Annotated in this window: 42 protein-coding genes (1 of these 42 only partly in view); 12 read left to right on the top strand and 30 right to left on the bottom strand. The window is 71.3% G+C overall.

What is annotated here, in order from left to right:
• Positions 1-316, bottom strand: the 5' portion of a protein-coding gene (locus tag BZB76_RS05570; protein WP_121433159.1) for a nuclear transport factor 2 family protein. The gene continues 71 nt to the left of window position 1, outside the view; the window shows 316 of its 387 coding nt (coding positions 1-316); the start codon lies at positions 314-316; the stop codon falls past the left edge of the window.
• Positions 317-403: 87 nt separating this feature from the next.
• Here BZB76_RS05570 and BZB76_RS05565 point away from each other — a divergent pair, with 87 nt between their 5' ends.
• The 4 genes from BZB76_RS05565 (at position 404) to BZB76_RS05550 (ending at position 4,784) form a co-directional block, all read left to right on the top strand.
• Complete coding sequence (locus tag BZB76_RS05565) at positions 404-1,162, top strand: helix-turn-helix domain-containing protein (RefSeq protein ID WP_121433158.1); 759 nt, start codon at positions 404-406, stop codon at positions 1,160-1,162.
• A 59-nt stretch (positions 1,163-1,221) separates the two neighbouring features.
• On the top strand, positions 1,222-1,833 hold the full coding sequence (locus BZB76_RS05560; RefSeq protein WP_121433157.1) for a TetR/AcrR family transcriptional regulator: 612 nt from the start codon (positions 1,222-1,224) through the stop codon (positions 1,831-1,833).
• Positions 1,834-1,859: 26 nt separating this feature from the next.
• Positions 1,860-4,073: an MMPL family transporter gene (locus BZB76_RS05555; RefSeq protein WP_121433156.1), complete on the top strand. Its 2,214-nt coding sequence runs from the start codon at positions 1,860-1,862 to the stop codon at positions 4,071-4,073.
• Between the two features lie 69 nt (positions 4,074-4,142).
• Entirely contained in the window at positions 4,143-4,784 is a 642-nt protein-coding gene (locus BZB76_RS05550; RefSeq protein WP_121433155.1) for a TetR/AcrR family transcriptional regulator, read from the top strand.
• Here BZB76_RS05550 and BZB76_RS05545 read toward each other — a convergent pair.
• The 18 genes from BZB76_RS05545 to BZB76_RS05465 form a co-directional block, all read right to left on the bottom strand.
• Positions 4,743-5,915 (bottom strand): RedV protein, encoded by a 1,173-nt coding sequence (locus tag BZB76_RS05545; RefSeq protein WP_147449336.1) that lies wholly within the window; start codon positions 5,913-5,915, stop codon positions 4,743-4,745. The genes BZB76_RS05550 and BZB76_RS05545 overlap by 42 nt on opposite strands.
• A 39-nt stretch (positions 5,916-5,954) precedes the next feature.
• Positions 5,955-6,845: a DUF6206 family protein gene (locus BZB76_RS05540; RefSeq protein WP_121433153.1), complete on the bottom strand. Its 891-nt coding sequence runs from the start codon at positions 6,843-6,845 to the stop codon at positions 5,955-5,957.
• Between the two features lie 164 nt (positions 6,846-7,009).
• Positions 7,010-8,278: a beta-ketoacyl-[acyl-carrier-protein] synthase family protein gene (locus tag BZB76_RS05535; RefSeq protein WP_121433152.1), complete on the bottom strand. Its 1,269-nt coding sequence runs from the start codon at positions 8,276-8,278 to the stop codon at positions 7,010-7,012.
• Positions 8,275-9,306 (bottom strand): beta-ketoacyl-ACP synthase III, encoded by a 1,032-nt coding sequence (locus tag BZB76_RS05530; protein ID WP_121433151.1) that lies wholly within the window; start codon positions 9,304-9,306, stop codon positions 8,275-8,277. The genes BZB76_RS05535 and BZB76_RS05530 overlap by 4 nt, the downstream gene beginning before the upstream one ends.
• A 130-nt stretch (positions 9,307-9,436) precedes the next feature.
• A complete protein-coding gene (locus tag BZB76_RS05525) occupies positions 9,437-10,246 on the bottom strand; it encodes an AfsR/SARP family transcriptional regulator (RefSeq protein ID WP_211342840.1) in 810 nt (269 codons plus the stop codon).
• Between the two features lie 313 nt (positions 10,247-10,559).
• Positions 10,560-10,871 (bottom strand): RedY protein, encoded by a 312-nt coding sequence (locus tag BZB76_RS05520; protein WP_121433150.1) that lies wholly within the window; start codon positions 10,869-10,871, stop codon positions 10,560-10,562.
• Positions 10,872-10,884: 13 nt separating this feature from the next.
• A complete protein-coding gene (redW, locus tag BZB76_RS05515; protein WP_121433149.1) occupies positions 10,885-12,078 on the bottom strand; it encodes an L-prolyl-[peptidyl-carrier protein] dehydrogenase in 1,194 nt (397 codons plus the stop codon).
• The gene (locus tag BZB76_RS05510) at positions 12,075-14,789 is read right to left on the bottom strand and encodes a beta-ketoacyl [acyl carrier protein] synthase domain-containing protein (protein ID WP_211342839.1); all 2,715 of its coding nucleotides are present in this window, start codon (positions 14,787-14,789) and stop codon (positions 12,075-12,077) included. Before BZB76_RS05510 ends, redW begins: the two co-directional genes overlap by 4 nt.
• A 6-nt stretch (positions 14,790-14,795) precedes the next feature.
• Positions 14,796-15,950 carry an aromatic ring-hydroxylating oxygenase subunit alpha gene (locus BZB76_RS05505; protein ID WP_121433148.1) on the bottom strand — a complete coding sequence of 385 codons (1,155 nt, stop codon included), beginning with the start codon at positions 15,948-15,950 and terminating at the stop codon, positions 14,796-14,798.
• Positions 15,947-18,649, bottom strand: a complete 2,703-nt coding sequence (gene redH, locus BZB76_RS05500) for an undecylprodigiosin ligase RedH (protein WP_121433147.1) — start codon at positions 18,647-18,649, stop codon at positions 15,947-15,949. The genes BZB76_RS05505 and redH overlap by 4 nt, the downstream gene beginning before the upstream one ends.
• Complete coding sequence (locus BZB76_RS05495) at positions 18,649-19,701, bottom strand: SAM-dependent methyltransferase (RefSeq protein WP_121433146.1); 1,053 nt, start codon at positions 19,699-19,701, stop codon at positions 18,649-18,651. The genes redH and BZB76_RS05495 overlap by 1 nt, the downstream gene beginning before the upstream one ends.
• Positions 19,698-20,543: a thioesterase II family protein gene (locus BZB76_RS05490; RefSeq protein ID WP_121433145.1), complete on the bottom strand. Its 846-nt coding sequence runs from the start codon at positions 20,541-20,543 to the stop codon at positions 19,698-19,700. The genes BZB76_RS05495 and BZB76_RS05490 overlap by 4 nt, the downstream gene beginning before the upstream one ends.
• A 1-nt stretch (position 20,544) precedes the next feature.
• A complete protein-coding gene (locus BZB76_RS05485) occupies positions 20,545-28,236 on the bottom strand; it encodes a type I polyketide synthase (protein WP_121433144.1) in 7,692 nt (2,563 codons plus the stop codon).
• The gene (locus BZB76_RS05480; RefSeq protein ID WP_211342838.1) at positions 28,233-29,861 is read right to left on the bottom strand and encodes a D-alanine--poly(phosphoribitol) ligase; all 1,629 of its coding nucleotides are present in this window, start codon (positions 29,859-29,861) and stop codon (positions 28,233-28,235) included. The genes BZB76_RS05485 and BZB76_RS05480 overlap by 4 nt, the downstream gene beginning before the upstream one ends.
• Complete coding sequence (locus BZB76_RS34605) at positions 29,858-30,034, bottom strand: hypothetical protein (RefSeq protein ID WP_170180517.1); 177 nt, start codon at positions 30,032-30,034, stop codon at positions 29,858-29,860. Before BZB76_RS34605 ends, BZB76_RS05480 begins: the two co-directional genes overlap by 4 nt.
• Positions 30,031-31,995: an aminotransferase class I/II-fold pyridoxal phosphate-dependent enzyme gene (locus BZB76_RS05475; protein ID WP_121433143.1), complete on the bottom strand. Its 1,965-nt coding sequence runs from the start codon at positions 31,993-31,995 to the stop codon at positions 30,031-30,033. The genes BZB76_RS34605 and BZB76_RS05475 overlap by 4 nt, the downstream gene beginning before the upstream one ends.
• Positions 31,992-32,252, bottom strand: a complete 261-nt coding sequence (locus BZB76_RS05470; RefSeq protein WP_121433142.1) for a phosphopantetheine-binding protein — start codon at positions 32,250-32,252, stop codon at positions 31,992-31,994. Before BZB76_RS05470 ends, BZB76_RS05475 begins: the two co-directional genes overlap by 4 nt.
• Positions 32,249-32,479 (bottom strand): acyl carrier protein, encoded by a 231-nt coding sequence (locus tag BZB76_RS05465; RefSeq protein ID WP_211342837.1) that lies wholly within the window; start codon positions 32,477-32,479, stop codon positions 32,249-32,251. Before BZB76_RS05465 ends, BZB76_RS05470 begins: the two co-directional genes overlap by 4 nt.
• A gap of 767 nt (positions 32,480-33,246) precedes the next feature.
• Here BZB76_RS05465 and BZB76_RS35720 point away from each other — a divergent pair.
• On the top strand, positions 33,247-33,963 hold the full coding sequence (locus tag BZB76_RS35720; protein WP_121433140.1) for a response regulator transcription factor: 717 nt from the start codon (positions 33,247-33,249) through the stop codon (positions 33,961-33,963).
• A gap of 108 nt (positions 33,964-34,071) precedes the next feature.
• Positions 34,072-35,295, top strand: a complete 1,224-nt coding sequence (locus tag BZB76_RS36305; protein ID WP_121433139.1) for a PucR family transcriptional regulator — start codon at positions 34,072-34,074, stop codon at positions 35,293-35,295.
• Here BZB76_RS36305 and BZB76_RS36300 read toward each other — a convergent pair.
• Both BZB76_RS36300 and BZB76_RS05445 read right to left on the bottom strand, forming a co-directional pair.
• A complete protein-coding gene (locus BZB76_RS36300) occupies positions 35,184-36,626 on the bottom strand; it encodes a radical SAM/SPASM domain-containing protein (RefSeq protein ID WP_121433138.1) in 1,443 nt (480 codons plus the stop codon). The genes BZB76_RS36305 and BZB76_RS36300 overlap by 112 nt on opposite strands.
• A gap of 67 nt (positions 36,627-36,693) precedes the next feature.
• On the bottom strand, positions 36,694-36,921 hold the full coding sequence (locus BZB76_RS05445; protein ID WP_121433137.1) for a hypothetical protein: 228 nt from the start codon (positions 36,919-36,921) through the stop codon (positions 36,694-36,696).
• A gap of 279 nt (positions 36,922-37,200) precedes the next feature.
• On the opposite strand from BZB76_RS05445, the gene BZB76_RS05440 reads away from it, so the two are divergent.
• The 5 genes from BZB76_RS05440 to BZB76_RS05420 all read left to right on the top strand — a co-directional run bounded on the left by BZB76_RS05440 (position 37,201) and on the right by BZB76_RS05420 (position 41,796).
• Positions 37,201-39,183 (top strand): sensor histidine kinase, encoded by a 1,983-nt coding sequence (locus tag BZB76_RS05440; RefSeq protein WP_147449335.1) that lies wholly within the window; start codon positions 37,201-37,203, stop codon positions 39,181-39,183.
• Positions 39,184-39,219: 36 nt separating this feature from the next.
• Complete coding sequence (locus BZB76_RS05435; protein WP_337959736.1) at positions 39,220-39,834, top strand: response regulator; 615 nt, start codon at positions 39,220-39,222, stop codon at positions 39,832-39,834.
• 137 nt (positions 39,835-39,971) lie between these two features.
• Positions 39,972-40,409: a hypothetical protein gene (locus BZB76_RS05430; protein ID WP_121433135.1), complete on the top strand. Its 438-nt coding sequence runs from the start codon at positions 39,972-39,974 to the stop codon at positions 40,407-40,409.
• Positions 40,410-40,534: 125 nt separating this feature from the next.
• Positions 40,535-41,284, top strand: a complete 750-nt coding sequence (locus tag BZB76_RS05425; protein ID WP_121433134.1) for a glycoside hydrolase family 25 protein — start codon at positions 40,535-40,537, stop codon at positions 41,282-41,284.
• A gap of 95 nt (positions 41,285-41,379) precedes the next feature.
• Complete coding sequence (locus BZB76_RS05420; RefSeq protein ID WP_121433133.1) at positions 41,380-41,796, top strand: DUF4259 domain-containing protein; 417 nt, start codon at positions 41,380-41,382, stop codon at positions 41,794-41,796.
• 34 nt (positions 41,797-41,830) lie between these two features.
• On the opposite strand, the gene BZB76_RS05415 is transcribed toward BZB76_RS05420, so the two are convergent.
• Genes BZB76_RS05415 through BZB76_RS05375 form a run of 9 tightly spaced genes read right to left on the bottom strand, consistent with a single transcriptional unit; the run spans position 41,831 to position 55,789 of the window.
• The gene (locus BZB76_RS05415; RefSeq protein ID WP_147449334.1) at positions 41,831-42,745 is read right to left on the bottom strand and encodes a hypothetical protein; all 915 of its coding nucleotides are present in this window, start codon (positions 42,743-42,745) and stop codon (positions 41,831-41,833) included.
• Positions 42,742-43,851 (bottom strand): hypothetical protein, encoded by a 1,110-nt coding sequence (locus tag BZB76_RS05410; protein ID WP_121433131.1) that lies wholly within the window; start codon positions 43,849-43,851, stop codon positions 42,742-42,744. The genes BZB76_RS05415 and BZB76_RS05410 overlap by 4 nt, the downstream gene beginning before the upstream one ends.
• Complete coding sequence (locus BZB76_RS05405) at positions 43,848-46,328, bottom strand: hypothetical protein (protein WP_121433130.1); 2,481 nt, start codon at positions 46,326-46,328, stop codon at positions 43,848-43,850. The genes BZB76_RS05410 and BZB76_RS05405 overlap by 4 nt, the downstream gene beginning before the upstream one ends.
• Positions 46,325-47,632: an ATP-binding protein gene (locus BZB76_RS05400; protein ID WP_121433129.1), complete on the bottom strand. Its 1,308-nt coding sequence runs from the start codon at positions 47,630-47,632 to the stop codon at positions 46,325-46,327. The genes BZB76_RS05405 and BZB76_RS05400 overlap by 4 nt, the downstream gene beginning before the upstream one ends.
• Before the next feature lie 13 nt (positions 47,633-47,645).
• Positions 47,646-49,370 carry a hypothetical protein gene (locus BZB76_RS05395; protein ID WP_121433128.1) on the bottom strand — a complete coding sequence of 575 codons (1,725 nt, stop codon included), beginning with the start codon at positions 49,368-49,370 and terminating at the stop codon, positions 47,646-47,648.
• Positions 49,363-51,879: an AAA family ATPase gene (locus BZB76_RS05390; RefSeq protein ID WP_147449333.1), complete on the bottom strand. Its 2,517-nt coding sequence runs from the start codon at positions 51,877-51,879 to the stop codon at positions 49,363-49,365. The genes BZB76_RS05395 and BZB76_RS05390 overlap by 8 nt, the downstream gene beginning before the upstream one ends.
• Entirely contained in the window at positions 51,869-53,176 is a 1,308-nt protein-coding gene (locus BZB76_RS05385; RefSeq protein WP_121433126.1) for a coiled-coil domain-containing protein, read from the bottom strand. The genes BZB76_RS05390 and BZB76_RS05385 overlap by 11 nt, the downstream gene beginning before the upstream one ends.
• A gap of 2 nt (positions 53,177-53,178) precedes the next feature.
• Entirely contained in the window at positions 53,179-54,036 is an 858-nt protein-coding gene (locus tag BZB76_RS36295) for a 4Fe-4S single cluster domain-containing protein (RefSeq protein WP_121433125.1), read from the bottom strand.
• Positions 53,933-55,789, bottom strand: coding sequence for a DUF4407 domain-containing protein (locus BZB76_RS05375; protein ID WP_170180515.1), 1,857 nt, complete (start codon positions 55,787-55,789; stop codon positions 53,933-53,935). Before BZB76_RS05375 ends, BZB76_RS36295 begins: the two co-directional genes overlap by 104 nt.
• Before the next feature lie 908 nt (positions 55,790-56,697).
• Here BZB76_RS05375 and BZB76_RS05370 point away from each other — a divergent pair.
• Complete coding sequence (locus BZB76_RS05370) at positions 56,698-57,552, top strand: hypothetical protein (protein WP_121433123.1); 855 nt, start codon at positions 56,698-56,700, stop codon at positions 57,550-57,552.
• The last annotated feature ends 119 nt before the right edge of the window (positions 57,553-57,671 follow it).

The following is a 57,671-nucleotide window of genomic DNA, read 5'->3' as shown; positions in this document are numbered from 1 at the left end:
CGGCGATCAGGTCGTTGTCGAGGCGCAGGATGTCCACGACCGTGACCTGCGGGCCGTCGTCGGGGAGGGTGCGGCGGGTGTGCAGGACTACGTGGTCGCCGTCGGCGAGGATGTGGTTTATTTCGACTTTCATGTCGGCGATGTTTTCCCAGGACGCTCGGATGGCGGCGAGCCATTCAGTTTTCGTCCTTGTGAGGCCGTCCGGGCGGTGGTGGAGGAAGTCGTCGCTCAAGGCCGGGGCGAGCGCTTCGGCGTCGCCGGTCTCGAGGAGCTTCGACAATGCGCGTTGGATGAGTTCCTTCTTGTCAGTGCTCATGGACGCAGTGTTTCCCCTGGCCGTGGGACTTGTCGATGAAATCCCATTTCATGGCGGTCGGCTGCACGATGAGTAGGCTCGTTCGACGTGGACACGGTCGGGGAGTTGTTGCGGCACTGGCGGCATCGGCGGCGGATCAGTCAGCTTGATCTCGCCATCGCGGCGGATGTCTCGGCGCGTCATGTCAGCCTGGTCGAGACGGGGAAGTCCAATCCGAGCGCCGAGATGATCCTCAGGCTCGCCGGGCAGCTCGATGTGCCGCTGCGGGAGCGTAACCGGATGCTCCTCGCCGGTGGGTTCGCTCCCCGGTATCCCGAGCGTGCCCTTGACGATGGGGCCCTGGCGGCGGCCCGGGACGCGGTCGCGCGGGTGCTTCGGGCACATGAGCCGTATCCGGCGCTGGTCTTCGATCGGCGGTGGAACATCGTGATGACGAACCGGGCCTTTGAGCCGTTCTTCGCGGTCGCCGATCCGGAGCTGCTGCGTCCGCCTGTCAATCTCATCCGGCTCGGGCTGGATCCGCGCGGGCTCGCGCCGCTGGTCGTCAACCTGGGCGACGCGCGGGCGGTGTTTCGTGCTCGGGTCTCGCGTCAGCTTGCCACGGCTCCCGATCCTGAGTTGACGGCGCTGTACGAGGAGCTTCTGGCGCCGGGATCCGAAGATTCTTCTGACGTGGATTTCGATGTGCTGATTCCGATGATCATCCGCTTTGAGGGACGGGAGCTGCGGATGTTCTCGACCATCACCACCTTCGGGACCCCGTTGGACATCACTTTGGACGAGGTCGCGATCGAGTCCTACTACCCGGCGGACGCCGAGACCGCCTCCTATTTCACCGATCGCTAGGCGCCCGCGGCGGTTCGGCGGGTGTGGACATGGGTGGTCGTCTGCGTTAGCTTGGCCAAGTGGACAGTGCGGTTGGACAGAGCGGACGGCCAAGTAGCGCCGCGCAGGGTGCCGCCACACGGGCGGCGATCTTGGAGGCGGCGGCCGCGCTGATCGCTGATCTGGGGTGGGGGCAGGTCACCACGCGGGCCATCGCGGCGCGGGCCGGAGTGCCGCACGGGGCGGTCAACTACCACTTCCAGGGGAAGGACGATCTGCTACGGCAGGCGGCCATCGCCGGGACGCTCAGGGCCTTGTCGGGGCCGCTGTCGATCGCGCAGCAGGCGGGCAGTCTCCAGGAGGTCCTCGACGGTGTTCTCACCTGGTTCACCGCGGGCGCGATCAACGATCCCTCGGTGGCGCTGTTGTTGGAGACCGCGCGCCAGTCGACCCGTGACCCGCTTCTGCGCGAGCCCATCGCCGGCAAACTGCGGGACTTCCGGGCGACGCTGACCGAACTCGTCCAGCGGGGCCAGGAGCAGGGGGACGTCAACACGGATCCGTCCGCCGCAGGGACGGCGACGATGGTCGCGGCGCTCCTCGACGGGATGCTGCTGCACCTGCTCCTCGACCCCGAACTCGACCTGTCGGAAACGGCCGACGCCATTCGCACCCTCTTGAGAGGCCGATGATGCGACAACGACGCTGGGGCACCTTAATGGCCGAACACCGGCGAGCGGTGATCGGCGTCTGGGTCGTGCTGCTGATCGCGTGCGCGGTCAGCTTTCCGTTTCTCTTCAAGCAGCTGAAGTCGCCCAATTACGGCGTGGACGGGGCGCCGTCCACACAGGCCTCTGAACTGGTGGAGCGCTATTTCGTCGGTCAGGGCGACGAGCAGGACGTCATCGTCTTCGACAGTAGGCAGGGGCGGATCAGCGACCCGGCGCAGAAGGCGACCGTCCAGAAGGTCGTGGCGCAGGCCCGTAAGGAAACCGGCGTCGTCACCGTCATCGGGCCGTTCGACCCGCAGGCCAAGGGGCAGGTGTCCCCTGACGGGCGCGCCGCGATGGCGGTCGTGGGGCTCGCGGGCGACGCACGGCAGCGTCCCACCCGGGCCGCAGATTTGCAGGACGCCATCGACAAGGTGGACGGGAACGGGGTGTCCGCCTATCTGACCGGTTACTCCCCGATCACCAACGACCAGACGGTCGTGCAGAGCGCCGACTCCGAGCGCGCCGAATCGGTGGGCATGCCGATCGCGTTCGTGGTGATGGTGCTCGCGTTCGGGGCGGTCGCCGCCGCGGCTCTGCCGTTGCTGCTGGCGGCGGCGGGGCTGATCCTCACGTTCGGCGTCATGTACCTGCTGTCGTTCCAGTTCACCTTCGACATCTTCCTGCTCACGATCGTCACGATGATCGGGACGGGCATCGGCATCGACTACTCGATGTTCATCGTCAGCCGGTTCCGGGAGGAACTCGCCAAGCGCGGGGTCGTCCGGGGCGGTGAGCGGCGGCCCGACGCGGTCGCGGAGGCCGCAGGTGCCGCGATCGCGACCTCCGGGCGGACGATCCTGTTCTCCGGAGTCGTCGTCGCGATCTCGGTGTGCTCGCTGTTCATCATGGAGGCCCCGGTGTTCCGGGAGATCTCCACCGGTGTGCTGCTCTCCGTGATCTGCACCCTCGCCGCCGCGTTGACCCTGCTGCCCGCCGTCCTCGCGGCGCTCGGCCCGCGTGTCGACGCCTGGTCGCTGCCCGAGCGGTGGCGTCCCGCGGACGTCCGGCCGGACGCCGAGGCCGGGCGCAGTCCGTGGGCCCGCTGGGCTCATCTGGTGATGCGGCGGCCCATCCTGTTCGGCGCGGTCTCCATCGCGATCCTGGTGGCCGCCGCGCTTCCCGTGACGGGCCTGAAGTACGGCATCGACCTCGGCACCGCGTCTCTGGAGGGCCGTCCGACCGCTAAGGCGCAGGCGATCCTCGAACGCTCCTTCAGCCCCGGGGCCGTCTCGCCGGTGCAGATCGTCGTGACCGGGCCGGACGGGGGGCCGCTGGACGCCGCCGGACGGCAGGCCGCCGGGAAGGTGGCGACCCTGGTCGGCCAAGACCGCCGGGTCGCGAACGTCGAAGTGCTGCCCGGTTCTGGTCGGATGCTGGTCAACGCCATCCCTGCCGTGCCGATCGACTCCAGCGCGGCTGAGGATCTCGTCAGGGACATCAGGAGCGACATCGCCCCGCAGGCGGCGGGGCAGCAGGTGCTGGTGGGCGGCGCCACGGCCACGTTCGTCGACCTATCCGAGGAGACGACGGAGAAACTCCCCTACGTCATGGGGCTGGTGCTCGCCCTGTCCCTGCTGTTCCTGATCGTGGTGTTCCGCAGCATCGTGCTGCCGATCAAGGCGATCGTGATGAACCTGCTCGCCACGGGCGCGGCGGTGGGTCTCACGGTCGCGGTGTTCCAGCACGGGTTCGGGGAGAGCCTGCTGGGCTTCGAGAGCACCGGGTTCCTGCAGGTGTACCTGCCGATCACCGTGTTCGTCCTGCTGTTCGGCCTGTCGATGGACTACGAGGTCTTCCTGATCCGGCGGATGCGGGAGGCGTGGGACGACGGGCACGACAACGCGACCGCCGTCGCGGTCGGGATCGAGCACACGGCCCGTCCCATCGCCGCGGCAGCCGCGATCATGGTCGCGGTGTTCGGCGGGTTTCTCACCGCCGGGACCTTGGAGTTGAAGGAGTTCGGTCTCGCGCTGTCCGTCGCCATCGCGCTGGACGCGACCCTGGTCCGGCTGGTGCTGGTCCCCGCCATGATGAAGCTCTTCGGTGACTGGAACTGGTGGCTGCCCCGCAGGCTCGGCGGGCGGGCGCCCCAGGCCAGGGAGGCACGGGCGGGCGCCGCGACCGGCCCTTCGCTCGCCGGCGGGCACGACGGAACCTGAGCCATTTCCACGAGGTGCGGGCGCCCAGCCCCCGGGGCGCCCGCACCGCCCCTCCTCGGAAGGTGTTGGATGCATTCCTCGGCCCGAACGGTGATCTGTGATGAGGCGTTGCGGCTCTATGCCGCCAACGGCCCCGACAATGTCAGCCTCCGCCAGGTCGCGGCGGCGGCGGACGTCTCACCGAGCCTGGTCATCCACCATTTCGGCGGTAAGGCGGGGCTCCGCGAGGCGGTGAACGAACGCACCACCGCCGCGTTACAGCGGTTCGCGGAGAACGTCACGTCCCCGGGGCCGGGCGAGGCGGCCGGCCCCGGGGACGGCGATTTTCTGCCCCGGTTGCTGGTCGGTTTCCTTCCCGTGGACTCCCCGCTCACGGACTACCTGTGCAGACAGTTGATGAGCGACGACCAGGGGGGACACCGGACGTTCCGGTGCTGGCTCGAACTGAATCTCGCCCGGCTCGACGCCTCACTTTCCGAGAGGGACAGGACGCTCCGCGCGGCATGGCTCACCGTCAACCAGTTGGGCGTCCTGCTGCTGCGGCACCATCTCCGCAGGCTCCTGGGCCGTGATCCGCTCGACCCCGAGAGCGCGGCGCGCTGGGCCGAGATGAGCGCGGGCGCCTACCGTACGGGTCAAGGGCCCGACCGGACGGGGGCGCCCAAGGAGTCACAGGGTCCGGAACGCGGCCGTGGCGGGGCGGCGTGGTGACGCGGGGAACCGGGCGGACGGGCGGCCGAGTCGCGCCACGAAGAACACGCGTCCGGGAGTGGCGAACGTGCGTTGAAGGGCGCGGCGCACGTCCTCATGCTGGATCACGATGCTGATCGGGTGGAGCACCAGGCCGGCGCGGGTGGCGTCCAGCCAGTAGTCGGCGAGGGCCCCGGCCGCCGACAGCGTCTCGGGCGGATCGGGGTCCCTGACCGGCAGGCTCATCAGGACGACGACCGGTGTCTGCTGGACGACCGCCGCGAGTTGACCGGCGAGGAAGCGCGGATAGCCGATGCGGCTCAGCGCGGTCATCGCGGCCGGGGCGAGGGCGAGGCGTCTGAGCCACCGGTCGTGCGGTGGCAGCGGCCCGAACAGGTGGTCGAGGGCGAACCCGTCGCCGCGCGCCGACGCGTCGTCGACGCTCGACCGGATGAACGAGTGCGTTTCGCGCCATGCGTCGCCGTGGGCGAAGTCCCGGCCGCCGTGGCGGGCGACGAAGCGGACGAAACGGTGGCGGTCCGGCCAGGAGTGCAGGTGTCGGACGACGACCGGCAGTCGCCCCTCGTCCCGTTGCCGGGCGCGGCGGGCCAGGTCGGTGAGCAGCGTCCGATCCACCGGGGCGGAGTCGAACGGGGCCCGGTTGGTGTGGCGGCGCCGTGCGAGGGTGCGGAGGTCGCCGAGTGTCTCCGGCGGCTCCCCGCCCGGACGGAACTCGGCGACACACAGCGGCTCCCAGGTGTCCGGGAGCCACACGTCGAACAGGGCCGCTGCCTGCGGCGACGCCTCGGAGCGGACGAGCGTCCATCCCTGTGCCTCCAGGGCGCGGTGGAGCAGACGCCAGTACAGGCCGCAGCTCAGTTCCATCTCGAGGGCGTGGGCGGGCAGGGCGCCTAGGCGGCGTTCGCGGTCGATGGCGAGCACGAGGAACGCGCTCTCGGGTGCCGGTTCCGCCCGTGCCCCCCCGGCGAGGATCGTGGCCGCCGCTCGGCGCGCAGGTGCGCTTTCCAGCCATGCGACGCACCAGGGCTGGCAGTTGTGGGACGACGGGCTCAGCACGGCGACGTCCAACGCCTCGTGCAGGGCGTCACCGAACGCCGGGGCGGCGGTGCGCGGGGATGTGCGCGAGGTCATCGGTCCCTCCGTTCGCCCGGTGACGCGGCGGTTCACCGGTCAGCGGTCGATGTCGGGTGGGAGCAGGAACGGGTACGTCCGGCGCCGGATCCGGTTGTGCCAGAACCGGTCGGCCTTGCGCAGCCGCTGGATCAGCTCCCACATCCGCGCGTCCTCCCGGTAGTACGCGGCCACCTCAGCCTCGGTGATGGGGGTGTCCAGCCGTTCGGCGGCCTGGGCGAGGAAGCCGGGGACCAGGTCGTCGAGGCCCTCCTTGTGCAGGTTGCCGAGGAAGTCCAGCACCACCCCACGGGTCGAGTAGAACTTGTCGAAGATCGATTTGGACATGGTGATGCGGACGATGTCGCGCAGCGCCCACGGCAGCGAGGTGAAGAACAGCTTCACGTCCAGCAGTTCCCGGGCGCGGCCGTTCCGCATCAGGGGCGTGGTGACGTCGAGGTACACCAGGTCGCCGTCGACGTCGGTCCAGTTGGACGCCTGCGCGTCGAGTCCGAGGTCGGGCGCGACCGCACGGTCGACCGTGTCGAGGAACCTCTTGAAGTAGCCGCGCGCCCATTCCTCGCCCTCGGTGTGCAGCAGTTTCGAGCACAGGCGTTCGCCCGGCAGTTCCCGCTGCACGCAATAGGCCACGACACGGCCGGAGGGCCGGGTGTGGTGCCACAACCTCGTCTCGGCCACCGTCACGCCGCGTTCGCCGAGCCGGGCCAGGTAGGCGTCCAGCAGTGCGCGGTACCGGTCGAACCTCGCCCGGGTCGGGAAGACCGGCAGGCGCTTACAGGCGAACGACCCGGTGTCCGTGTCGAGCCGGAGAACGAGCGTGACCTCCCCGTACCCGAGGACGTCGAGGGCGGAGTCGTCGGTGGTGGCCAGCGCCCGCTGGACCTCGCACTCCAGCCGTCTCAGCTCCCCGTCCGGAACGGCGAACGACATGGCGCGGCCTCAGGCTTCCCCGGCGGAACCGTCGTCGGCGCCGCGGGACGCCTTCAGGCGGACGACCAGGGCGACCACGGTCAGGAGGGCGGCGATGGTGAAGACACGGCGAAGGCTCATGCTGTTCTCCCTTGTGCGTGCGGTTGGACGAGCTATCGGACGAGCTATCGGACAGGGCTGCGGTGCCGGTCGGCACCGGTGAAGACGAGGACGGCGTTCTGTCCGCCGAACCCGAACGAGTGGCTGACGGCGACGTCGATGTCGCGTTTGCGGGGTTTCCCGGCCACGATGTCGATGTCGATCCCGGGGCCGGGCACTTCGTGGTTGGCGGTCGGCGGCACCAACGCGTGTTCGATCGAAAGGACCGTGAGCGCCGCCTCGATCGCGCCCGCGGCGCCGAGCGTGTGCCCGAGGACGCCCTTGGCGGACGTCACGGCGGGCTTCTCGCCGAACAGCCGACCGATGACACCGGCCTCGGCCGCGTCGTTGAGCGGTGTCGAGGTGCCGTGCGCGTTGACATGGTCGACGTCGGCGGGCGTCGCATCGGCCTCGGCGAGGGCGTTCAAGACCGCGCGTTCGACGTGGGTGCCCTCGGGGTCGGGCGCGGTCATGTGGTGCGCGTCGGCGGAGGCCCCGTATCCGGCGAGCCGGGCGCGGATCCGCGCGCCCCGGGCCCGCGCGTCGGCCGCGCGTTCCAGGACGAGGATGCCGCTGCCCTCGCCGATGACGAAGCCGTCCCGGTCGGCGTCGAACGGGCGGGACGCCGCGGCGGGCTCGGCGACCCGCCGGGACAGGGCGCCCATCTGCGTGAACCCGGTGACCAGCAGCGGGTTGACCGGGGCCTCGGTGCCGCCGGCGAGGACGATGTCGCAGTCGCCCCGCTCCAGCAGCCGCATCGCGACGCCGATCGCGGTGGCGCCGGACGCGCACGCGGTCGCGGTGACGAAGTTCGGGCCGGTCGCGCCGAACTCCATGGCGAGGTGACCGGCGACCATGTTGGGCGCGATCAGCGGGATCAGCAGCGCCGACACCGCCTGCGGGCCCTGGTTCAGCAGCCGTTCGTGCTGCCGGGTCGACGAGTGGTAGCCGCCGGCGCCGTTGCCGACGACGATCGCGACCCGCGCGCCGTCCCAGGTGGACGGGTCGAGTCCGGCGTCCGCGACGGCCTCCCGGGCGGCCGGGAACGCGAGCTGGGCGTGCCGGTCCTGGGTGAGGGAGCTGCGGCGGCCGACATGCTCGGCGGGCGAGAAGCCGGGCACGACACAGGAGAAGTCGACGGGCAGGCCTGCCAGGCCGGGGTCGGTGGCCGCCGTCGAGCGGGCCGCGCACACCCCGTCCCAGGTCTCGGACGTTCCGATGCCCGCGGCCGTGACCAGGCCGATTCCGGTGACGGCGATGTCGGCGCGACCGGCGGCCGTCTGCGGGCCCCTCATCGCGATCCTTCCGTTCGGGTGTCGTCGGCGGTGGGGCCGTCGAGACTCGGCCACCGAAGGGTGACCGAACCCCACGCGAGCCCCCCGCCGAACGCGGTCAGCAGCACCCGGTCGCCGGGTCGTAGCGTCCCGGCCGTGTGGGCCTGGTCGAGCAGGAGGGGGATCGACGCGGCGGCGGTGTTGCCCACCTCGGCGATGTTGCTCAGCGCGCGTTCCCGGGGCAGGCCGAGTTCGTCGGCGAGATGGTCGATGATCCGTTGGTTGGCCTGGTGGCAGACCAGGTGGTCGAGGTCCTCCAGCCGCCAGCCGGCCCGGTTCAGCGCCGTCTCCGACGACTGGGCCATCTGCTGGACGGCACGCCAGAACACCGACTTCCCGGCCATGGTGAAGTACTGGTCGCGGGGATCGGGTTCGACGCCGGACAGCCGCTGCCGCGACCCGCCCGCCCGGACGGTGATGAGGTCGGTGCCGCCGCCGTCGCTGCCGAGGTCGAACGGCCCGAGGGCGCCGGGTTCGTCGGGTTCGCCGGAGCGCAGCACCACGGCGCCCGCGCCGTCCCCGAAGATGACCGAGGTGGTCCGGTCGTCCGGGTCGAGGATGGCGGAGAACGCGTCGGCGCCGATCACCAGCACGCGGCTCGCGATGCCGGCGCTGATCAGGCCGGCGCCGGCGGCGAGCCCGTAGACGAAGCCGCTGCACACCGCCGCGACGTCGAACGCCGCCGCGGACCACAGTCCGAGCCGGGTCGCGACATCGGGTGCCGTCGCCGGGCACGGACGGTCCGGGGTGGTGGTCGCGAGGACCACCGCGTCGGCCGGGCCGCCGCCCGCGGACTTCAGCGCGCGGGCGCCGGCCTCGACCGCGAGGTCGGAGACGGCCGTGCCCGGGGACGTGAAGTGCCGGCGGCGGACCCCGGTGCGGGTGCGGATCCACTCGTCGGAGCTGTCGAGCCGCTCCGCGAGCTCGTCGTTCTCCACCGCCCGTGGTGGAAGCCAACTGCCGACCCCTGTCACGATCGCGGTTCCCATCGGGACACCTCCTGCCGGATCGCCGGGCTGTCTGGACGGTTCCCACCCTGCTGGGCGCCGCTGACCGTGCCGCTGACGGGCCGCTGACGAGCGACTGACGCGTTCCAACGGCGGGTGGGATCGTCGCGAATCAGCCCGCCGCGGCCGTCTCCCGGCGGAACCTCAGTACCGCGTCCGACGACTCGAGCGTCGGATGCTGGCCGAGGATGTGCCCGTACATGCGCCGCAGGGACCTGCCGGGCTGGACGCCGAGTTCCTCGTCCAGCTTCATGCGGGTCCGGTGGAACAGGTGCATGGCCTCCGACTGCCGGCCCCCTCGGTAGAGCGCGAGCATCAGCAGCTCGCACAGCGACTCCCGGGTGGGATGGGACGCCACGAGCCGCTGCATCTCGGCGATGGCCGGCCGTTCCTCGCCGAGCAGCAGGTGCGCGCTCACCAGGTCCTCCCAGGCGGCGAGCCGCCGCTCCTCCAGGAGCGCCGCGGCGCCCCGGCACCGCCGTCCGTCCCGGGTGTGCAGCAGCGCCGGGCCGCTCCACAGCGCGAGGGCGGCCTGCAACAGTTCACACGCCTGTCTGGGATCGTCGGCGAGGAGCGCCCCTGCCCGCGCGGTGAGGTCGAGGAAGCGGTTGCCGTCCACGAAAGCGCGGGGGATGTCCAGGACGTAGCCGTTGTAGACGGCGCGCAGCGGCAGTTCGGCGCCGGGGTCCGTCACGCAGTGGCCGAGGATCCTTCTGATCCGGGTCGCGTGCGCCTGGAGGGCGTTGCGGGGATTCCGGAGAAGCTCTCCCGGCCATAGTTCTTCGGTGAGTTCGTCGTGGGAGACCGTTCGACCGGCCTCCAGAGCGAGTGTGGCGAGCATGGCGCGCACCTTGCCGGCCCGCAGTTCGGTGCGCCTTCCCTGGACGACGATGCAAACCGTGCCGAGCAGATCGACGCCCATACCGTTACCCCGGATCGGACCGATCCCCCGACCGGATTTCGTGCCCCATGAATCAACAGCCATTGTGACCCTCTGCGTCAGACGAAAACGCATTCTTGGCATAACGGTGTGCGGGGAGCGATCTTCAATCACCCCGTCATCCAGAAACTCCCCGTAAAGACCGAACAACTGTTCAGTGAGCAAGTCTTACAGAGGAGCGTCCATTCCGCTATCCACCAGTGGGCCATTCTGGTCTCAACACCGCCGACGTCGGAGCGGCCGGACTCGTCCTTTCGTTGAGCGAGTCCAGCCGCCGTCTCAACGCCGGGTGGGGTCAGGTCCGCGCATATCCGGGTTCGAGTCGCTCGCCGGCGGTCTCGTCGATCACCGCGGCCATCTTCGAGAAGTCCGCGACGAGCCGTTGGAAGGCCTCGGTCCGCATGTCCCGCTCGAACTCGGGGACGCTGCTCACTCGGATCACCTCGGCGTAGCGTCCCGCGTCCTCACCGGACACGCGCAGCACGTCGAAGGCCAGGACGCTCGGCAGTTCGGGGCAGGTCGCGTAGTCGACGTTCCGTACCCACGCCTCGAACTCGGCGGGATCGGTGCCCGGGTGCAGGCGGATGGCGTGCACGATGATCTCCACGGTGGCCGTCCTCTCAGCGCCGGGCGGGTCGGCGGCGGCCGATCCCCAGGGCGCGGGCGATGTTGTTCTTCTGGATCTCGTTGGTGCCGGAGAAGATGCGCGCCGGGAGGGCGTCCCGGAGCAGGGCGCCCGCGTCGCCCTCCAGCACGCCGCCGGAGCCGCGCACCTGGACGGCGTCGAGGCCGAGTTTGACCGCGGCCTCGCTCACCGCGAGCTTCGCCAGCGCCGACGGGACGTCGCAGTCCTCACCGGCCGCGAGGCGGCGGGCCGCGTCCAGGAGCAGCAGCCGCGCCGACTCCAGGCTCAGCACCATGTCCACGATGCGGTGGCTGACCGCCTGGAACCGCCCGATCGGGGACCCGAACTGTTCACGCTCGGAGGCGAAGGTGAGGGTGTCGTCCAGGACGCGGCGCATCGCGCCCAGGTAGATGGCGAACAGGCAGGTGCGCTCCCATTTCATCGATCCGGTGAACACGGTGGCGCCGGATCCCTCCGCGCCGAGGACGCTGTCGGCGGGGACGATGCAGTTCTCGAAGTAGACGTCTGCGGTCGGAGAGCCGCGCAGGCCGGTCTTCTCGTAGGGGCGGCCCACCCGTAGGCCCGGTGTCGTCGCGTCCACGATGAAGGACGTCAGGCCGAAGAATCCTCCGGAGGGACGGGTGGCGGCCTGGACGACGAAGACGTCCGCGACGGGCGCGTTCGTCGTGAAGCACTTGCCGCCGTCCAGGACGTAGTGGTCGCCCTTCCGCTCCGCCCGGGTGGACAGGTTCAGGGAGTCGGAACCGGCGCCGGGTTCGGTGACGCCGTGGGCGGCGACTTTTTCGCCCGAGCACAGGTCGGGCAGCCAGCGCCGCTTCTGGTCGTCGGTGCCGAACTCCACGATCGGCATCAGGCACGCGAACAGGTGCGCCGCGACGGAGAAGGCGAAACCGGTGTCGGTGCACCCCTCGCCGAGGGCCTCCATGAGGACCGCCGCGGACTCGGCGTCCAGGCCGCTGCCGCCGTACTCGGCCGGTACCGTCGCGCCGGTCAGGCCCTGCCTGCCGGCAAGGCGCCAGCGTGCGCGGAAGCGGTCGGCGTGGGCGGCGTCGGCTGCGTCGCCTACGTCGCCTACGTCGCCATGCTCCTGCGGCGCCAGGTCGCGGTGGGCGAAGGCGAGTACGGTCTCGCGCATCTCGGCCAGTTCGGGAGAGAGTCGCAGGTTCATCCGGATCCGTCCTCGTACTCCTCGACGAGCAGGTGATAGTTGATGCCGCCGGTGCCGAACGAGCTGACCCCGGCCCGGCGGGGCCGTCCGGGCACGGCGGGCCATGGCTCGGGCGCGGTCGGCAGCCGGGCCGGGATGTCGTCCAGCGGAAGGTCGGCGGCGGGGGTGCGCAGGTTCGCGTTGGGCGGGAAGGTGCGGGCCCGCATGCTGAGCAGTGCCTTGAGCAGGCCTGCGGCGCCCGCGGCGGCGAAGGTGTGACCGAAGAACGACTTCGCCGAGCCGATCACGAGCGGTTGCGGACGGCCCGGCTTGGCGTACACCTCGACCGTCGCGGAGATCTCGGCCCGGTCGCCGACCCGGGTGCCGGTTCCGTGCGCCTCCAGGTAGTCCACGGCGGACGGGTCGAACTCGACCTGCTCGAACGCCTGCCGCATCGCCCGGACCTGGCCGTCGACGTCCGGCGCGATCAGCGATCTGGCGTCGTTGGAACCGCCGATGCCGCGCAGCAACCCGAAGATCGGGTCGTCGTCCCGTACCGCGTCGGACAGGCGTTTGAGCAGGAACAGCGCGCATCCGTCGCCGGGGCTGAACCCGTCGGCGGCGGTGTCGAACGGGGTGATCCTGGTGTGCGACAGGAGCCCGAGCGCCGAGCACAGCACCAGGTCGCGCGGATGGCAGACGATCTCGGCTCCACCGGCGAGGGCGTAATCGACGTCCCCGGACCGCAGTGCGCCGACGGCGACGTCGAGGGCCGCCAGCGAGGACGCGCAGGCCGCCTCGACCGCGACGGGCACGGCGGACAGCCGGTACTCCCCCGCGACCAGCGCGGCGACACCGCCTGCCAGGCAGCCGTCCAGGTCAACGGGCGTCAGCGGGTCGTCCGATGTGCGGAAGCGGGCCCGGACGCAGTCGAGCAGCCGGGCGCGGGCGCGGTCGGAGAGGGGCGCCAGGGCGGGGAGGTCGGCGGCGATCGCGTCCAGTTCCGTCGCCTGGCGGTCGGCGTTGAGCCGCCGGGTTCGGGTGAGGCCGAGGTTGCTGCCGATGGCCACCATGCCGCGGTGTCCGGTCAGGTTGTCGGCATGTCCGTGGCGGGTGAGGGTCTCGGCGGCCACCGCGAGGGCCACCCGCTGGGCGGCGTCCATGGCCCTGTACCTGCGCGGGGTGATGCGGAGGCCGTCCGGGGGTTCGTCGGGCGCCGCCATGTAGGCGCCGAGGTCGGTGTAGCAGTGGGTGAGGCTGGCGTCGTTCGCTCGGTGGTACAGCTCGCGGTCGAGGACGTCGTCGGGCAGGGGTTCGATGCGGTCCACGCCGGAGTGCACGACCCGCCAGAAGCCCGGGGCGTCGGACGCGTCGGCGAAGCGTCCGCCGTAGCCGACCACGGCGATCGGCTCGGGGTGGGTCGTGTCGACGGCTCCGCGTGATGGTCGTCCAGCAGCTGTCGCCTTCGGTCCGCGTGAGTCGTGTTCTTCCAGGAGGAGGTGGCAGAGCGCGCCCGTCAGTGAGGCTCCGCAGACGGCGGCGCGGCGCGGTTCCCCGCCCGGCTCGGCGGGCCAGGGCTCAAGCGTCCGGGCCGATCGGAAGGTCGGGGTGAGGTCGGTGGTCGGTCGGTGTGGGGGGATGCGGCGGTGGTAGAGGGCCAGCGCGGCCTTGGCGACACCGGCGAGGCCCGCGTTGGCGAAGGTGTGGCCGGGGAACGTCCCGGGCGCGCCGAGCGTCACCGAACGGGCCGGGACGCCGTCGAACAGGCGGGTGAGGGCGTTCAGTTCGGCCTTCGCGGCGGCGGGCGGGCCGCTCGCCGCGCGTTCCACGTACCGGACGGACCCCGGCTCCACCCCGGCCGCGTCATGGCAGGCGCGGGCGACGCGATGGCGGCGTTCGCCGGACGTCGAGTAGCGCAACGTCCCGGGCCGGGAGTCCTGCTCCAGGGCGCAGCCGAGGATCGAGGCGTAGACGCGGTCCCCGTCGTGGACGGCCGAGGACCGCCGTTTCAACAGCAGGGCCCCGACCCCCTCGGCGACGTCGGCGGGCAGCCCCTTGGCGGCGAGCGCGTCCGCGAACAGCGGGCTCTCCCACCGTTGTCCGGTGAGCACGAGCGCGGCGTCGCAGCGGTCGCCGCGCAGGGCGTTGACCGCGTGCGCGAGCGCCGCGAACGACGTCGCGTCCGCCGACTCCAGCGTGAACGTCCGGCCGCGCAGCCGGAACGCACCGGCGATCCGGGCCGGGATCGTGCTCGCCATCTCCCCGACCCGGTCGTGCGGGGACGCGCCGAGCCGCTCGGGCAACAGCGCCCGCATTTCCTCCGCCGCGCGCCGTCCGGTCTCACGGGCGTGCTCGCCGAACAGCGCGGGCACCTCGTCCGCCAGGTCCCGGGCGTACCGGGAACCCTCGATGCGGAGGGCGTTGGCGTACTGGCGGTCGAGGCCGAAGCAGATCCCGGCGATGACGTCGGTCCGGTCGGTGCCGAGCGGACGCCCGGTGTATCCGGCGTCGGTCAGGCACTGCCGGGCCGCCTCCAGCATGAGCACCTGCATACGGGACATCGACCGCCGCTGCACCGGCGGGATGCGGTAGCGCGCCACATCGACGCGCACATCGTCCAGCGTGGACGGAACGGACGCCGGCGGGTCCCCGCACAGCCGCCAGTAGTCACCGGCACCGCGAGCCCCCGGATACAGGCACGCGATGCCGATGACGGCGATGGGTTCTGGCACGGGCCGTCACACCTTCGCCGTGCCCTCTGCGGCGGGCTCCTTGGCCGTCCGGCGAGCGCGGCCGGTGGCGGGAGCCTTTCCGTTGCCCGCCGCGGGGGTCTCGCTCTCACCGGCCTCACCGGCGCCGGCCTCGGTGATGCCCGCCTCCTTGCGCAGCTGGTCACGCATGACCACGTACTTGGCGTTCAGCTCGTCGACCGCGACGAAACGGTTGACGCCCCGGCCGCTGACCCTGGGTTCGATCCGGGAGACGACGTTCATGTCCTGGACCTCCTGGACGCGCTTCTGCGCGAACAGCGCGAGCTTCGGCACGATCCGCCGCAGGGACGGCAGCCGCAGCACCGGCGCCATGTGCGAGTCCTCGTACCAGCGGAACAGCACCTGGGTGTTGTCGTCGTCGACGGGCGTGATCCAGACCGTGACGTCGAACGGCTCGGCGTGGATGTGCACCATCCCCGGGAAGGTGAAGGTGACCGTCATGGTCGCCTCGTTCGTCGGGTCGCCCTCGCCGACGAGCCGGAACGAGTGCCGCAGCGTCATTCCGTCCACTTCCAGGTGGCTGTCCTCGACCTTGGTCAGCGCGAGGTAGCGGCGGCGGCCGTCCAGGCCGAGCTTCTTCGGCGTGCCGGCCCAGCCGATGTAGTCCAGGACGTTGAACCAGTGGTCCCGGTGGACGACGGGCACGTGGTAGAAGTCCAGGAGGCTCTCGATGTAGCGGGTGTAGTGCACGGGCTGCTGCCAGGCGCCCGTCGCGTGGACGTCGGAGCGGTCGGCGACCTCGGGCGGCACCTGGATGTCGGGGAGGTCCTCGCGGTCGTCCCCCCACCACAGGAAGATCAGCCCGTGGCGTTCCCGGACGGGATAGGTCTCCAGCCGCATCGACTTCGGGATCCGGCCGTTCGTGCCCAGGCAGGGCGCGAGGGTGCAGCTCCCGTCGGCGGCGAACCGGAAGTCGTGGTACGGGCAGCCGAGGGTGTCGCCGCGCAGCCGACCGTCCGCCATGTTCGCGCCCTTGTGCGGGCAGCGCGCCGACTGGCAGATGAGCCGTCCGGCGGTGTCCCGCCACAGGACCAGCTCCATGCCGAGGCGCCGCGCTCCGGTGGGCCGCCTGGTGCCGACGTCCTCGGACCGGAGGATGGCGTACCACTGGTTGGGGATCATCCGTTCTTCCTTTCGTCGGTCTCGACGACCTCGACCACGCCCCGGTCGCCGTCCACCATGACGAGGTCACCGGTCTTGATCATTTGGGTGGCGTGCTTGCTGTTGACCACCGAGGGGACGCGGAACTCGCGGGACACGATCGAGCTGTGCGACAGCATCGAGCCGATGTCGGTGACGACCGCGCCGGCGATGGCGAACAGCGGTGTCCACGAGGCGTCGGTGAACCGGGTCACCAGCACCTCGCCGACCTGGAACTCGTCGGCCTGCCAGACGAGGTCCTCGATGATCCGGGCCCGGCCGACGATCCGGCCGGGGCTCGCTCCTAGGCCTTCCAGCCGGACGCCGTCCGGTGCCGGGCGGACGGCCCGGGTGACGTCCCACTCGCCGACGAAGCTGAGCGGCGGTTCCGGCAGCCGGGCGTACGCGCGGAACGTGCGCCGGGCCTCCTCCAGCTTCGCGCGGGAGAACACCCGGCGCGGGTCACGGTCACTCGACAGGTACTCGAGGACGTCGGCGAAGTCGAGGTCGGCGACCTCGTCCAGCGACCGCAGCACCCCGGCCTCGACGAGCCGGCGGCCGACCTCGTAGACGACGCGGCGCACCAGCCAGATCGAGGTGATCATCGACATGCGGGTGAGTTCCCGCAGCCGGCTGCACGTCTCGTACAGGGACATGACCTTCTCGATCGTGCGGCGCTTCGGCGCGGCCAGGCGGTTCAGCGCCGACGCCGCCTCGTCCTCCCGGGGGTCGTGGGCGCGGTCGAGGACCTCGTCGATGGAGAAGCCCTCCTCGGCGTACCGCCGGATCATCTGGAACACGTACGACGGGTCGTCGATCCAGCGGGGATGGGTCAGCTCCATCTCCTGGTGGCCCCGGGTGCCGTTCTCCCGCAGGAACGGGACCATGTGGCCGTCCCAGAAGGCGCGTCCGGCCTCGTCGGCGCGGAGCCGGGCGGACACGTCGTGCGCGGAACCGGCACGGATGATCTCCATGACGCGGGGGTCGCGCCGGGCGACCTGGGCGAGCGCCCAGATCTCGCGCGCCGACTCGACCGTCCGCAGGCTGGACATGTCGGTCTTGATGCGGTTGCGGAGGCTGGTGCCCTCCTGGCCGAGCCACGCGCCGCAGAGGGCTTCGAGGACGCCGTAGAAGCCGAACGCGTTCATGTAGTACGGCATGTAGCCCACGTGCATGTCGTAGAAGTAGGCGAGGCGCCGCTTCAGCTCCGCGTTCAACTCCGAGCGGTCGAGCCTGGTCAGGTCGATGCCCTGGGCACGGTCGAACTCGTAGAAGCGCGACCGGACCATCCGCCGGGCGCGTTTCTTCATCGTCCGTAGTTCCGTGATGGACGTCTTCAGCCAGAACCGGGTCGCCAGCGCCTCCTCACGTGGGCCGCCGGGCCAGGTGCCGAAGGGGTTCTCGTAGGCGTCGAGGTCCACCTCCTCGCTGGCGAAGCGGCTGGTGAAACGGCTCTGGTCGCGGGTGGGGAGGCACTGGCCCAGCAGGTGGGCCGTGTAGGAGATGTTCAGATAGACGTGTCCTTGCAGGTAGCCCATGTGCCGCGACATGTCGCCCGGGTCGCGGACGCCGGTGGACCGGGCGCAGCCGCGGTGCACGTTGTGCTGGTAGTACTGCGCGAACGACTGGCCGAGCGGCGACATCACGCCGGTGAAGATCTCGCCGATGTCCATGCGGGACCACAGCGTTCCCGTGCGGATCGCGTCGGGCTGCGGGCCCACGTAGGGGCTCGTCGGCCGGTCGCGGACGGGCGTGGTCGTGATCGGCCGGCTCTGGAGCAGGTACGGCGTGCCGTCGCGCATGGCCCACTCGATGTCCTGCTCGGCGCCGTAGTGGTCGCGGACCCGGACGGCCAGCGCCGCGAGGTTGGCGAGCTGGTCGGGTGTCAGGCAGGGGACGTTGCGCGCGGCGGCGTCCACCTTGACGAGGCCGACCGTCCCCGGCACGACCGGCGCGCACTTGGTGACCTTGTACCGGATCTGCTGGTCCACGACCCGGGGGCCGTCGGGGTCGAGGAGGAAGAAGTCGGACGTGACCTTGCCCGCCACCAGGCCCTCGCCGAGTCCCCAGCAGCCCTCCACGACGAACCGGTCGGCACGGCCGCTGACCGGGTCGCGGGTGAACAGGACGCCGCCGGTGTCGGCGTGCACCATCTGCTGGACGACCACGGCGATCGACCCGGCGTGCGCGGCGTCGCGGTAGGCGGCGGCGCGGTCGGTCCACAGCGACGCCCAGCACACCTTGACGGCGTCGAGCAGGGCGGCGTCCCCGGCGACGTCGAGCACCGTGTCGTGCTGGCCCGCGAACGAGTGGGACTCGGAGTCCTCGGCGGTCGCCGAGGAGCGGACGGCGACGCGCGGCCGGCCGAGGTCCGCGTAGGCGTCCAGGAGGGCGGTCGCGATGCTCGCGGGGACGTCGGTCGCGATGATCTTCTCGCGCAGTTCGGCGGGGGCGGTTCCGGCGATGCGGGTGTCCAGTCCTGTTTCCTTGAGGAACCGCTCGAACAGGTCGGTCGTCAGGCAGAACGCGGGCGGCACCGGAAGGCCGGCGCGCAGGAGTTCGTCCAGCCGGATCGCCTTGCCGCCGAGCAGTTCGGCGGGCGGCGGGTCGCCCGCGCCGAGCACGACGATCTCCCTGGTCGCGGTGGCGGACGCGTGTGCGGCGGAGGTCGTGGTCGACATCAGATGAGCTCCTCAACGTCGGTGCCGTGTTCCGGGTCCCGGTGGGTGCCGACGAAGGCGCGGAACTCCCCGCCCGGGATGAGGCGGCGCTCCCGCACGCTGGTGAAGCCCGCGCTTTGCAGCTGGTCGACGAGTTCGGCGGCGTCCGGCAGCGGTCCGCCGAAGTCGGCGCACGAGAACCACAGGTCGAGCACCTCCATGCCGACGGGGCCGCCCCGGCACGGCGTGGTGAGCAGGAGCCTGCCGCCGGGGGCCAGCAGCGACCGGACGCGCTCCAGCACCTTCACCCGCTCGTCGGTGGGGAAGTAGTAGATGTTGTTGTGCATCGTCACCAGGTCGAAGACCGGTTCCATGTCGAGGTCGCGGACGTCCGCCCGGCGGACGTCGACACGGTCGGCGAGCCCCCAGGCGGCCATGTTCGCGGCGGCCTCAGCGGCGACGTCGTCCTGAAGGTCGATCGCGAGGGCGGTGAGCCGCGGGTTCAGCAGCGCGGCGTGCCGCGCGTAGACGCCGCTGCCACACCCGACCTCCAGCAGCCGTCTCGGTTCGTGCCGCTCCACGACGAGGTCGACGGCCTCTTCCACGAACGGCCGCACGACCTGGGTGGAGCGGGCGATGACCGCGCCGTCCTGGTCGCGCAGGGTCAGCCGTTTGCCGCCGCGCGCTATGGCCGGGGCCTCCAGCAGGACCGGCAGGTGGAACCGCGTGACCTCCTCCAGCGCGGCGGCGATGGCGTCGTTGCGGGAACGGCCGAGCGCCTTGGCGGCCCGGCCGCGCAGCTTGTAGCAGCCGTCGTCGAAGCCGAGTTCGCCGAGCCGGACGCCGATGTCCAGCCAGGCGCGCAGCACGTCCCGGTCCTCCCGGACGTCGAGCGCGTTGGCGAGGGTGTCCAGGTCGCAGGGGCGGACGGCGAGGCGTTGCAGCACTCCGTTGCCGGCGGCCGCGGCGAGGAACGACGCCCGGTACACGGGCGTGACGAGTCCCCGGGCGAGCGACGCCAGCAGCGGAACCTGCCGGCTCCGAGCCAGTTTGGCCAGGGTCGCGACATTCATGGCAGAGTCCTCCGGGGATCGGTGGGCGCGGCGCCGCCTGCGGCGTGCCGTTCCAGTTCACGGTGGAGTTCGCGTAGGAGGGCCGGCCGTTCGGGGCCGGTCAGGTAGAAGTGGCCGCCCGGCAGGTGCCTGCGCAGCGTCGAGCCGTAGGTGTACTCCCGCCACTCGTCGACCTGGTCGGGAGGCGCGATCGGGTCGCCCTCGGCGGAGATGGCCGTGATCGGGCAGTCGAGTGGGCGGCGCGGCGTCCACCGGTAGGTCTCGCACGCGGCGAGGTCCGCTCGGAGCACGGGCATCCGGCGGGCGAACGGCGCGCCGCCCGCCTGCGGGTCGACACCGGCGCCGGTGAGGCCGCCGAGGTCGCGGACGAGGTCGAGCAGCGACTCGTCGGTCAGCTCCGCGCCCATTCCGACGCCGTAGAAGTGCGGTGCCCGGCTGCCGGACACGAACAGGTGGACGGGCTCGTCCGCGCCACGGGCGCGCAGCCCGCAGGCGACCTCGTAGGCGAGCAGCGCGCCCATGCTGTGCCCGAACAGCGCATAGCGGTCTGTGAGCCGTTCGGCGAGGAGTGCGGTGGCGATGTCGGCGGCGAGCGGCTCCAGTTCGCGGCGGAGCGGTTCTCCCAGGCGGAAGCTGCGGCCCGGTAGCAGCACCGGAACGATCTGCACGTGGGCGCCCAGGTGTTCGTGCCAGTCCCGGTAGACGGACGGGGTTCCGCCCGCGTGCGGGAAGCAGATCAGGCGCAGGTCGGTAGTGGCGTCGGCGGTCACTCCCGGGAACCAAGGCCCGCCCGGCGCGCGGACGGCGCCGGGGGGCGGCTCGGTGATCTGCGGTGCGGGCATGTCAGCCGCCCAGGAGTTCGCGCCCGGCCGGAGACCGGAGCCATTCGACCGTTCGCGCCATGCCCTCCTCGAAGGAGACGGCGGCCTTGAACCCGAAGTCCTCGCGGGCCCGGTCGATCGGGAAGGACTGGTCGCGCTCCAGCAGGTGGACGGCATGCCGGGTGAGGACCGGACGCGACTTGACGCGCAACGTCCCGTACACGCGCTCGGCGGCTCCGGCGACACCGGTGGCGAGTGGGCGCGGCAGGCTCACCGACGGCGGTTTGACGCCGAGACCGTCCGCGAGGGCCTCGATGTACTCCCGCCACGTCGTCATCTCGGGGTCGCGCAGGTTGTAGACCCCGCCCGCCGCCCGCTCCGAACCGCAGGCGGTGATCATCCCGTCGACGAGGTTGGCGACGTAGAGCAACCCCGCCGGTGCCTTTCCCCTGCGGACGTAGACCATCTGCCGGCTCTTCAGCAGCGCCGCGATCTCGACGACGAAGTCCTTGCTGCCCGGCCCGTACACCGAGACCGGCCTGATGACGGTGAGCGGCACACCGGCCTGTTCGGCGGCCCGGATCACCGCCTTCTCCCCGAGGAGCTTGCTGCGGTTGTAGGGCAGGCCGACGTCCTTCGGCTCGGTCCGCTCGTCGCACGGACGGACCGGGTACCCGTACACGTCGGTGGTGCTGAGGTGCACGAACCGCTCGACGGTGCCCGCGTGGTGAGCGGCGTCCATCAGGTTCTTGCAGCCCGTGACGTTGGTCTGCTCGAACTCCGTCCACGGCCCCCAGTCGGCGGACTTGCCCGCGCAGTTGTAGACGTACCGGACGCCCGAGGTGGCGCGCAGCAGCGCGTTCAGGTCGGTCAGCGAGCCGTGCTCGATCTCCACGGGCAGGTCCGCGAACGCCGACCGGTCGCCGCCCTCGCGGACCAGCACCCGCACCCGGTGCCCGATCTCGACGAGCCTGCGGGTCAGGTGGCCGCCGATGAAACCGGTGGCACCGGCCACGAGCACGTCGGCGGTGCCGGACGGCGGCGGTTCGGTCGCGGGCCGGTCTCGTTCCCGCGTCTGGAAGGTCGCCCGTGGCGGGGGCACGGTCGCGGAGTCGGAGGTGGATTGCTGGTGCGGACGGTGCCGGGGTGAGGTGTTGTCCATGACGTCCACCAAGAGGTCGAGGGAGCGGTCGAGGTCGGCTTCGCGGTGGTCGGCGTTGACGAAGAACCGCAACCGGCACTTGTCGGCCGGCACTGCCGGGTGGCCGATCGGCATCACGTTCACGCCGCGCTCCAGCAGCGCGGCGGAGATCTCCATGGCCCGCGCCCAGTCGCCGACGATGATCGGGATGACGGCCGTGTCGCGGGAGACACCGGTGTCCAGACCGCGGGCGCGGGCGGCGGTCCGGAAGTGCTCGGCCAGGTCACGAAGGCGCGCGACGCGGTCGGGCTCCTCCTGGATGACCCGGAACGCTTCGAGTGCCGCGGCGGCGTTGGCCGGGGAGATGCCGGTGCTGAAGATGTAGAGCGGCGTCGTGAACTTCATGAACCGGATGAGTTCGCGGCGGGCTGCGATGTAGCCGCCGAGGCTGCCGATGGCCTTGCTGAGCGTTCCCATCCACAGGTCGACGTCGTTCGGGTTGACGCCGAAGTGTTCGCCGACGCCGCGTCCGGTGCGGCCGAGGACGCCGAGCGAGTGCGCTTCGTCGATCATCAGCATCGCGTCGTGACGTTGTTTTATCTCGATGAAGCGCGGCAGGTCGGGAAGGTCGCCGTCCTGGCTGTAGGCACCCTCGATCACGACCAGGGCGCGGCGGAACCGGCCGCGTGTCGCGGTGAGAATGCGGTCGAGGGCCTGCCAGTCGTTGTGCGGGAACGGTCGCCGCAGCGCGCCGGACAGGATGCACCCGCGAACCGTGCTGTCATGGATCCACTCGTCGTGGACGATGATGTCCTCGGGCCCGAAGAGGTGCCCGACCGTCGCGACGTTGGTGGCGTGCCCGCCCGCGAACACGATCGCCGCCTCGGCGCCGAGGAACCCGGCGATCTCCGCCTCCAGCTCGTGGTGCAGCGGGGTCTCCCCGCAGAGCAGCGGGGTGGCGGAGCTGGACGTCCCGTAACGGTCGATCGCGGCCTTGGCCGCCGCGCGCAACCGGGGGTGCGCCGACAGGGCCAGGTAGTTGAACGCCGAGAAGTTGACCATCTGGCGGCCGTTCATCTGGATCAGGCCGGAGTTGAACCCCTCGTGGACGCGTTCGTAGGCGTTGGGGCCGCTCGCCTCGATCAGCCGGAGGCGTTCCAGCATCGCGGCGTATTCCTCCCAGTCCTCGAACCGGCGCTGGACCTTGACCGTCCGGGACGTGTCCGGGGCGGGGGCGGGCGCGGGAGCGGGGATGGCGGCCGGGGCGGGTGTGTAGGTGTGGGCTGGTGGAGCCGTCATCGCGGGTTGGGGCGCGGCCGTGAGGCCGAGGGCGTCCAGGAGCTGGCCGACCGTGAAGTCCTCGGGCAGGGTGTGGCGGAGTCCCGCGACACGGTCGGGATACAGCGGGGCGAGATGACGTTCCAGCTCGCCCTTCATGAGCGAGTCGAAGCCCAGTTCGCTGCCGACGCGGGCGTGCGGTGAGATCTGGTCGACGGGGAAACCGCAGACCTTGGACATGTACGCCAGGACCCTGGCGGCGCCGTCGCCGGACGTCGTCGTCTGCGGCGTCGGGGTGGGGTGCGCGTATCCGTTGCCGTCCATGTCGGGTTCCCTTCGCGGCTCGGCCGTCCCGTTTCCGCTCGTTGACCAGGGTGTTTTGAGCCAGTAGGTGCCGCGCTCGAACACCGCGTGCGGCACCGCGACCCGCCGCCGCGGGCGATCGGCGTCGAGCCCGGCCCAGCGGACGTCCCCGCCCGCGCAGTACCAGCGGCCGACCGACCGGAGGAAGGTCTGCCAGTCGTCCGCCTTGCGGCGCAGGGACGGCAACCACAGCGCCGACTCGGCGTCCCCGGCGAGGCCGGTGCGTGCCAGGCCGAGGAGGGTGGGATGCGGGCCGGCCTCCACGAACGTGTCGCAGCCGAGCCTGCGCAGCGTGGCGAGACCGTCCGCGAACCTGACCGTGCCGAGCAGATGGTCGGCCCAGTAACCGGGGTCGGGACGGCCCATCGGCTCCCCGGTGTGGTCGGAGATCCACGGCATCTCCGGTTCCCGGGCGGCGACGTTGTGGGCGGCGTCCCGTAGCGGGTCGGCGGCACCGGCCATCAGCGGCGAGTGGAAGGCGTGCGAGACGGCCAGTCGGCGGACGACGATTCCCTTGTCCGGCAGGTCGCGGGCCAGCTCGTCGATCTCGTCCAGCGGGCCGGACAGCACGAGATGGTTACGGGCGTTGACGGCCGCGACCGTGACGGCCGGGCGGGCGGCGGCCGCCGCCTGGATCGGCTCCGGCTCACCGGCGCACGCGATCATGGCGCCCGCTCCTGGCAGCTCGTCCATGAGACGGCCACGGGTCGCGGCGAGGGTCAGCGCGTCCTCCAGGGACAGCGCGCCCGCGACGCAGGCCGCCGCGAACGCGCCGACACTGTGGCCGAGGACGGCGACCGGACGGACGCCGAGCGCGCCCCAGAGCCGGGCGAGCGCGACCTCCACGGCGACGAGGGCCGGTTGGCAGTTGCGGGTTCTCTTCAGCTCGGTCGGGTCGTCGCCGGTGAAGAGGAGGTCGCGGAGAGAAGTGTTGAGGAGGGGGTGTAGGACGTCGTCCGCCTGGTCGATGACGGCGGCGTACACCTGGCTGGACTCGTAGAGGCCGCGTCCCATTCCCGGGTACTGCGTGCCCTGGCCGCTGAACAGGAACGCGGCCTTCGGGGCACGTCCCGTGCGCTCCCCGCGGATGACGTCCGCGGACGCCTCGCCTGCGGCGAGCGCGGTGAGCGCCTGGTCCAGGTCGGACATCGACTGGGTTACGACGGCGGCGCGGTGGCCGAGCGCGGCGCGTCCGGTGTTGGCGGCGTGGCACAGGTCCGCGAGTTCGACGTCCGGGCGGGCCGCGATGTGCGCCCGGTACCTGCGGGCGAGAGACGCCAGCGCGGACGGCGTGTGCGCGGACAGGGACAGCGCCTGTACCGGGCGATCCGCGCCCGGTGTGGTCGTCGTCGGGCGTGCCTCGGGCGGGCGGCCCACGATCACATGGGCGTTGGCGCCGCCGAACCCGAACGAGCTGACCGCGACCCGGGACGGCGGGACGCGGACGCGCCCGTCCCGCTCGGTCAGCACGGTGAGCCCGGACCCGTCCCAGGGCAGGTGCCGGTTCGGGGTGGTGAAGTGCAGTTGCGGGGGCAGCTCGCCGTGCCAGACGGTCAGCACGGCCTTGATCAGCCCGGCGATCCCTGCGGCGGCCTCCAGATGCCCGATGTTGGCCTTGACGGAGCCGACCGGGCAGGGCGAGTCCGCGGCGCGGTCCCGGCCGTACACCTCGGTGAGCGCCTCCCATTCGATCGGGTCGCCGAGGACCGTGCCGGTGCCGTGCGCCTCGACGTAGTCGATCTCCCGGGCGTCCGTGCCCGCCTCGGCGAGGGCCTGTTCGATGACCTGGCGCTGCGCCGATCCCTTCGGGGCGGTGAGGCCGTTGGCGCGGCCGCCGTGTCCGACGGCGGCACCGGTGATGGTCGCGAGGATTCGGTCTCCGTCGGCGAGCGCCCGGGAGAGTCGTTTCAGACAGACCAGCCCGGCGCCCTCGCCCCGGACGTAGCCGCTCGCCGCGTCGTCGAAGGTGCGGCACGTCCCGTCCGGCGACAGCATCCCGCCGCGGGCGAACGCCACCGACAGCGCCGGATTGATGATCAGGTTGACGCCGCCCGCGAGCGCCATGTCGCATTCCCCGGCGCGCAGGCTCCGGCATGCGGCGTGCACCGCGACCAGCGAGGACGAGCAGGCGGTGTCGATCGCGAGGCTCGGGCCGCGCAGGTCGAACTGGTACGACAGCCGGTTCGCCGCGACCGCGTGGGCCGTGCCCGTCGCGGCGTACACGTCGATCGAGCGGTGGTCGGACGTCTGGAGGTCGGCGTAGTCGTGGCTGCTGATGCCGACGAACACGCCGGTGTCGGTGCCCGCTACGGCGTCGGGGGCGATGCCCGCGTCCTCGAACGTCTCCCAGGCGATCTCCAGGAGGAGTCGCTGCTGCGGGTCCATCCGTTCGGCCTCGCGTGCGGAGATGCCGAAGAAGCGGGCGTCGAAGCGGTCGATGTGGTCGAGGAAGCCGCCACGGTTCGGGGCCTCCACTCCGGTGACGTCCCATCGGCCCGGGGGGACGTCGGTGACGGCGTCCCTGCCGTCGAGGAGGAGGCGCCAGTAGCCGTCCGGGTCGGACGCGCCGGGGAAGCGGCAGCCGAGGCCGACGACCGCGATCGGCTCCGCGGCGTCGTCGGGTTCGGGCTTCGGTGTGGGAAGCGTGTGTTCGTCGTGTTCGCCGCCGAGGCGGTGCGCGACGTCCCGGATGGTGGGGCGTTCGAAGACGGTGCTGGACGGGAGGGCGCGTCCGAGCCAGGTCCCGAGTTCGTCGATGATGCCGACCGCGGCCTTGGACGCCAGGCCGAGTTCCGCGAAGGGGACGGTCGTGTCGATGGCCCCGGCGGGCAGGCCGAGCCGGGCGGCGACCTTTTCCACCAGCCATTCTTCGATTTCGGTGGCGCTTTGGGACGGGCGTGTGGCCGCGTCGGCGTCGTCGTCGCCGAGGAGGCTCAGGAGGGCGGGGATCGACGGTTCCGCCAGGAGATCGCCGAGCGGTACTCGTAGGTCGAGTTCGCGGTTCAGGTGGTTCGCCAGGTCCAGGAGCCCGGTGTAGGTCAGGCCGATGTCGGCGAAGTCGCGGCCATCGAGGTCTGGGGACGCGGTCGTCGTGCCGGGGACGGCTGACCTGATCGTTTCGAGGAGCCTCGTCCGGTCGGCGCTGCCGTGCCCGGTGCCGGTCTCCTGGGTCACGCTCGCCGCGACGACCGGCAGTCCGAAGGTCAGGAACGCCTCCCGGCACCCCCGCCGCTGGATCTTGCCGCTCGTGGTCTTGCCGACCGAGCCCCTTCTGACCAGGACGACGGCGTGCGGGGAGACCTCGTGCTCGCGGGCGATGGCCGCGCGGATCCGGGCGAGCAGCGTCCCGGGGTCGTCGACGCGGGGACCGTTCACCTCGTAGACGACGACCATCTCCTCGGCGCCGTCGACGTCGATGCCGAACGCGGCGCCGCAGCCGCCCCGGATCGCCTCGTCCACGCGCTCCACGGTCAGCTCGACGTCCTGCGGATAGTGGTTGCGGCCCTGGACGATCACGACGTCCTTCAACCGGCCGACGATGTGGAGTTCGCCGTCCCGCTCGAAGCCGAGGTCACCGGTCCGCAGGTGTTCCGGGCCGTCGGGCTCGTCGACGATCCGTGCCTGGAACGTCTCCCGGGTGGCATCGGGGTTGCGCCAGTACCCGCGGGCGACGCCCGGCCCGCTGATCCAGATCTCGCCGACCCGTCCGGCGGGCTGCCGCCGACGTGTCGCCGGGTCAACGATCGCCACGTCGACCCGGTCGGCGGCGGGTCCGCAGCCGACGACGCGGACGGCGCGACGCCCCGCGACCGCCGTCTCGACACGGGCGTTCTCCAGCGCCTCCGCGTCGAGGGACGCGATCCGCGGCGCACGGTCGGCGGGGGTACCGCTGACCAGGAGCGTCGCCTCGGCCAGCCCGTAGCACGGCAGCAGCGCGCGCCGGTCGAAGCCGCACCGCGCGAACCGTTCGGCGAAACGGTCGAGGGTGTCGGCGCGGACCGGCTCCGCGCCGTTCAGGGCGTGCCGCCAGGAGCCGAGGTCCAGCCCGGCCGCCTGCTCCTCGGAGATCCGGCTCAGGCAGTAGTCGAAGCCGAAGTTCGGGGACGGTGAGGTCGTCGCGCGGGTACTGGAGAGCGTCTCCAGCCACAGCAGCGGACGCTGGATGAACGTCCGCGGCGCCATGAGGTGACCCGGGATGCCGCCGTACAGCGGGGTCAGGAGCCCGCCGACGAGGCCCATGTCGTGGTACGGCGGAAGCCACGACACCAGGGCGGAGTCCCGGTCGTGCTCGAGCGCCAGGTGGATCGTGCGCAGGTTCGCGACCAGGTTCTCGTTGCTCACCATGACGCCCTTCGGCATCGCGGTGGACCCGGACGTGTACTGCAGGAACGCGAGCGAACCGGGGGTCGCTTCGGGGTCGTGCCAGGCGTCGGCGTCGTCCTGGCCGCATTCCGTGCTCGCCAGCCAGCGCAGGTCCGTGGCGCCCAGGTCGCCCCGGCTCGCCGCACCGGACTCCAGGGAGTGTTTCTGTTCCTCGTCCACCAGCGCCCACGGGGCCTGGGTGTTGCGGGCGACCGCGGCGAGCCGCGCCGTCGTCGCGCCCGTCCGGCCGGTGTCCGGCGGGTAGGCGGGGACGGCGATGGCCCCGGCGTACAGGCAGCCGAGGAACCCGGCGACGTATTCGAGGCCGGGCGGCAGCAGGAGCAGGACGGGACGGTTGCGCAGCCCCTCCCGCTGGAGCCGTCCGCCGATGGCACGTGCGCGAAGGTCGAGGTCCCGGTAGGTCCAGGACTCGCTGTCCCCGCGCGGGCCGGTCAGGAAGCGGTAGGCGAGCCGGTCGGGCGTCCGCCGGAAGTGGTGCCGCAGGATTCCCGCCACCGTGTCCGGCTCGGGGCCCTCCCAGTGGTCTTCGATCGGGTGCGGGCGCGTCATCCTTCCACCGCCCCGGACGAGACGGACGCCGGCACGGGTTCGCGGGCGGCGCGGCGTTCGCGGAGCCGGCCGAGGTCGACCTTGCCGTTGGCGTTGCGGGGAAGAGCCTTCAGCCGGGTCGCCGCGTGCGGGACCATGTACTTCGGCAACTGCCGTGCGCAGTGCGTCTTGACCTCGATCAGGCCGGGCGCGTCCGCGCCGTCGCGGACGCAGTAGTAGAGGACGAGCCGCGCGTCCGCACCGTCCCCCTCCAGGAGGACGGCGGCCTCCGCGATGGCGGGATGCCGGAGTACCACGGCCTCGATCTCGCCCAGTTCGACGCGGTAGCCGGACACCTTCACCATGCGGTCCTTGCGGCCCCGGTAGACGAGCAGGCCGTCCGCGTCGCGGTTCACCAGGTCGCCCGTGGCGTGCCGGAACAGGCCGGGCGTCCCGGCGGACGGCGCCGGCTCACGGCCCCAGTAGCCGGGGGTGACACAGTCGCCTTCGACGATCAGTTCCCCGATCGCGTCCGGGTCGTGCAGGGGTCGGTCGTTCTCGTCGACGACGATGAGTCGGGCGTTCCCGACGGCGCGGCCGATGGGCAGCGGCTCGTCCCGCCGAAGGTCCTCCGGCCGAACCCGGTGGTAGGTGCAGACGTTGGTCTCCGTGGGCCCGTACAGGTTGTACAGAACCGTCCGGCTTTGGAGGAGCGCGCTCAACTCGCGGAGGCGCGGCATCGGGTAGACCTCACCGGCGAACAGCACGTACCGCAGCCCGGCGGCGGTCTCGGTCGTCAGCGCCCCTGACGCGGTGAGCAGCATCAGGATGGACGGCACCGAGTACCAGACCGTGACCCCGTGCTCGCGGATGCCGGTCGCCAGCGCAGCGACGTCCCGGGCCTGGGCGTCCTCGACGATCCACACCGCCGCGCCGACCGAGAGCGCCACGAACAGGTCGAAGGTGCTGAGGTCGAAGTTGAACGAGGCGTGGTTGGCGAACACGTCGTCCGCGCCGACGTCCAGCTCGCGGCGGGCCCAGCCGGTGAACGCCGTCAGGTTGCGGTGCGAGATCTTGACGCCCTTGGGCGTTCCGGTGGAGCCGGACGTGTAGAGGATCGCGGCCAGGTCGGACGGTGTGACCCGCGGCGGCCGTGCCGTGGCGGCGTCCCGTGCCGCGCCGTTGAGGAACTCGTCGCGGTCCACGGCGGGCAGCGTGTTCGCCTGCGGTACGCCGTCGACCACGACGATCGACGTCGGCTTCGGGGCGGCCTCCAGGCCTTCGAGAAGCGCGAGATGGCGCCGGTCGGTGAACAGCACGATCGGCTCCGCGTCCCGGAGGATCGTGTCCGCCCTGGCCGCGGGCTGTCCCGCGTCGATCGGCACGTACGCGCAGCCCGCCCGCAGCGCGGCGAGGATGCACTCGGCGTACTCCGGTCCCTTGTCCATCCAGACGGCGACCCGGTCGCCGGGACGCGCGCCGAGGCCGAGGATCCCGGCGGACAGCGAGGCCACGGTGGCGGCGAGTTCCCCGTAGGAGATGGTCCGGCGTCCCACGAGGGCGGGACGCGCAGCGTGCTCGGGGGACTCGACGTCCGGAAGCCCCACGATCCCCTCGTCCAGGAGCCCGAACCGTCGCGCGCTCACCGGCCCGGCTCCCGCCGTGCGCCGCCCGGAGCCGGCAGCACGCCGGTCTCCCGTCCCGCGTCCACGAAGATCTGCGCGGCGAGGGCCAGGTCCTCGGGCGTGTGCTCGGACGTCACGCTCACCCGAAGCCCCACGATCCCCTCGTCCAGGAGCCCGAACCGTCGCGCGCTCACCGGCCCGGCTCCCGCCGTGCGCCGCCCGGAGCCGGCAGCACGCCGGTCTCCCGTCCCGCGTCCACGAAGATCTGCGCGGCGAGGGCCAGGTCCTCGGGCGTGTGCTCGGACGTCACGCTCACCCGAAGCCGGGCGTCTCCGAGCGGGACGCCCGGGAACACCACCGTCTGGCAGAACAGGCCGCGGGCGCGCACCGCGCGGCCCATCTCCATCGCCCGGCGCTCGTCCCCGATGACGATGGGCAGGATCGCGCTGCGCGTGTTCTCCAGGTCGAACCCGGCGTCGGTGAGGTCCGTGTGCAGCCGCCGGATGCTCGACCAGAGCTGGGCGAGCCGTTCGGGCTCCTCCTCCATGACGTCGATCGCCGCGATCAGCCCGGCGGCCAGACCTGCGGGAATCGTCGCCGCGAAGACATAGGAGTTGGAGTAGAAGCGCAGGTAATCGACGACCTCCTCGTCGCCGACGACGAATCCGCCCATGCCGGCGAGGGCCTTGCTCATGGTGCCGAGTTCCAGGTCCACCTCGTCCTTGAGCCCGAAATGCTCGGCGGTGCCGGAGCCGCGCTCGCCGAGGACGCCCGTCGCGTGCGCGTCGTCGACCATGACCCGGGCGCCGTACCGCCGTGCCAGGCGGACGATCTCCGGCAGGTCGCACACGTCCCCGTGCATGCTGAACACACCGTCGGTGATGATGAGCTTGCCGCCGCGGACGGTCTCCGCGCAGCGCTCCAGCACCCGTTCCAGCGCGCGCATGTCGTTGTGGCCGTAGATCTTCCGGACGCCGCCGGACAGCTTGCAGCCGTCGACGATGCTCATGTGGTTGAGCTTGTCCACGATCACCGCGTCATGGCTGCCGACCAGGGCCGACACCGCGCCGAGGTTCGCGGCATAGCCGCCGGGATAGACGATGCAGGCCTGCCGTCCCTTGAATCTGGCGAGGCGGTGTTCCAGCTCCTTGTGCAGGTGGTTGGTGCCGCCGATGATGCGGCAGCCCGTGTTCGTCGCCCCGTACGTGCGGGTCGCATCGCAGACGGCGTCGATGACCCGCGGATGGTTCGCCAGCCCGAGGTAGTTGTTCGAGGCGAACATGAGGAACTCGCGGGTCCGGCCGGTCAGCTCGTCGTGGATCCGGGCGCGGTTGACGCACCGGGACCGCAGCGGCATCCCGTACCAGTAGAGGTGTTCGGCCTCGCGTCCGCGGAGGTAGGACGTGAAGCTCCGGGCCTTGGAGAACAGGTCGGGGTCGCGGTCGTCGATGAAGTCGCGCATGGACCGGTCGTCCCAGGATGTACCGGTCTCCGGTCGGGCGGCCGGGTCCAGCTCGCCGACCGCGGGTTCGCGTGGCTCGGGGGCCGTGGTGACCGGGTCGGGGACGGTCGGTTCCGTCCGGGGCCGTGCCGTGCCGGAGCCGGTGCGGTGGGTTTCGAGTTCCGTGACGAGTTCGCGCAGGGTGGGCACCGTGAGCTTGGACGCCAGATTGTCCGGCAGCCCGAGTTCGGCCGCCGCGTCGCTGATGATCGAGGCGAGCACCACCGAGTCGATGCCCAGCTCGCTCTCCAGTTCGGCGTCCAGGTCGAGCTGGTCACGCCGGTACTGGGTGTGCCGCATCGCGACCGCCAGCACGACCTCGTCCAGCCGTGGATCGTTGCCCGCGCCGCCGTCCCCGGACGCGGGCGCGGCGGCGGTCGCGGTGACGGCGGACGCCCGTGTCGCGTGCGCGACCGCCTCGATCAGGTCCTGCGGGGTCGCCACGTCGCGGGGTGGCCGCACATCCGGGCCGAAGTGATCCCGGACGTCCGCCAGGATGGCGTCCAGCGTGGTCGCGTCGATCCCGAGTTCCCCTTCGAGGTGGCTCTCCAGTCGTAGCCGCGCCGGGTCGTACAGCGTGTTAGAAGCGATGATCTCCAGCACCCGCCGCCGGACCGAGGCCACGGTCGGGGCGCCGTCCGCCAGTTCGGTCATCGAAGGCTCTTCTCCTCCTGGCTCAGCCGGTCGATCAGCGCGGTGATCGAGTCGACCGAGCCGAAGTTCACCGGCGTGATCTCCTGGAGGGGGACGGTGACGCCGAACTCCCCCTGCACCGCGTGCACCAGGTCGAAGATCGCGGCCGAGTCGATGATGTTCAGTTCGATGAGCGGGGTGTCGGCGCGCAGGCCGTCGGCGTCCCCGTCCAGCAGCGCGTCGGCGATGTATCCGATGAGGAAGTCCGCCGGGGTCACGGCGAGGCCGCCGTCGCGATCCGCCGCTCGATCAGCTCGGCCGCGCGGCCGATGGTGTCCGAGGGCGAGACCAGGTCCTCGCCCAGGTCGGCGCCGGCGAACTCGGACTGGGCCACCAGCAGCAGCTCGACCAGGAACAGCGAGTCCACCTCGAGGTCCTCGAAGGACACGTCGGGTGCCACGGCGGCACGGTCCACTTCGAAGCGGTTCACCAGCAGATCGACCAAGCGGTCGTACACGTCACTCACGACTTCCCCCTATGCCATTGATGGACGGTGGAGAACGGCGGACGGTCAGACTGTGGTGCACCACGCTGACGACCACGCTGACGAACCACTGACCGGGCGCCACGGCGCGGTGACGTTCGGGAGGACCGCCGAGGATCGCCGTCTCCGGGGACGGGCACCGAGATCAACGGGAGCGCACCGCGCGGGGAAAGGCCGGACCGCCCGCCGACCTTCATCCGCCCGGTGGTCCGTTCGGCGTCCATGACCGCGCCAAGATCAAGAGGCGGGGGCGATCGGTGGCGGCCAATGCGAACGGCTCATTGATCCCACACGTCACGACCGGCGCTCAATCTCCGGCCGCGAAATCGTCCGGCCGGTGCTCCGCAACCGAACGCGATTCCCGTTCGACTCGACACCGAATCCATTGGTCGCGGTCGCCGAGGTCGCCAAGGCATCCACACTCTGGTTCGTTGACCTGGAGAAACACCCGATCCGTGATCATTTATGCGGTCGAATAGGCCGCCGGGCCGCCGGTTGCCGCCTTAGGCCAGATTCGCCACCAACAAGTCACCATCACCACAAAGCGGGGCAGCCATGCCATCATGCGTAGAGATACCGTCCGCAACCGAACGCATACCGTAACTAGCGTAACTACGCACAGTAATAACCCGCTATCTGGCTGAAGTTTCAACGATCGAGCTCCTGTTCCCGACATCCGGACGTCCAAGACCAGAAAAAGTTTCATGACGGGGGATTGCGATTTCGCCATGGATAGTTCCGCCGACGCCAGGTTTGCATATCTCGACAATATAAAGAACGTATCGACGGAACAGCGACTGTTGCTGTGCTGCGAAAAGCCGATCTACGCCGCCAGTTTCTCGGCACTGCTCGGGGGCACGGCGGGCATCAAGGTCATCGGGCACACCATCGGGGAGCGCGTGCTCCAGGACGCGGCGGAACTGGGGCCCGACATCACGCTCGTCGTCTTTCCCGCCCTCACCATCATCTCCCACCAGCGCGAACTCATGGAGCTGGCGAAACTGTCCAAGGTGATGCTCCTCGCCGAGCCGGAGAACGCCCACCGCTCCATGGAGGCGATCGCGCTCGGCGTCCGCGCCGTCCTGTCCCTGGACGTCTCGGCGGACCAGCTGATCCACGCTTTACGCCTGGTGGCGGGCGGTACCGTGCTCATTCCGGAGGCCGCTCGTCCCACGATCCTCTCCTGCTACTCCTCCGCCACGGCCGAGGAGGAACCCCCGTTGGCGGCGAACCTCACCGCCCGGGAGAAGGAGGTGATCCTGCTGCTGCGGCGCGGCGCCTCCAACGTCGAGATCGCCCAGCAGCTTTCGATCTCCATAACGACGGTACGAACCCACGTGCACAACGTCCTGAAGAAACTCGGGGTGCGGACCCGGGGCCAGGCGGTCGCGGTGACGTACGAAAGCGGCTTCACCGCCCAGCTCCGCTCGGCGACCACGGAATAGGAGGAACACCGCCGGTCCGACCCGTCCGGATCCGGCCGCCATCCGGACCGTCCCGCCCGGACGAATGGGTGGGGAGGGTCCTGTCGCGGACCCGGGAGGAGACCGGAGATGGACGGGCTTTTCAAGCTCCTCTTGGACCGGGTGGACACGAACGCGCGCCGGGCCGTCGACGTCTACATCAGCGAGCTGCCCGACTTCCGATCGGTGGCGACGGACGGGCGGGCCCGCGCGGCGATGCTGGAGTTCGCGGTGACGTTGCGGCGGCGGGAGGCCGAACTCGCCGCCGACGCGGCGCCCTTCACCGAGCAGGACCTGGGAATGCTGGCGGCCTTCGGTGAGCAACGCGGCAGGCAGGGCGTCTCGTGGGAGTCCCGCGAACGCGTCCTCAACCTGCATGACGTGCTCACCCTGCGGGAGATCCACGAGGCGGCCGGGCTGGACGAGGTCGCGCATGTGACGGAGATGATCGGCTGGCTACCCGCCAACGGGCTGGCCGGGCAGCGCGCCTACACCCGGGGCTTCCTGAGCGGCCACAGACGCGCACAGCCCTTCGTCAAGCGCGTCGAGGACCTCGCGACGACGCTGCTCACCGACACCTCCGTGGCGCCCGGCCTCGCCGAGGACCTCAGGATGCGGCTCGCCGACCGGTACGTGGTCACGGTCGTTCGGATCGCCGACGGTCCGTTGCCGAAACGGCGCGCGGACATCGTCGGGGCCCTGCTGAAGAGCCACCGGGTGCCGATGACCTGGCGCCGGCCCGGGGAACTGGTGGCCGTCCTGCCCTGCGGCGACCCGGCCGATGCGGGAGGCCTGGGGGCCGTGGGGGGCGTGGGGGGCGTGGGGGCCGTGGACGCCATGGAGGCCGTGGAGAATCGCGCGCTGGGCCTCGTCCGCGACTTCGCGCGGATGGTCGGACGGCCGTGTGCGGCAGGGGCGGCGACGGGACGGGTCCGGGCCCTGCGTGACGCGGTGGCCCTGGCGCGCCGGATCAGCCGAGTCGCGCCCATCGACACCGTGCCGCGCCGCCTGCATGTCGTGACCGACGTGTTCGTCGAACTGGGCGTCACGGAGATGCCGCAGGTCGACGAGCGGTTGCGTGGTCTCGCGCAGCGGCTCGCGAGCGGCCCCGACCTGATCGCCACCCTGGACGCCTACTACCGGCACGACATGAACCGGCTGCGCACGGCCGGCGCGCTGCGCATCCATCCGAGGACCCTGGACTACCGGTTCCGCCGGGTGCGGGAACTCGTCGGGACGGACCCCGGTTCAACCGACGGTGTGCGGGTGCTCAGCGCCGTGGTCACGCTCGTGCTCTCCGGACGCTGGAGCTGATCCGCGCCGCGCAGGCCGAGCCGGAGCCCGTACCGCGTGAGCTGCATCGGCAGGGTGACCTTCGTCGTCGGGCAGGCCGGTTTGCCCTCCCCCCAGAGCAACGGACAGGCCCCACCGCAGATGGGAAAGATGGCACAGCTCGGGCAGTACGCGTTCGTGTCGCCGAGCAGGTTCTCGTTCCAGTCGTCGTAGCGGCCGTCGGGTCTCAGCTCGGCGGACCGCGCGAGCGTCACATGCCCGATCGCGGTGTTCTCGCGTCCGGGAACCAGCGGCTGCTCGGTGCAACTGTGCAACTGGCCTTCGGGCGCGATGACCTCGGCACGCTTGTTCACCGCCACACAGACCATGTGCCGACGTTTGATCGGCAGATCGGTCGCTCGGAGGCCGTGGGCGGCATAGGCGTCGAGCCAGTCGCGTTCGATGTCGATCGCGTCGCGGCGCGCGATCGCGTAGTCGGAGACGTCGTTCCCCCATTCCCGGACGGGCGTCGCGTAGAAGCCCACCCGGGGGTCGGCGAGACCGGCGTCCCGCATTTCGCGGGCGAACCGGGTGTGCCCGTCCTGGTTGGCCCGGCCGACGTTCGTGCGAATGCTGAACTGGAGGCCGGGAAGTTCCTCGTCGCAGGCCTGCCGGATCACGGTCGCGATATGGCGGAAACTGCCCCGACCGCTCTTGAGCGGGCGTTGGGCGTCGTGCGTCTCGGCGTCGCCGTCGAGCGTGATCTCGAAGTGCGTCACCCGGCAGTCGTGGTACAGCCGCCGGATCTTCTGCACGGTGAGCAATGATCCGTTCGTCACCATCTTGGCCGTATATGGTTTTTCCGCCTCGACGCAGGCAGGAATCACGGTGGCGGAGATATCGAGGATCTGCGCGTACCCCATCATGGGTTCGGCGCCGAACCAGCAGACGCCCAGCCCGCTGGTCGACGGATCCTCGGCGGCCGCGACCAGCCGCCGTTTGATCGCGTCACGATGCTGCTCGCGTTTCGGCAGCCTGAAGTGTTTCTGCCCGCAGTATCCGCAGCCCATGTTGCAGTACGCCGCGGGCATGAGCACGAACATGCGGTCGGTGAGCCCCGCCAGATAGGCCCGGTTCTGCTCGACCACCTCGCTGAACTCGTCCCGGGAGTCCGCCACGAGCAGATCCGCGGCGGCGAGTTCGGTCCGTTCGGCGTCCGACAGCAGGGCGGGCCGGTCGACCAGCCGTTGCAGGACGTCGTCGGCCAGAACATAAACCTGTTCCGACGCGGTGTGCAGCGCGACGCGTACGAAATTTCCGTTGACGTCGAGCAGGGCCTCGTCCGATACCACCAGAAACTGGCTCGCGTGCATGGCTACTCCATGGGGTGAAACGGACGGTGGGGCACGGCCCTGGCGACATCCGCGCCCCACCGAGAATTCAGCAGCAGCCGAAGTTGGTCTGCTGGCTCTGACAGCAACTCACATTGGACGTGTAGGCGTCCGAGACGGCGTCAGGCGTGACATTGGTGAGCACGGCAGGACCGGAATTGTCGACCGTTTCCGCGCTCGCCACGCCCGCGGTCATCAGGCCACCCAGAGACAATGTCCCGGCCACCGCCGCCGTCGCCGCGACTCGCTTGACGAGATGCTTGCCGTTCCCCTTCATGGGTACCTCACATCCTTTTCCATGCCGCAGTGTGCAGCAACATCGTGTCAAGGAGAGAACAGCGACATCTACGTGATTCCGCGTAGTTTTCGGCCGTGCCGCCAAGGCCGATTTGTCACTTCGCGTGATCCGTCATTGCGGGGCACGGGCCGTCCTCGAACGAGTTCTGGCGAGTCGATGTCCAACTACGCAAAGTATCTGTAGCATTACAGTGTGCTTCTAGTTTCCGTCCGGAGAAGCCCCCGTTGGGACACGGTCTGTGGTGGGGCCGTCGTCGCGGTGAGCGTGCTCCTCGTCGCCGGTGCCGTGCAGTTGATGGCGGTGGACGGCCGGTGGGGCCTGATGGCCAAGTGGGGCTGGTGGACGACCCGGAGCCTGGTCCTCGGCGTGTTCTTCGCCGTGGCCGCCGCGGTGGTCCTGCACACCGGGCGCCGGGGGCTCGGGGCCGTCCTCAGCGTGACGGCCGTGAGCATGGGCGTGTACGGGCTCGGCGGGCTGCTGCACTACACCGCCGACGGCGCGGGGGCGTTCCTCGCCCCCGGCCCCCGCGCGCTCATGCGCGGCGCGGCCATCTTCGGGATGCACGGCTCCCTCGCCGTCCTCCCGCTCTGGTTTCCGCAGGGACACCTGCCCCATCCGCGCTGGCGCTGGCCGGTCATCGCGATGGTGGTCGTCTACCTGCTTTATCTGGCGCCCCTCGCGTGGTTCGGGTGGCAGGTCACCGACCAGACGTGGACCTCGGGGGCCCTGGGCGAGGAGCATCCTTGGTGGGGCCGCACCGGACACGCGATCATCTGGATGCCGCGGCTGCTGTCGATCGTGGTCCTGGCCCAGCTCGTACGCGGCTTCGACCGCGCCGACGGGCTGGCCGGACGGCAGTTGCGTGCCATGGCCTGCGGGTACGGCCTGTACTGGGGCACGCAGATCTTCGACAAGCTCATCGACATCGGCGACGAGCGCGACCTGCCCCTGTGGGCGCATTTCCTCTTCAACGGCCCGCTCGCCCTGGCGCTGGCCGTCATCACCATCGTCGCGATGCTGCGCGACGACCTCACCGCCTTCGACCGCTCCCTCCGGCGTGCGCTGGTCCTGTTCGGACTGGTGATCGGACTGGCCTACGCCTACAAGGGGCTGTACATGGGGTTCTCGGCCCTGCCTCCCAACAGGACGGCCACCTCCGCCGTGGTGCTGGCGGCGCTGATCGCCCTGGCGTTGCGGCCTGCCGCGGGCCTGCTGCTGAAGGCCGGCGACCTGCTGCTGTACGGGCGGCGGGCCAAACCCGTCGAGATGCTGCGGGCGCTGGCGACCGGTCTGCGCGACCGGATGCCCGCCGAGGCCGTCCCGTCCCAGGTGTGCCGGATCGTGGTGGAACGGATGGGGTTGCCCGCCGCGACCCTCGTCGCCCACACGCGGCAGGGTGACCGTGAACTGGCCCGCGCGGGCACCCCCGACGACGGCTCCGCCGTGATGCGGACGGAACTGACCTACCAGGGAGATCCGGTCGGCTGCCTGACCGTCCACCTGCGGCCCGGACAGCGCACCCTCGACTCCAGGGACCAGGCGGCGCTGGAGATCGTGACCGACCAGCTCGGCCCGATCGTCTCCGCCATCGGGCTGCACGAGGAACTGCGGATCAGCCGGGAACGCATCGTCGTGGCACGGGAGGAGGAGCGGCGGCGTCTACGTCGCGACCTGCACGACGGGCTCGGCCCGTGCCTGGCGGGGATCCAACTGCATCTCGACACCGCCGCCGACCTGCTCCGGCCGGGCTCACCGCCGCGCGGGCTGGTGGAGGCGGCCTGCGGGGCGGCGAGCGGGGGTCTGTCGGAGGTTCGCCGGATCATCGACGACCTCCGTCCACCCGACCTGGACGAGCACGGGCTCGTGGCCGCACTGCAACTGCTGGTGACACGGCTCGGCGGCCCGACCCTCACCATCACCGCCACCTTCCCCGACAGCCTTCCCGAACTCTCCGCCGCGACCGAGACCGCCGTCTACCGCATCGCGGCGGAGGCGCTGACCAACGTCGTCCGCCACGCCCGCGCCACCACCGCCGCGCTGACCCTGACGGTCGACGACACCCACCTCGTCATGCGGATCGTCGACGACGGTGTCCGGCTGCCGGACCCGCCGCGCCGGGCCGGGGTCGGCCTGACGTCCATGGCCGAACGCGCGGAGGAGATCGGCGGCTCCTGCCGGGTCTCGTCCCGGCAGGACGGTCCGCGCGGCACGCTCGTCGACGTCCGGCTTCCCAAGGAGTGAACATGGTCACCGTCGTGCTGATCGACGACCATCCGAATGTTCCGGGCGGGGGTGCGCGCCGCCCTGGAGACCGGAACCGACCTCACCGTCGTCGGTGAGACCGGAACCGCCGCCGAAGGTGTGAGCCTGGCACGCGAACTGCGGCCGGACGTCGTGCTCATGGATCTGCACCTGCCGGACGGGTCCGGCATCGAGGCCACGCGCGAACTGCTGGACGGCGCCGAACCGCCACCGCCCCGCATCCTCGTCCTCACCATGTCCGAGGAGGACGACTCGGTCGTCGCCGCGCTCCGGGCGGGCGCGCGCGGATACGTGGTCAAGGGCGTCCTGCGCGGCGAACTCGTGCAGGCCGTGCAGACCGTGGCCGTGGGCGGCGCGGTGTTCAGCCCGGCGGTCGCCGACCGGCTCGGCGCCTACTTCACCGCGCTGCACACCGCGCCGTCCCGTGCGGCGTTCCCCGACCTGACCGCGCGGGAGGCCGAGATCCTCGACCTGGTCGCGCGTGGCCTGGACAACCGGCAGATCGCGCGGCGCCTCGTCCTCTCGGACAAGACCGTCCGCAACTACGTCTCCCAGTTGCTGACCAAGCTCCAGGTGCACGACCGCACCCAGGCCGCCGTCCGCGCCCGCGACGCCGGGCTCGGGACCTGACCGGCACGTCCCGGGACGAACCCGGGACGCGCTGAGGACCGGCGCATCGTGCTCCCGTGACGCCGGGCGCCCGACTCTGATGCCACGACATCGAGCGGACGTCCCCGACCAGGGGCTCCGTGAAGGGGGGATAGATCATGACCATCAATCCGACCCGGGCGCTTCTCGCGCCGGCGCTCGCCGCCGCCTGCGCGGTGTCCGCGACCGCGGCGCTCACCACGGCCGCGGACGCGTCCACGAGCACCCCGACGCGGGCGGCCACCGCGCTGAGCGACCCGACCGTCTGCAAGGACCTCAAGAACGGCCGGTTCTGCATCAGGGTGAAGGTGGGCGACCACCCGCAGGTCTGCTACGGCAAGCACAGCGGCGAGATGGTGCGGGTTCGCCTGGGCTTCCAGGTCAGGGGCTCCAGCGGGTGGATCACGCGCTGGGACGACGGCCCCTTCCCCGCCTACAAGGGCAGGACCTACTGCTTCATCTTCAAGAAGCAGACGGTCTCCGCGGGCCACGAGTACCGCGGCGTGCTTCAGCAGGTCGGCGGCCCCACCTGGGTCACTCCGGCGATCACGCCCTGACCCGTCCCGGTGCCGCGTCCGAGGCGCCGGATCGCGTGGCAGACCACCCGTCCGGCGCCTCGTCCGCTCTCTCGGTCCGGTGCTTGCGCAACGCCCGGACCGCTTCCATCGCAGAGAGGAACTCCATGCTCACCCTTGCCCGTGCACTCACGACCCTGGCGGTCGCGGCGCCGCTGGTGCTGGCCGGTCCCACGGCCGGTGCGGCCGCCGGCGGCCCCGGCGACTACCCGGTCCACGGAATCGACACGTCCCACCACAACCACCCGGGGAACAAGCCGTTCGACTGGAAGAAACTCGCGGCCAGCGGCCAGAAGTTCATCGCCATCAAGGCCACCCAGGGCTCACGCACCGGATATGTGGACCCCTGGTTCACCCGGGACCTGGCCGGGGCACGCAGCGTCCGCATGATCCACACCGCGTACCACTACTTCGAACACGACCAGGACGGAGTCGCCCAGGCCGACCACTTCCTGCGCACCGTCAAGAAGCAGAACCTCACCGGCGCCCACCCCTACGAGCTACCGCTCGAACTCGACCTCGAAGGGAGTTGCAAGGCGAGTCCGTCCGCCCTCCAGGCCCGGGTGCTCGCGTTCCTGCGCCGCGTCAAGGCGGTGACCGGCGTCGAACCGACGATCTACACGCAGAAGTCGTTCATCGACCGTTGCATGGCCGGCACCAAGGCCCTGGGGCGTTACCGCGTCCGGCTGGCCCGGTACAACACGTCTCCGCCACCGCCCATCCCGGGTGGCACCGGCTGGTCGTTCTGGCAGTTCACCGAGTCCGCGGCCATTCCGGGGATCCCGGACCGCACCGTGGACGAGAACGTCTTCGTCGGCGACTACGCCAAGCTCAAGCGGCTGGCCAACATCCGCTGACGGATCGGGGGCATCGACCCCTCGCCGCCCGAAACCAGGACGGCGAGGGGTCGATTTCGACGGCCCGGAGTTCTGCGCAGGTGGAAAATCCCCACATGGGAACTTGGGATATCGGGCCCTTCGATAATGATGTCGCGTCGGATTTCGCCTTCGACCTGGACGAGGCGCCGGCCGGGCAGCGCGCCGTTCTGATCGCCCGCGCGCTGAACGCGGTGATTCCGCCGGACGGCGAGACCACCAGCGGCGTCGCCGGTCCCGCTGTGGCCGCCGCGGCAGTGGTCGCGGCACAGCTCCCCGGCGGGCCGCCCACCGACCCGATCTACGGTCCGCAGGAGCCCGTGCCGCCCCTGCCTCATGAACTGGTGCCCTTGGCCATCAGCGTGCTCGATCGAGTCGTCGCGGCCGACTCCGAAGTAAAGCAACTCTGGGCCGACAGTCCGAAAGGACAACTTTGGGAAGAGGATATCGCTCGGCTCCGAGCCGTTCTAGCCGCCGGCAACGCGGACAGGTAGCGCGATCCGGCTCCGGGGGCGAATGCTCCGAGGCTCAGATCAGGCTTGTGGGTTTGCGGGTGGTGGCGTGGTCGGTGTCGCTCGCGCGGAGTGCGTCGCGAATCGCCGTGTCGGCCTTGCGGAGCTGTTCTTCCATTTCGGTGAGGGCGGTTTGGACGTGGTGCAGTCCTGATCCCTTGACGAGTGGGCTGATTCCGAGGGCGGCGCACAGTTCGCGGTCGGCGCCGCGGTGCGCCTCGATGTGCGGGAGTTTCTGGTCGGCGATGGCCTGCAGCTCGGCGAACTCGGCCCGGAGGGTCTCCAGGTCGGACTCCAGGGCGGCGACCCGGCCGCGTTGCGCGGCCAGCCGGTCTTCGCCGGACGCGATCTGCTCGGTGAGCCGCTCGGCCCGTTCGAGGGTGTCGCGGGTCGCGGTGCCGAGTTCCGACAGTCGCAGCGCGGATCGCACCCCGACCGCCTGGCCCGCCTCGGTCAGCTCCCGTTCCGCGTTCCGGACGTCGGACAGTGCGGCCTCGCGTCGGGCGAGGTCGGACGTCGCGGCGCGTAGGGTCTCGACCTCGTCCTTCAGGGCCTCCAGGCGGCGCACCTCCGCCAGGCGCGTGGTGAGTTCGGCGTGGCGGGTCCGGACGGTTTCGAGTTCCGCGAGGGCGGGTTGCAGTTCGGCGAGGAGGTTCTCGGTCTCGACGAGTTCCGTGCGGTGTCTGTCCAGGTCGGCCCAGGTCGCGGAGAGTTTGGCGGTGACGGCGGGGCCGAGGTCTCCGCTGTCGAGGAAGTCCCGGCCGGTGGCGAGCAGCCGGGGCAGGTCGGTGAGGGCCTTGTTCAGCTCGCTGACGAAGCGCAGTCCGGCGGCGCGGTCGCCGTTCGGTTCGGTCTCGTCGGCGAGTTCGGAGATGAGCCTGCCGAGGGTGCGCATCCGTTCGACGTCCACGGGTTCGGCAAGTCCCTTCATTTCTGTGCGCTCCGGTCGGGGAGGGGGATGAATCTGGGTTCGGTGTCGTCGTCGGCGGAGGTCGCGACGAGCAGTGGCGGTCTGTCTCGGTCGGTGCGAACGCCGAGTCTGTAATTTCCGGTCGGGAGGTGGGCCACGTTGACGTTCAGTTGGACGCCGTCTACTTCCAGCGGCAGTTCGTTGGTGATGGGGAGGCCGTCCCCGGTGCCGCCCTTCGTGATGTGCAGGTCGGCTCCGTCGAGGAGCGCGTACTCGCCGACGCCGTAGGGCAGCGCGACGAGCCGTTCCTCCAGCAGTCCGGCTCGGTGCCGGTGTAGTGGTATCCGCACGTTCGCGCGGGGTGCGTCCGGTTCGGTGTAGGTGCCCTCGGCCAGGAGGAGGGCGCCTTCCAGGACGGCGTCGGGCAGGACGAGCGGTGGCCGTCCGGCCGCGTCGGCGAGGGCGCGGGTGAGGAGCGGGAACGCAGTGAATGCGCCGGTCAGGACGGTGTGGTCGGTGGAGCCGAGGTCCGCCACGAGTGGGGTCAGTGCGGCTAGGTAGGTGGGGAGCGCGTCCAGTAGGCGGCCCACGGTGATGGTCGGGTCGCTCGTGGTCATCAGTGGCACGTCCCGGAACATCGGGTCCTGGACGGCTTGGTCGCACGCCTCCAGCAGGAAGTCCGGATCGCCCGTGAGCGCTTCACGGAGCGCGGCCCGCTGGGCGGGGTCGGTGGTGAGCCCGGCGACGAACGAGCCGCCGCCGAGCCCGGCGAGGTCACGGTGCGGGCCCACGGTGATCTCGGCGTCGCGGGTCTCGGCTCGGGCCACGCGGGCGGCGGACCAGGTGATGTCGCAGATCGCGAGTGTTCCGGTCAGGCCGCGCCGGGCGGCCGCGGCGGCGCAGACCGTGTACCGTCCCGTCCCGCGCACGCCGTACGGGGCGACCCGGTGCAGGGATTCGAGTTCGGCGGCGCCGGGCCCGTGCGGCGCGGACACGACGATGACCGGACGGTCGAACGGGCCGGGCGGGTCGGACGGTCGCCGGTAGGCGCGATCGTCGCCGTCAACGAGGGTCAGTGTCGTCTCGTCCAGGTCGAGAACGGCGGCCCGTCCGGCCTTCGGTGTCACCCCTTCCTCCAGGGGGCGGCTCCCGACTTGGCGACGCGTCCGGCGAGCGTGCCCAGCCGGTCCAGTTCCTTGCGGACCGCACCGTCCAGGAGGAGTTTGCCCTTCCTCTCCGGGTCCCCGCCCAGGTACCGGATCATGTTCAGGCGGTAGCGGATCTCGAGGACCGCGTACCGGACGGTGTACCGGCGGATCTGGGCGGTCTCCTCCTGCGGACGTCTCAGCATCAGGAGCCTGCCGAGTTTCAGGGCCGAGTCCTCGGCTTCGTCCCGGCCGCGTCCGAGCCGGGTGAGGGTGTCGGTGACGGTGTCGAGCAGGGACACGAACTGGTCCGGGGTGAACCGCCATCCGGCTTCGAGGATCTCGTCGCGCACCCAGTCGAAAGGATGGCCTTCGTGCAGCGCCTCCGCGCACAGTTCGCCGACGACATCCGGCGGCGCGTCGGGACGGACGTTACGGATCAGCAGCAAGGACTCCACCTTCCGCAGTTCTTGGCGGGCGTCGAGATATCGCCGCCGCCAGGCGCCGTAGGCGTTGACGTGGACGAGCGTCGGCTCCACCGACCGGGCGAAGAGCAGGGCGCTACCGACCTCGCGGTCGGCGGCGAAACGGTCGACCAGCTTGACGATCGCCGCGGTGTGGCCCGCCGGTATCCACTCGTACCGGCTCACGAAGGCCGCGAGCGCCTCGACGAGGCGGGGCCGGTGCCTCTGCCCTGCCGGGTCCGCGCACACGGCGTGGAACGCCTCGAAGTAATTGGGTGATCGGGTGCAGTCCGCGAAGTGGCGGGGGTTGTCGCCCAGCCACGCGAGCAGCCCGTCGATCGTGCCCTTCTCGGCGGACGTCGAGGCGTCCAGCCGCGCCAGCGCCTCGGCCCAGAAGGGGGCGTGCGCGGGGTCGGCGTCCGTCATGAGCCAGCGGCCGAAGGCGGCGAGGGCGTCGCCGAGCGCCTGCGGCGTCTTCGCCGCCGCGTGCAGGACCGCCGGGACGCAGCGCCGACCGTTCTGTACGAGTTCCGGCCACGTGTCGGGAACCCTGGACGGACGCGACCACAAGCCGTCGAACGCGTCGAGCAGTACGGGCGGCGCGTCCAGTACGACGGTCTGGAGCCAGGCCCGCCGCTCGGCGATCGGGTCGGGCGTCACCGCCAGAAGGAGTTCGGCCAGTACGGAGCCGTTGCGGGCGAGCGCCTCGGCCGTCCGTCCCGGACCGGGCGGGCGGCGTTCGCGCAGCAGCGCGGCGAGGGTCGCCTCACCGCCGGGCCGCTCCCCGGGCGGGTGGGGTTCGGCGAGCAGACCGGCGACGAAGCCGTCGGCGAAGCCGAGCCGGTCGGCGGTCTCGACATACGCGCCGAGGTCGGGTTGCGGCCGTTCCCGCCACAACCTGCGGCGGGCGTTCCGGAGCAGGGTGCCGTCCTCGCCGCCGCACTCGTGCCACAGCTTCGCCACCAGCGGGAGATCGTCCGGCTCCGCGACATCGACCAGCGCGCCGAACACCCGCGCCACTTTGCCGGGGTCGTCGAGTTCGCGGTGGCGTCCACCGGTGAAGAGCCGGACGAGGTCGGCGCGTTGGGCCGTGCCGTCGAGGACGGCCCGCCAGACGGTCCCCGGCCAGTCCAGATCCGCCACGATCTCGACGGCCGCCCCCGGCCCGGCGTGGAACATCGAGCCCCGCTGGGCGGCGAGCGCCGCCACGAGCCTCGCCCCCGGCCAGCCCCGCGTCTCCACGAGTTCGTACAGCCAGGTGTGGTAGGCCGCCGCGGCCGTCGACGCGCGCGGCGCGCCGGGTGCCTGCCAGTCCAGTTCGAACGAACCGGGGCGGCACACCTGCCCGAACACCAGCCCGATCCGGAGGTCGGTGCCCTCGTGCCAGGTGGCGGCGGAGAAGCGCGTCCGCCAGCCTTGCGGGAGCAGCGCGGCGACGGCGTCCATGAACGCGAGCCGCTCCTCGACGGTCAGATGCTCGGCCCGGGTCACCGTCACCGGGCCTTCCAGCAGCAGCGCCGCCGCTCCGGCGACGCGGGCGAAACCCTGGTCGGCGATGGTGTCGGCCAGGTACCGCGGGTCGGTGCCGGTGAGTGGGGCGTTCAGTGCGGAGCCGTCCTGTGGCAGTGGTTCGTCCTGGACGGCGGCGAGCAGCTCACGGTAGGAGACGCCCAGGTCGCCGGCGTCCCGGTACGGCAGGTAGTAGAACGTGCAGGTGGTGATGGGACGGCCCATGGCGTCGCTCTGGTCGGTCCACTCCTGGACGGCGAGGCCGACATGGTCGCGGTCGCCCGCGCGGACGGCGGTGAACACGATCCAGGGCAGCGCCCGGGGCCCGGCCCGCTCGACCGGCGGTTCGCCCAGCGACGAGAGTTCGTCGAACACCGCGGGCAGTTGTCTCGCGGACAGCCCGCGACCGCCGGCGGTGATGCCGTAGTCGGCGTAACTGCCGCTCTCCTTGCCCCGAACCGCCCACGCCACGGGCACGGTCGTCATCGTCCGTCGTCCTTGAACTGCTGCTGGACGAGCCACATCAGGGGCTCCAGGACGTTCACCGGGTGTGCCGTGCCCAGGATCCATTGCCCGACCTTCCCGTCGAACTCCTGGTAGGAGACGTTCTCCGGCGCGGTCGGCAGGAACCTGCGCGTCCGCGGATCGACGCGGAACCCCACCGCCGACGTCAGGAAGAACCTGGTGCGCCGCGGGCTGAAGTACTGCCTGATGACGTTTCTGAGCTGCCGCGTGCTGTTGGTGTCGCCCATGCCGGTGTCCGACCTCTGTTCCTCGCAGAGGAGGTCGAAGTATTCGCGTGCCGTCTCCGACGGCGCGTACGGGAACTCGTACTCGCCGCGCGGTTCGAGATACAGCCCTTGCCGGTTGACGGCGTTGTAGACGTGCGGGTGGTCGAACTTGGTGATACAGACCGCGAGGTGGTGCGGCAGGTGCGGGTCGTTCCTCCGGAACCGGGCTCTCGCGGCGATCTCCACGATGATGTACTGGAGGTAGTCGTAGGAGTCGTTCATGTTCGTCTCGCGGACGGGGTCGAGCAGCAGGATCAGGCCGGAACTGGCGGCGACGTGCTCCGCCAGCCGTTTCAGGTCGGCGTCCGAGTACAACATTGCGCTCTGCGTGGCCGGCTCGCCGGGCTGAGGCACGGCGTCCGGCGTCTGACCTCCATACATGCCACCGGGGGCGTCAAGGACGTCGAGCGACACCATCGCCGTCCGCGTCACCCGCCGCCGCCTCTTCCACTTGGTGGTGACCCGGACGTTCCTGCGCTGGATGCGGAGCTTGAACGACAGGTTCGGCGGCAGGCTCCGGGTGGCGTTGGGGAAGACGCGCTGCCGGTGAAGCCGGTCGGACGCCTCGGTCAGGAATTTCCGCGACTCGGCGTCGGTGCCCCAGATCAGTCCGGCCTCCCGTTCTTCCAGGGCGACGCGGATCGCCCCGAGGAACGTCGTCTTGCCGCTGCCGGTCGGGCCGATGATGCCGATGCGCCCGGTGACGGTGTCGTCGGCGTCGGCCTCCTCGGCACCTGGCTCGCCGGCGCCGTTCGCGCCGCCCGGGTGCGCGCCGCCCGCGTCCGGTCTCCCCGGACCGGGGGCACCGGGACGCGGAGGCCCAGGACGCGGAGCGCCAGTACCGGGAGCACCAGTACCGGGGGCACCAGGGCCGGGGGCACCAGGGCCGGGGGCGGGCGCGCCCGGCGGGGGAGCGTACCTGCTGCCGGGGGTCTGGACGGGCTCGTCGTCGTCCGCGTCGTCATCGGGATAGTGCTGGTGCTGCGGAGGAACGGACATGGCACACCACCTCTCAGAGCGGATGAGCGAGCGGAACGGAGAACCGGACGGGCGCCGAGGGCAGCAGGCCGAGCGCGGCGGCGAGGGCGCGCGGATCGGCGCCGTCCAGGCCGAGCAGGCCGTGCTCGCCGAGCGTCCGCCAGACCGGCGCGGGCGACTCGGTCACCTCGTCGACGACGGCGACCCGGCGGCCGGTGTGCGTGCGGGCGAGGGCCTTCGACCAGTCATGCCGGGACGGGCACACGTCGACGGGACGGCGCCCGCTCCGGTCGGAGATCAGCGGGTGCGGCGGGCGGCCCGCGACCGTCAGCAGGACGCGCGGCGCACGCGGCGGCGGAACCGTCGAGGCCAGGGCGGTGAGCGCGTCCTCCAGCGGGGCGGCGCCTGCGGTGAACGGCTCGACGGGATCCGGGAGCCGCTTCAGGGACGAGCGGGCCGCGGCGAGCGGCTCCGGTGCGCCGCCGCCATGCACCACGTCGATGATCGTTCGGCCGCGGAACGAGTGGTCGGAGTAGCCCAGAACGGCGGCGTCGACCCGGTCCGGCACCTCGGCGGCGAGGAGGTCGAGCAGACCGTCCAGCAGCTTCCTGCGCCGCCACACCGCCGTGGCCGGGCCGTTCAGCTCCAGTAGGCAGAACAGTTCCAGCCGGCGCGGGGGCGCCACGAACCGCTTCGGCAGGCCCTCGAGGATGCCGGACAGATCCTGCGGTTCGGATTTCACCTCGGCCGGGGCCGTCAATCTGACCCGTTCCGGGCCGTCGAGCACCACCCTGACCTGGACGGGCCCGGTCCGCAATGTCGCCCGCCACGCGGCGACCAGCCGGGGCGGCCGTTCGACCGTGCAGACCGCGAACGTCGTCGCGGGGCTCATCCCCGGCGCCCGGTGGACGGTGACCTCCGCCATCGCGCCGCCGCGTGCCCCGGCGTCGAGCAGCGGGTGAAGCTCGGCGGTCACCCGGTGCCCCTTCGGGTCCAGCCGGGCGACGAGGAGCCCGTAGCCGGTGCGGATCGGACGGGTCGCCGCGACCGCCGTGAGCAGCTCCGGCAGCTCGCCCGGTTCGGCGGCCGTCGCGGTGGCGAGCCGGCGCGGGGCGAGCAGACGGGTGGCGAGTTCGGGCAGCGGCCAGCCGGGCACCCGGCAGATCGCGACCCGTTCGGGCGGCAGGGTGCGGGCCCATGCCGTGAGGGCGGCGGCCAGCGCGGGTTCGAGGGCGGGCCGGTCCAGGTCGCGTTCGCCGCCCGCGAGCTGGAACGCGCGCTCCGCCGGGTCGGCGGAGAGCATCGGCAGCACCTCGGTCCAGCTCCGTCCCCGGAGCGGTCCGTGGTCGCGGGCCATGTCGTCCACGAGCGTCGCGGTCAGGCCCTCGGCAGAGACCTCGATGACCGCCAGCCGCGCCCCGCCCGCGAGGTCGGTGACCGCCCGCGTCAGCACCGGCCGGGCGGGCCGGACCGGGACGGAGACCGCGCCGCGCGCCTCGGCCCAGGCCGCGTCGTCGGGGACGCCGCGCAGCAGCGGGGCGATGTCGCGCCAGTCGTCCCCGAGCCGGGCCGCGACCTGCAGGTCGGCGGCCAGGCGGGCCGCGTCGAGCCGCGCCCGGAAGCCCGCCTCGTCGCCGCGTCCCAGCCGCCACGGCGTGTTGAGCGTCCAGCCGCAGTCGCGGCACTGCGCGTCGGTGCCCGCGGGCCGGCCGCAGACCGGGCAGCGGTCCGCCGTTTGCGCGTGCTGGGGCTCAGACATCGGGGACGTCCTCGGGCAGGATCACGTTCGGGTCGAGGGTCGGGTCGGCGACGACGCGTTCGGCGAGGTTGGCCTCGATCCCGTCGAGCAGGCTCCGGGCGGCCCGGCCGTTGCCGAAGTCGGACGCCCTCATCGCCGCGCCGAACCACACGCGGAGCCGGTCGGCGACGCCGGGCCCGAGTGTGTAGCCGCGTGACTCGGCCAGGCCCGTGAAGATCTCTGTCAGCTCGTCCAGCTCGTACGGCGGGAACTCGATGTGCAGCGTCGTCCGGGACGCGAGCCCTTGGTTCAGGGCCATCATCCGTTCCATGTCCGCCGTGTAGCCGGCGAGGATGACGACGAAGCGACCACGCCGGTTCTCCATCGCCGGGACGAGCGTGTCGATGACCTCGCGACCGAAGTCGTTCTCCCCTCCCTGCGCCAGGCTGTACGCCTCGTCGATGAACAACACCCCGCCCTCCGCCTCGTCGATGCGCTCCCCGGTGCGGATCGCGGACTGGCCGATGTAGCCGCCGACGAGCTGCGGACGTCCCACCTCGACGACATGACCGCGCCCCAGCAGCCCGAGGCGGTGCAGGATCCGGCCTATCTCGCGGGCGACGGTGGTCTTGCCGGTGCCGGGCGGGCCGAGGAAGGCCATGTGCGGGGCGACGACATCGCCCCGCTCGCGCCTGCGGTTGAGTTCCAGGCGCAGCACCATCTGCCGGACCGCGTCCTTGACCTGCCGCAGCCCCGTCATCGCCTCCAGCGGGCCGAGCAGATCCGCCAGGGCGGGCGGCGCCTCGGTGTGCCGGAGATGCTCGGGCGGCAGGTCCTCCACCGCGAGCGGCAGGTGCCGTTCGTCGCGGACGCGCCGGGCCCAGCGGGTACCGGTGTCCTGGACGAGCGTGCGCATGGCGCGGGCGTTGTCGAACGTCGCGGACCTGTGCCGGTGCATCCGGGTCACGACCTGCTCCAGCGCGGCCGTGAACTGCTCGCTCTCGGCCAGCCCCTGCTCGGCGAACCCGGCCCGCGCGATCTCGACGAGGACCGGCGGCTCGTAGTCGGGGAACTCCAACCGGAACTGTTTGGGGAACCGGCCCTGCAGGCCGGGGTTGCTGCGCAGGAACTCGTCGATCTCCCGCGGATATCCGGCGATGATGACGACCAGGCGGTCCCGGTCGTTCTCCATGCGTTGCAGGAGGGTCGCGATGGCCTCCCTGCCGAATCCCCCTTCGGTCTGGTCGCTCAGCGTGTACGCCTCGTCGATGAACAGGACGCCGTCCAAGGCCCGGTCGACGACCCGGTTCGTCTTGATGGCCGTCTCCCCGACGTACTGCCCGACCAGGTCCGCGGAACCGACCTCGACGACATGCCCGCTGCGCAGCAGCCCGAGCTCCAGCATGATCTCGCCGACCAGCCGCGCCACCGTCGTCTTGCCGGTGCCGGGGTTGCCGGTGAACGCCATGTGCAGGGCGGTGGCCTCCCGTCCGCGCGGCGGCTGCCAGCGCAACGCCTCCAGCGCCTCCCGGACCTGGTCGAGCCCGCGCAGCCCGGCCAGCCTGTCCCAGACCGTGCCTGCGCCGAGGTCGGGGCCGGACAGGTGCCCGTCCGCGCGCAACCGGCCCGCGTCGAGCGCGGTCCCGGTCGCCGACAGGCTCGCCAGCAGGTTCCGCCAGGTGCTCAGCGGTCGGCGTTCGCGGGCCATCAGCCGCACCGTCCGGGTCAGCCCGTGCCAGTCGCCGATCGTCAGGTCGTCCAGCAGCCGGGCCCGATGGACGAGCGCGGACAGCTCCGCCTCCTCCGGCGGGCCGATCAGCCCCGGGGAGCCGCGCCGCTTCTCCGCCCGGACGGCGGTGCCGAGCAGACCGGGGAGGTTCCGGCTCTGCCCGGCGAGCCGCTCGACGTCCGAGAGGTGCTCCTGGACGAACACCAGAACGCAGGCGTTGCCCTTGCCGTGCCTGCCGCTCAGCCACGCGTCGAGGGACACGGCGAGCTGCCGCAGCCCGCTCAGGTGCCGCTCCAGGACCTCCACGTTCTCCAGGACCACGGCGGTGCGGACGGACTCGTCGCCCATCAGACCGGTGATCATGTCGAGCGCGGCCTCGTCGGTCATCGCGGACGGCGCGGGACCGGGTGCTCCAGAGTCGGACGGCACCGAAGCGGGCGACGGCTCGTCGGCCGGGGGCGCCGCCGTTCCCGTGCCCACCTGGTGGTAGCCCATCGGGCCCCTGATCCGATGGGACGCGCGGCGCCCGGCCGTCCTCGAACCCGAGGCGGCGCCACGGACGAGCCGCGACGACGCGTCGCGGACGGTCAGCATCGTGTCGAGGTTGAAGAACACGACCCGGGCGAAACCGGCGGCGGTCAGCGTCTCGTGCAGGGCCTGGGACAGGTCCATGAGACGCAGCGCCGGGTCGACGAAGACGTCCTGGACGCCGCTGCCGTACAGGACGTACGTGGGATCGCTCGCCATCGCCGCCCGGTGCAGCGGACGCAGCCGGGTGGGCACGGGCGGCTCAGTCGACACGCCGCCGCCGTCTGCGGATGGCCTCCAGGTCGCCCTCCTCGGGGGTGGGCTCGGTGCCGCGGTCCTCGGGGGCCCCGGCGGGAATGCCCGCGGAGCGCAGGCTGCCGAGCATGCTCTGGGTGCGTTGCCGCCGCCGGTCCTCCGCCGCGTCGGTGTCGTAGGACAGCACCCTGATCGCCATGCCGGCGTCGCCGTCCGGGGCGATCTCGACGACGAGTTCGCTTCGTCCGGTCAGGCTGACGAGCTTGCTGTAGTGCGCGCCGCGGAAGTCCTCCCCTTCCCAGGCCTCGTCGGCGAGTTCGTAGCCCTGCTGTTCGAGCGCGGCGATGGCGATCTCGGCGGTGTTGGCGCGTTGCTGGGACGCGAGCGTCCGCGTCCAGGCGCGTTCCAGCAGGTCGGTGAGTTCCTGCTCGTAGGCGGGCGCGTCGCGTTGGACGATCGCGCGCAGCTCGTCGAGGGTCAGCGGGCAGTCGGGCTCGGCGACGATCCCGGCCTGTTCGCGGATCCTCTTCAGGAGCCGGGCCGCGTCGCCGTCGGTCCAGAAGTCGACGTCCAGGTCGATGCCGTCCAGGACCGTGCCGTCCATCGCGCGCATCGGGACGACGATGTTGGACTCGGTGACGGCGTCGGCGGCGCGCAACGCCTCCAGCGCCGCGAAGCGCGCCTGCTCCCATTCGAGCGCGGCCTCCTCCACCTCGACGCGCAGGTCGCTGAGGTCGAAGTAGAGGTTCTGGACGAGGCCGAGCGAGAACGCGGGCTCCTGCTCGTTGAGCGTGACCGCGGTCTGCGCGAGCCGCTGCTCCAGGCGCCTCAGCCGCCCGGGAGCGAACCGCTCGTGCGGAAGTTCGGCGATCACGGCGGCGAGCGTCCCGGCGTCGTCGAACAGCGCGCGTGCCCGCCGCGTGGCCTGGTCGCGGCGTTCGGTGATGTCGGTGACCCGGGCGTCCAGGTCGGCGAACCGCCGTCTGCGTTCCTCCCGCTCCCGGTCGATCTCGCGGCTCAGCCGTTTCGTCTCGGCCCGCACCGCCTTGAGCTGCCCGGCCTGCTCCCGGAGCCGCGCGCTGGTGCGACGCTCCAGGTCGCGGGTGTGCTCGCTGAGTTCCCGCAGACTCCGATCGGTGCGCTCCTGCCTGCTGGTGACGGCGGAGACGGCACGGTCGATGTCCGCCCGGGTCTGCCGCCGGACGTCGTCGAGGAGCTTCGGCATGTCGCGCCGGACCTCGGCGAGCCGGCGGGCGGCCTTCTGGGCCTCCCGCCACGCACCGGCGTCAACGCTGATCGTCTTGGTACCGCTCACGGTCAGTCCCTTGTCGATGTGGGGGAAACGGGTCTCGTCCGTTCGATCCGGGCCCACGCCCCGCGCACGGCGGCCGACGGCACGCCCACAAGGAGCGCGGAGTCGGCGCGGACCCTGATCTCGGCCCGCCGCGGCCCGGCCTCGAGGTCGGCGTCGGCGAGCCGGTCGGTCAGCCGGTGCACCCGCTGGTTGGCGCTGCCGCGCATGCCGACGTCGTCGTCGAGGACGTCCACGTACCGGCCGTCGATGAGCACGTCGACCTCGGCGAGCAGGGCCTCGGGCCCGGGCCGTCCACGCAGCTCCTCCAACCGGTACCCGGTGAAGCAGATCACCGTCAGTTCACGACGCTCCCGCGCTAACCGCGCCGCGTCCGCAAGCCCCGCCGCCTGCTCCATCGGCTCACCCCCGGAGAACGTCAACCCGGTGACCTCGGGATCGACCAACAACGCGTCCGCAAGCTCGGCCGGGGTCATCTCCCGCGCGGGCCGCCGCTCGATCCAGTCCGGCGCCACACACCCCCGACAACGAAACGGACACCCCTGCACCCAAGCGACCGCCCGCACCCCAGGCCCAAGCGCCCGCGTACTCGCACAAACCTCCGCAACGTTCAACACCCCACTCACCCCCTCCACCCCAACCCGCGACACACCCACAAAAACCTCCCCTGACCTGGCGCAATCGAGTAACCCCACACCCACGCGACCACCCGCAAGCCCGGCCCGAGGACCCCGCACCCATCGATGCTCGGCAGCCCACTCACCCCTTCCGCTCCGACCTTTGGTACAGCCACAGAAGCCGCTCCCTGATGTGGACGACGCGGCTGCGGATCCAGCCCGCCTCCATGTCTCCGACGGGCACATCGTGCGGTCCGGTGTAGTGAGACGTCGCCTCCATGGGCTGCAACCTGTCGGCCTGTTCTCCTTCGGCCCGGCCCCGAGAACGCCTCCCGCGGCTCCCGTACGGGTCGGGACGTCCGTTCCCGGTGCCGCCCCTGGGCGGCAGGGGCGGCGGGCTGGGCTGCTGGTAGGGCGACCGCTGGTACGGAGGCTGCTGCTCAGGCTCAGGCTCCGGCTCGGACGGTCCGGGCTGCGGCGGGATGTGGATGTCGTTCGGGGAATGCCCCGAGGGATCCGGCGGCGTCTCGTCGGGCCAGGATTCCGGGGGCTCCGGGTCTTGGCCGAACTGCTGCGGGACTTCATTCGGGGGCGCCGGGGGCAGGTCACGCGACTGCTGCGAGTACCACCAGTACAGCCGACGCCGGGCGACGTCCGTCTCCAGGGCCGTGGTCTCCGTGACGAGGTCGTCGATGGCCGCCCACCGGGCCGCGCGCAGCCGCTCGCCGTAGTACACCTCGTCCTCGTAGTGCTGGGCGTCGACCCGGCGGCGGGACAGCAGTTCCCGCCTACCCCGGATCTCGTCCTGCCGCCGCCGCTCGCGGGCGAGGTTCTCGTAGGCGCCGTCGTTCATCAGCAGCTTGACGATCACCGGCAGGCACTCGATCGCGGTGAAGAACAGGAAGAGCACCAGCCGGGCGAGGCCCAGCGTCAGGCTGCCCGTGCTGGCCTTTTCGAGCGCCTCCATGCGGATCAGCAGGCCGTCGTTCGCCTCGTTGTCGGCCTTCCCCTGGTTCAAAAGCTTCGCCTGCGCCTGCTGGAGCCGGCCGAGTTCCCCGTTGACCTCCTCCAGCTGCGCCTTCGCCTGCGCGAGACGGGACTCGGCACCGCTGGACTCCTGCGACCTGAGACGCTGCACGAGCGCCGCTCGCTGCTGCTCGACCTTCTTGATCTCGCCGCTCAGCCGGTTGCGAGCGCGCTCGAACGCGTCACAACGCGCCCCGCACCCCTCCCGGCCGGAGGTCCCCCGGCAGTCGGTGCCGGAGTTCACTCCCTCTTGTTCGCAGGCGCGTTTCTGATCCAGCTCGGTGAGCTGTTGGCGCATCCCCTCCAGCTTCTTGTCGTAGGCGGCCACGTCCGGGTTGGTCACGGCGGGATCGCCCGACCGCCCTCCGCTGTTGACGACCTCCTGTAACTGCGCCTGCCTGGTCGTCAGGTCGGCGATGCGCCTTCCGGACGAGCCGCTCCGCATCTCCTTGACGTAGTCGTTCCACTCGTCCTGGTGAATCTTGTTGATCTCCGCGCGGATCTCCGTGTCGAAGATCTGCAAGGTGAGCGGCGTCGAGATCACCATGCCGAAGAGCAGGGCGAGCCCCAGGCGGGGAAGGGCGAGCTTGTAGGGGCTGCGGGACTCCGCGGGAGCGTCCCAGCTCGCCACCTCGCCGTCCCTGTCCCTGGCGGGCTTGTCCATCGAGCTGACGAGCCAGCGGTCGAGACCGGCGATGCCGAAGAACCACCCGACGGCGATCAGCAGGCAGATGGCGATGGGCAGGCCGAGCGCCATCCTCATCGCGAGGCACATCGACAGGCCGCCGAGCGAGGCCGTGAACAGGACCGCGCTGCCCATGCCCGTGTACCGCGCCCGGTCACCGGGCGTCATCGCGAGCACCTCGGTGTCGGCCCCGGAGAACCAGATCAGCGGCGACCGGACCGGCGGACGCGGATGACCGTCGTCATCCGGTCGGCGGGCGTCCTGGCCGCCGGGGGTCGGCTCAGTCATCGCCATCCTCCTTGTCGCGCCGTGCGGAGTCCCGCCGGGGCTTGGCCTGGGGGGCGGGGTTCTGTGGTTCGGGGTTCTGGCGTGTCAGGCCTCGCCAGGTGGGGTCGTCTTGGACCGTGCGCGCCCGGAGCGTGGATCGGTCGAGAGGTCTGCGCCGGAACGGACGGAGGCCGAACCGTCGCGGCGCCGTCGTCTGTAACGGCAGCCGTGGGATTCGGAAGGAGGGGACGGGTGCCGGGCCGGGCAGCGGGAGGCCGCCTTGGCGGGGCGCCCATCCGTCGGCCTCCGCGAAACGGCCGGGGGCCGGCGGGTCGTCGGGAAACCACCGTTCGTACGACCTGTCGGCGTGCCCGGGTTCAGGCTCCCGCGATGGATCGAAGACTCGCCTCCGGTCGAACATCACCGCCCCCATATCGGCTCGTAGGAACCGGCCTCGCAGGGAATTGCATTCCCGCCAGAATATCCGAGCAATCCCCATTCGACCCACGAATATCTGCCCGTCACGTCGGTCGATCCTTCCAAAATCCGCCGCACTTGTTGGAACGCATTGATCATTCCAATCCAACGCCGGAATCGCTGGAAGGGAGGGGCGGGCGGAGGCCGTCCCCGCGGGATCGAGCGGCGACGCCTGTCAGGAGAGCAGGGTTCACAGGATGGGACGGAGTCGTGTGACACATCTTCCGGAATCGGCCACCCGCCGTCCGTGCGGCGCCTCCCGGCGAGAGCGGGCACCGCGCGAACCGTTCAAGATCGCAGTGGCTCGGCCGGTGGTTCTATGAATTCCGGTGTTCTGCTGGAATGAATGTACGGGCGCCTCGTTCTGGCCGATTATCGCCACTGTATGCCTGTGCTGCACGTTTCCCAGGGCCATTGATCATGCCCAACCGGAAATCGGAGAGGCGCTCGATATGCTCGGAGACGGACCCCTTCCGGATGCCGGGCTGGCGTTCTTCCTCGCGTACGGCGCGCTGACCGCCGCGGAACCCGCGCCACCGGACGTCCGGGATCCGTGGCCGCGCGCGGCGGCGGCGCTGGTGCGCTGCAACGCCGAGTCTCTGGCGTTACCGGCACTGAGCCGGGAACGGCCGGCACCCGCGCCGATCGACCCGGTGGGCCTGCGGCCCGCGGAGTTGCTGGCCCTCGTCCGGGAGCGGGAGACCGAGCTCGCGGACGCCCGGCGGCGGTACTGTCGGGGCGCCGTCGGCACCGCCCTGCATCTCCTCACCGGGGATTCCGCCGAACGGCTCGCCGTGGCGCGGGCGCTGTGTCGGGGCGACGCGGAGTCCGGCGCGGACGGCGCGATCGTTCGGCGGCTTCATCGCAGGCTCGCGCTTCTGGACCCGGAGACACCGCCGCACGAACGCGCGGCTGCCCTCGACATGGCGGCCCGAGCCCTCACCGCCGACTCCACGGCGGCGGCGTTATCCGCCATGGACCGGTTGGCCCGCATCGTCCGCGCCGCGAACGAAAGCACCCGCCGCCGCCGCGCGGACGCCGTCCTGGCCGCCTGCTACCTCCAGGTCCTGGCCGTCGCGCCCGCCGATCCCGTGGCCACCTGGGTCGCGAGCCGGTTGACGGCGGTCCTGGACGGCGACCGCGCGCTCACCCACCAGCTCCACGGCGACGCCGAACGCTGGCGCGCACGGTTCGAGGAGACCGCGGAACGCGCCTTCGAGGCGGCGCATCACCCCGGACAGTCCACCTCCAACTCCCGAACAACCTGCTCCGCCGCCTTCCTACGACGGGGATCGATACTGCGCTGAACCACGACGCCGAACGCTGGCGCGCACGGTTCGAGGAGACCGCGGAACGCGCCTTCGAGGCGGCGCATCACCCCGGACAGTCCACCTCCAACTCCCGAACGACCTGCTCCGCCGCCTTC

Source organism: Actinomadura pelletieri DSM 43383 (genome assembly GCF_003634705.1).
Lineage (GTDB): Bacteria > Actinomycetota > Actinomycetes > Streptosporangiales > Streptosporangiaceae > Spirillospora > Spirillospora pelletieri.
This window is presented reverse-complemented; position numbering and strand designations above follow the sequence as displayed.

Bases quoted from the DNA above. Each gene is read 5' to 3' on its own strand.
- BZB76_RS36300 (WP_121433138.1), bottom strand. From the start codon at position 36,626: ATGCACGCGAGCCAGTTTCTGGTGGTATCGGACGAGGCCCTGCTCGAC.
- BZB76_RS05405 (WP_121433130.1), bottom strand. From the start codon at position 46,328: ATGACGACCGTGCCCGTGGCGTGGGCGGTTCGGGGCAAGGAGAGCGGC.
- BZB76_RS05415 (WP_147449334.1), bottom strand. From the start codon at position 42,745: ATGAAGGGACTTGCCGAACCCGTGGACGTCGAACGGATGCGCACCCTC.
- BZB76_RS05530 (WP_121433151.1), bottom strand. From the start codon at position 9,306: ATGGGAACCGCGATCGTGACAGGGGTCGGCAGTTGGCTTCCACCACGG.
- BZB76_RS05505 (WP_121433148.1), bottom strand. From the start codon at position 15,950: ATGATCCCCAACCAGTGGTACGCCATCCTCCGGTCCGAGGACGTCGGC.
- BZB76_RS05545 (WP_147449336.1), bottom strand. From the start codon at position 5,915: ATGACCTCGCGCACATCCCCGCGCACCGCCGCCCCGGCGTTCGGTGAC.
- BZB76_RS36305 (WP_121433139.1), top strand. From the start codon at position 34,072: ATGGACGGGCTTTTCAAGCTCCTCTTGGACCGGGTGGACACGAACGCG.
- BZB76_RS05495 (WP_121433146.1), bottom strand. From the start codon at position 19,701: ATGAATGTCGCGACCCTGGCCAAACTGGCTCGGAGCCGGCAGGTTCCG.
- BZB76_RS05375 (WP_170180515.1), bottom strand. From the start codon at position 55,789: ATGACTGAGCCGACCCCCGGCGGCCAGGACGCCCGCCGACCGGATGAC.
- BZB76_RS35720 (WP_121433140.1), top strand. From the start codon at position 33,247: ATGGATAGTTCCGCCGACGCCAGGTTTGCATATCTCGACAATATAAAG.
- BZB76_RS05490 (WP_121433145.1), bottom strand. From the start codon at position 20,543: ATGCCCGCACCGCAGATCACCGAGCCGCCCCCCGGCGCCGTCCGCGCG.
- BZB76_RS05420 (WP_121433133.1), top strand. From the start codon at position 41,380: ATGGGAACTTGGGATATCGGGCCCTTCGATAATGATGTCGCGTCGGAT.
- BZB76_RS05430 (WP_121433135.1), top strand. From the start codon at position 39,972: ATGACCATCAATCCGACCCGGGCGCTTCTCGCGCCGGCGCTCGCCGCC.
- BZB76_RS05540 (WP_121433153.1), bottom strand. From the start codon at position 6,845: ATGTCGTTCGCCGTTCCGGACGGGGAGCTGAGACGGCTGGAGTGCGAG.
- BZB76_RS05485 (WP_121433144.1), bottom strand. From the start codon at position 28,236: ATGACGCGCCCGCACCCGATCGAAGACCACTGGGAGGGCCCCGAGCCG.
- BZB76_RS05475 (WP_121433143.1), bottom strand. From the start codon at position 31,995: ATGACCGAACTGGCGGACGGCGCCCCGACCGTGGCCTCGGTCCGGCGG.
- redH (WP_121433147.1), bottom strand. From the start codon at position 18,649: ATGTCGACCACGACCTCCGCCGCACACGCGTCCGCCACCGCGACCAGG.
- BZB76_RS05400 (WP_121433129.1), bottom strand. From the start codon at position 47,632: ATGTCCGTTCCTCCGCAGCACCAGCACTATCCCGATGACGACGCGGAC.
- BZB76_RS05535 (WP_121433152.1), bottom strand. From the start codon at position 8,278: ATGAGGGGCCCGCAGACGGCCGCCGGTCGCGCCGACATCGCCGTCACC.
- BZB76_RS05370 (WP_121433123.1), top strand. From the start codon at position 56,698: ATGCTCGGAGACGGACCCCTTCCGGATGCCGGGCTGGCGTTCTTCCTC.
- BZB76_RS36295 (WP_121433125.1), bottom strand. From the start codon at position 54,036: ATGTGCCCGTCGGAGACATGGAGGCGGGCTGGATCCGCAGCCGCGTCG.
- BZB76_RS05425 (WP_121433134.1), top strand. From the start codon at position 40,535: ATGCTCACCCTTGCCCGTGCACTCACGACCCTGGCGGTCGCGGCGCCG.
- BZB76_RS05395 (WP_121433128.1), bottom strand. From the start codon at position 49,370: ATGTCTGAGCCCCAGCACGCGCAAACGGCGGACCGCTGCCCGGTCTGC.
- BZB76_RS05525 (WP_211342840.1), bottom strand. From the start codon at position 10,246: ATGGGCGTCGATCTGCTCGGCACGGTTTGCATCGTCGTCCAGGGAAGG.
- BZB76_RS05445 (WP_121433137.1), bottom strand. From the start codon at position 36,921: ATGAAGGGGAACGGCAAGCATCTCGTCAAGCGAGTCGCGGCGACGGCG.
- redW (WP_121433149.1), bottom strand. From the start codon at position 12,078: ATGAACCTGCGACTCTCTCCCGAACTGGCCGAGATGCGCGAGACCGTA.
- BZB76_RS05550 (WP_121433155.1), top strand. From the start codon at position 4,143: ATGCATTCCTCGGCCCGAACGGTGATCTGTGATGAGGCGTTGCGGCTC.
- BZB76_RS05555 (WP_121433156.1), top strand. From the start codon at position 1,860: ATGGCCGAACACCGGCGAGCGGTGATCGGCGTCTGGGTCGTGCTGCTG.
- BZB76_RS05435 (WP_337959736.1), top strand. From the start codon at position 39,220: ATGTTCCGGGCGGGGGTGCGCGCCGCCCTGGAGACCGGAACCGACCTC.